Raw genomic sequence first — 55,941 nt, forward strand, 5'->3', positions numbered from 1 at the left:
CCGCTGACGGAGGCGTTGTCCGTTAGCGACTCTTCCAGCGCTGCTTGGGCTTTCGCGGCGCACTGTTTCGGCTGACCGCGGGCGGGTACTTGCAGCCCAGTGCAATCACGGGAGGCCACGACATGGACGCATTGACATTTCTGCGTGCAGACCACAAAAGCGTATTAGGCATGCTGGAAGTTCTTGACGGAGCACCGGAAGGCGATGGTGCGCAGTTGAGTGGCCTCGAGACGATGGTGAACAACTTGATCATCGCCGAGTCACAACACGAAGCGATCGAAGAGCAATTCTTCTGGCCCGCGGTGCGCCGAGCCCTCGATGACGGGGACGAACTGGCGAATCAGGCCATCGCACAAGAGGAAGCGGGCAAAAAGCTGCTGCAGCGCCTCGAAGAGGGCCGCCCCGGCGAACCCGGATACCACGAGGCGTTGAAGCAGTTCGTCATCGCCGGTCGTGAGCACATCAAGTTCGAGCAGGATGTCGTGTGGCCGCGGTTCGCCGCCGCTGTCGACCGGGAAGAGCTCGAGGTGATCGGCAGACGGCTGGAAACCGCGAAAAAGGTTGCGCCAACTCGTCCGCATCCGAATACACCATCGGATTCCCTCACCCAGAAGACGATGGGTATGGGTGCCGCCATGGTCGACCTGGTCCGCGATGTGGCGACCGGCCGTGAAGCCGACAACCCGCCGGACCCACAGATTCACTGAAAACCCGCACCCGAACCCTGCATCCAAACCTGCATCGGACAGCAAAGGCCTGGCGGCTCCAATATTTGGGGCCGCCAGGCCTTTTAGCTCGCGTGCAGCCTAGTTGGTGGGCATCCGCTGCTCGTGGGTGAACGGCTTCTCACTCGGAACCGCCGGCGAGCCTTCGGGATTGGATTCGGCGCCCTTGTTCTGCCGGACCGTGCTGCCGAGCCATTGCTCGGTCGGCTTCTCCACGTACTCCCATTCGATGCCCTCCGGCCACGGACCCTGCCCCTGGTTCCACGGCCCGCGCACCGATTTGCCGCCGCCAGACATGTTGAAGGCGACGTTCTGGAAGCGGTCGTCACCGGAGAGCGTGCCCGGCGGGAAGTTCACCGGCAGCTCGTTGAGGGCGGCAGTGAACTGCTGGTAGTGCGCGATCTCGCGAGTCATCAGGAATGTCAACGTGTCCTGCACTCCCGGGTCGTCGGTGAACTGCTTGAGGTACTCGTAGACGATCTTCGCCCGCGACTCGGCGGCCAGGTTGTTGCGAAGGTCCACCGTCGGGTCACCGTTGGCATCGATGAACGCGCCGGTCCAGTTGTTGCCGGCCGAGTCCTTGGCGTCCGGGCCGCCGCCGCTGAGCACCAGGAACATCGGGTTCACCGCCACCTGGTGGATGGCTTGCTCTCGACCGTCCCGGCTGGCGACCGCGGGCATCCAGTCGCAACGCTCGTTTGCCAACTTCAGGTCGTCGTTCAAACCGTCCAGCAGCATGGTGATCGTCGCGCCGACCATTTCCAGGTGACTCAATTCCTCTGTGGCGATATCCATGAAGAGGTCGTACATCTTCGGGTTCTTCTCCCGCAGCACGAAGGCCTGAATGAAGTACTGCAGGGCAGCGGTCAATTCGCCGTTGGCCCCGCCGAACTGCTCCATCAAAAGGGAAGCGAACCGGGGATCTGGCTGGCTGACGCGCACCTCGAACTGCAAATCTTTATTGTGGACAAACATTTATTACTCCCAAGGCTGTTTACACCGTGTCTTCCTCGACCCGATTCGGCCGGTTACCCGCACTGATCCAGTCCAAACGGATCTACCGCGAATTCCGGTAAGCGCTCAGCTCAGTCCGCGAGCCGTTGCCGCGAACCCGCTAGGCGCTGAACTGTTTGCGTGCCAAGCCATCTCGGCGTGCGCGCGCCATGCCCAAGTACACCGCCACTACCACCACCCAGGACAACAGGCTCAGCCACAGTTGGCTTCGGGCAGCATCGTCGAATGCCATTTGTACAAGCACGGCAACGATTCCCACAGCCGTCAGGATCGACAGCACCGGGAACCACCACATCTTGACTTGCAGGTTCTCGGCGGGTGTCCGTCGTCGCAGCACGATCTGGGAGAGCGCGATCAACAGGTAGACAAACAGAATCACCGCTCCGGATGAGTTGAGCAGGAACAAGAAAACCTTGTCGGGAGACAGCCAGGACATCAACACGCACAGAAAGCCCACCACCGACGAGAACACTATGGCGACGGCAGGCACCCCGCGCCGGTTGACTTTGACCAGCCTGCCGGGTGCCTCCCCGCGGCGGGCCAGCACGAATAACATCCGCGACGAGGTGTAGAGGCCGGAGTTCAGGCACGACAGCACCGCAGTCAGCACTACCGCGTTCATGATCTGGTCCGCACCGCGCAGTCCCATATGCGTGAGCGCCTTCACGTACGGCGACGTGCCTGGTTCCATCGCGTTCCACGGCGTAATCACCACCAGCAACAGGACCGAACCGACGAAAAAGACCATGATGCGCGCCACCACCGACCTCGTCGCGCGTGCGATGGCCCGCTCCGGGTCCGGGCTCTCCGCGGCGGCGATGGTGACGACTTCTGCTCCCACCATCGAGAAGATCACCACGACCACCGCAGCGAACACCGCGCCGACGCCCGCCGGAAAGAAGCCGCCGTGCGAAGTCAGATTGGAAAAGTCCAGGCGCCGGCCCGGCCACCAGCCCAAGGCGAAGGCCGTCCCGAGACCCAGAAAAATCACGATGGCCGCGACTTTGATTCCAGCGAACCAGAATTCGAACTCACCGAAGGAAGACACCGAGAACAGGTTGGTGGCGGTCATCAACACCATCAGGCCCAGTGACAGCAGCCACAGCGGCGCGTGAAACCAGTAGTTGAGCACCTTCCCGCCCGCAACCGCCTCGAATCCGACGACGATCACCCAGAAGTACCAGTACAACCAGCCCACTGAGAAACCCGCCCAACCGCCCAATGCCGTTGCGGCGTAATCGGCAAACGAACCCGTCGCGGGGTTCGCGGCGGCCATTTCGCCCAGCATTCGCATCACCAGGACGACGAGCAGCCCGCAGATCGCGTAAGTCAGAAACGAGGCGGGACCGGTCTTGGCGATCACCACGCCCGACCCGACGAACAGTCCGGCCCCGATCACACCGCCCAAGGCGATCATGCTGAGCTGCCGTTGCGACAGATCCTGGCGCAGCTGCGAATTGCTAGCCATGGCTAACCACAACACATCTGCGCGTCGGGCACCACCGTGGCGGCGGTGTATCACGCGGTCGTCACGAGTGCCTTGCGATACGGCGTGGCAGGGGCGTCAAACACCCGTCGGCGCGGCATCATTGACGACCGTGGCCGATCTGACCCGCCGCAAGGTGCTGCGCATGGGTGTAGGCGCCAGCGCCGGGGCGGCCGGCGTGTGGGCGTTGAGTGGCCTACTGGACCCGGCCCGGCCTATGGCCGTCCCGCAGGCCCCCGCGCCGTTCGATCCCCCGACCGCGGGCAAGACCCTGCCGACCAAACTCACCGGTTCGTTCGTCTCGGCGGCACGCGGCGGCATCAAGACCAACTGGGTGATCGCCATGCCGCCAGGTCAGACCAAGATGCTGCGACCCGTGATCGCATTGCACGGCAAGGACGGCGACGCCAACATGATGCTGGACTGCGGCGTCGAGGACGCCTTGGCGCAACTGGTCAGCGAGGGCAAACCGCCTTTCGCCGTAGTGGGCGTGGACGGCGGCCCCAACAGTTACTGGCATCGGCGCTCCAACGGCGAAGACGCGGGCACCATGGTGCTCGAAGAGTTGCTGCCGATGCTGACCTCGATGGGCATGGATACCTCACGTGTGGGCTTCCTGGGTTGGTCCATGGGTGGATACGGCGCCCTGCTGCTGGGTGCCCGGCTGGGACCGGCCCGGACCGCCGGGATCTGCGCGATCAGTCCGGCGCTGTACATGTCCTACATCGGCAGCGCCCCTGGGGCGTTCGACAGTGTCGACGACTGGACCCGCAACACGGTCTTCGGGCTGCCGGTGTTGAACAACATCCCGTTACGGGTGGACTGCGGGATCGGCGACCGCTTCTTCTTCGCCAGCAGCCAATTCGTCGGCCAGCTCAAGAAGCGACCGGCGGGCAGCTTCTCTCCCGGCGGGCACGATGTGGACTTCTGGCGGGCACAGCTGCCCGCCGAGCTGGCCTGGATGGCGACCTAACTCATGACCGTTTCGCCTCGCGCCGCGGTCCGGACGCCATTTCGCCCGGACATCGAGGGGTTGCGCGCCGTCGCGGTGCTTGCCGTCGTGCTGTACCACACGGGCATCCCCGGTATCCGCGGCGGCTACATCGGCGTGGACGTCTTCTTCGTCATCTCCGGGTTCCTGATCACCGGGTTGCTGTGGCGCGAGATGTCGTCCACGAACACCGTTGCGCTGGGCCGGTTTTACGCCGCCCGCGCCCGTCGCCTGTTGCCGGCCGCTGCCACCGTCGCCGTGGTCACCGCGACCGTCGCTGCCGTCGTGTTGCCGCCGCTGCAGGCCCGCCGGGTCTTTGTCGACGGCATCGCCAGCGCGTTGTACGTCGGCAACTACCGGTTCGCCGCTCAGGGCACCGACTACATGGTGTCGGATGTGTCGCCCTCGCCGTTCCAGCACTACTGGTCCCTCGGTGTCGAAGAGCAGTTCTATCTGCTCTGGCCGGCGCTGATCATCGGCACCGCATGGCTGGCGAGGCGGATCGGAAAAAGCGCAGGCTCGGGGCCGTACGTAATTCTGCTGACGTTGGTCGGCGGTGCGTCGCTGACGGCGGCCGTGGTGTGGACGCACGTCTCGCCGCCTTGGGCCTTCTTCTCGCTGCCCACCCGCGCCTGGGAGCTTGCGGCAGGCGGTCTGGTGGCCCTCACGATCAACGAGTGGCGACGCCTGCCGCTGCTGCCCGCCACGGTCGTGGGGTGGGGCGGTCTGGCGCTGATCCTGCTGACCTGTACCCAGCTGGGTCCGCACACCCCCTACCCCGGCACCTCGGCCCTGTTGCCGGTGCTGGGCACCGCTCTGGTGATCGGCGGCGGCTGCGTCACCGGCGGCATGGGAGTCGGCCGGGTGTTGTGTCCCCCGGCAATGCGGGCAATCGGCCGGGTGTCCTACTCGTGGTACCTCTGGCACTGGCCGGTGTTGTTGCTGCTGCCGGCAATGCTGGGCGATCCCGGCGGGCTGCCGGGCCGGCTGGCAGCGACGACGGTGTCCGCCGGACTGGCGGTGATCACGATGCATGCGGTGGAGAACCCCGGTCGGTTCGCCGCAGCATTGCGCAGGTCCGCCAGGACCAGCCTGGCCGTGGCCGGCGCCGCCACCGGTGTCGCGGCGTGCGCGTGCGCGGTGTTGCTGACGGCCGTCCCCGCGCCGGTCGGCCATGGCGCCGCTGCCCCGCAGGCCCGGATCATGCCCTTGCCTCCGGCCCCCGACCCACAGGTCGGCCCCCGGGAGGCCGCCGTTCGACAGGCGTTCGCCCAAGTCCGCGAGGCGCTCGCCGCCGCTGTGGGCCAACGGGCCGTCCCCTCCAACCTGAACCCCTCGCTGGCCGCAGCCCCGGGCGACAAAGCCCCCGTGTTCGTGAACGGCTGCATGCGTTCGTGGCGTGACGTGGGCCAAAGCGAATGCGCTAACGGCGACGTCGCATCACCCACCACGGTGACGCTGATCGGCGACTCCCACGCGGCAATGTGGGACCCCGCGTTGCAGCAGGTCGCCGAGCAGCGGCACTGGCGGCTGGAGACGCTGGCCAAAGTGACCTGCCCGCTGCTCGACCTGCCCATCGTCAGCCCATATCTGGGCCGTAAGTACAGCGAGTGTGAGCAGTGGCGGGCTGAGATCGTGAGCCGCCTGCAAGCCGAACGACCGCACCTGGTTGTGCTCAGCATGAGCCGCCGCTATCACGCCGACTTCAGCTTCGCCTCCTACGATCCGGCCTGGATCGAGGCCGTCGCCCACGTGGTGGCCCAACTGCGCGGCATGGGCTCGAAGGTCTTGCTGCTGGGACCGGTGGCAGATCCGCAGGCATCGGCGCCGACGTGCCTGTCCGCCCACCTGGACGACTCCGGAGCCTGTGCTCCTGAGCGGTCGGTTGCGGTCAACGGCGATGGTATCGCCGCTGAGCAGCGGGCGACGAGCGCGGCCGGCGGCTCCTACGCGGACCTGACCGACCTGTTCTGCACCGCGCAGCGGTGCCCAGTGATCGTCGGCAACACCCTGGTGTTCCGCGACGACAACCACCTCACGACCGAGTACGCACAGCTGCTGGCGCCCGTTATCGGGGCGTTAGCCGACCGTGCCCTTTCCGACGAATGACGAAGACTCGCCGATGAACTTATTCCCGAATGAACCGCGTCAGGCAGACGAACGTGGTACGAATGAAAGGGTTTTGGAGGTTTTGAAATGAGTCCAATGCTGTTGGTCCTGCTTACGGCAGCCGCACCAGTCGGCGGGCTTGGCTTACTGCAATTGCAGGCGCGCCTCGAGCGGTGGGACTACGAACGGCACGCCGAAGACTGAGCCGCCCGGCCCCGCGACGCGAGATACGTTGCGCGCCAGTGGCTTTCGGCATTAGCCGCGCCAAATACGCAGTACCGTAACCTCACTTCGACAATTGCCATCGGATCAGCGGGACGATCTTGTCGGCCAAATACGCATGCCCCGCGTCATTGGGGTGGACCCCGTCCGGACCGATCAGCTCAGGGCGGTCGACGAGCCAGCGGTCCCCAATCGGGTCCACGAACGCTGCGTCCGCCGCCCACGCCGCGCCGGCGAGCACGTCGCGAATCACCAACACCGGCACCGGCACATCGGTGGTCGGCCACGGTGGACCGATCACCAGGAACATCGCGGACGGCGCACGTTGACGCGCAAGAACAAAGGTCGCGTGGACCCGTTGGGCCAATAACACCGGATCGATGCCCTGGTCGTTGCGGGAACCGAAGAACACCACCAGATTGTCGTCGGCTTTGACTGCGCGATCGGTCAGATCCTGAAAGATGCTGCCATGGTCACCGACCGCCCCATATCCGGCTCGGCCCTCGGCTGCGACGTCGTCGGCAATGCGCAGCCCGGGCGCGGCGAGCGTCCGCCAGGCGCGGGCGGTCCACGACTTCGCGCCCAGGCCACCGAGGTTGGTGCCGGTCGTGTAGGAGTCGCCGACCACCGCGATGTGTTTGAGCCGAAAGTCCAGTGTCAGCGCACGGCTGGGCCGCACCAGCACCGGATCGGTGATGTAGGGCGCAACTGCTGCCATCAACGCGAACAAGCTGATGGCGAACCGAACTAACCGAGTCATCGGGGACCTTCACCGCGGAGGACGTAATGGCTAACCCAAATCGTACGAGGAACCGACGGTGATGGCGGGCATCTGCGCACTCGCCACGCCCAGAACGTGAGCCGTCACACACACCCTGGCGGGGGTCCGCGGGCCCAGCAAACCGCACGCTGCCCCGGTGCCGCCTTAGCTGCGTGTGCGCTGGTCGCTGCCGGTTATCGCGCCGGGCGACCATGACCTGCGGCTCGGTGATCACCGGGGTGCGACGACCCTGGTATCGAATTGCATCACGTGGCCGCAGGACGAACCGGCCCCCGCCGCAGCCGAGCTCGCACAGCCGCCGCGGCTAACAACGACCGGCCTAATCTCGTTGCTCGTCGGTGAATGGGTATGACTAGGTCATGGCCAGCAGCACCGATCGTGAATCGTTCATCGTCGACTGCCTCGTGGGAGCGTTCGACGAGCTGATGAAAGCCGACCCGGACGCGTTTCGCACCAAGTTCCGCAAGATGGCCGCAGACCCGTTCGCCTTCGACCGCGGGAGCGCGTGCCTCTTCTACGCGGACATGGCCGAACGGGACGATCGCTGGGCCGACGAACGCACCGGGCGGGTATGGATCCAGGGCGACCTGCATACGGAGAACTTCGGCACCTACATGGACGGCTCGGGAGTGCTGATCTTCGATGTCAACGACTTCGACGAGGCCTACATCGGCCATTTCACTTGGGATTTACAACGATTCGCCGCCAGTGTCGCGTTGATGTGCTGGCAGAAGGCGCTTTCCGATCACGAGATCGCGCGCCTGATCGAGACATTCGTTCGCTCCTACGTCGACCAGGTGCACTGGTTCGTCGACGAGCAGGACGACTCATCCTTCTCGCTGAATCTGCAGACCGCGCGAGGTGCGGTGCTGGCGGCGCTTCAGTCCGCGCGGCTGTCAACCCGGGCCGAGATGCTGGACAGGATGACGTGGGTGGACCAGTGGGACCGAAAGTTCCGCGACGCGCCCGGAGTCCGGCGGCTCGACGACGCCGAACGCGACAAGGTGGTCGACGCTTTCGAGCGGTACCTAGAGACGATTCCGAAGGCCAAGCGCCGCCGCGAGGTCACCTACGACGTCAAGGATGTGGTCGGCAAGACGGGATTCGGCATCGGCAGCGCGGGCCTACCCAACTACACGATCCTCATTGAGGGCTTCAACCAGGCACTCGACAACGACATCGTGCTGTCGATGAAACAGGGCAACATAGCCGCGCCGAGCCGGGTGATCAGCGATCAGAAGGTGCGGGATTACTTCAAGCACCACGGGCACCGAACCGCGATCTCGCAGCGGGCGCTGCAAGCCCACGCCGACCAGCTGCTGGGTTACACCGAACTCGACGGGACCGGCTTCGTCGTCAACGAATTGTCACCGTACGAATCCGATTTGGAATGGGACGAACTGACCGAGCCCGACGAACTCGCCGAGGTCATCGAGCAGCTGGGACAGGCGGTGGCCAAGGTGCATTGCGTCGGCGACGCCGACAGCGACCAGTCGTTGGTCGATTTCCAGACCGAGGACGCCATCGTGGCGGTCATCGGCGACCGCCTAGACGACTTCGTCGCCGACATGGTGTCGTTCGGACTCGAGTACGCCGCGACCGTGCGCGATGACCACCGGCATTTCGTCGAGGCATTCCGGGAAGGCCGCATCCCCGGGGTCAGCGCCACCTGAAGCCGGCTGACGTTCAGCGCTCGACCCAGGGCACCTGCGCGCGATCGTCAGCTGGCCGCGGCGCGGGGCGAAATGTCTTCTCGCACACCGTCAATGGGATGCAACTTGGCGGTCGGCGAATCACCGGCCAGCGTGCCCGCGGGCGCGGGCCGAGCGCCAACCATCCGGCGCATCCACCGTCGCGCCGGCTCCTCGACAAAGCGATACAACAGGCTCGAGAGCAGCAGGGCGATCACCAGCAAAGCGATCACGTTCCACTTCCACGGGTTGTCTTGCGGCGTGAGCTCGAACTGCAGCACCGCCCATCCCCACACGGTGTGCACCAGCTCGTGAACCATGTACAGGCAGAACGAGATTTCTCCGCCGTACACCATCAGTCGGGTCGACAGGACTCGCGGCAGACTGCCCAGACCGACTGCCAGGGTGATCACCAACGGGACGAACAGCACGTCCACCACTCCGCCGCTGTCCACCACGCCGGTGATCGGGTGCGCGTCGAACCAATAGAGGATCGCCACAATCGCGACGACCAACAGCAGCGACAGATATCCGGCCAGCTGCCGGGCGCGATCGCTCAGCCGCAACCGGCGCACCGCGGCACACGCCAACGCGCCCGCCACGAACTGGGTGGCGATCCGCGGCAGCCAGCTCCACGGCGTGTAGAACTGACCGCTGGCCAGCAGCAGCACCACCGGCGGCAGACAGGCCGCGAAGGCCAGAATCATCAAATTGCGCGCCCTCGTCGTGCGTTCCATGCGCAGGATCACCAGCACGATGAAGCCGAAGAGCAGATAAGCCAGCCATTCCGCACTGATCGACCAGGCCGGACCATCCCAACTGGTCCCGTCGAAGAACGGCTCGAACCATAACTGCACCAACAGGACCTGCCGCACATAGCTGACTGCGGTCAGATCCCTGACTTCCGGCAACGGCACATGCCCGACGTGCAAGCTCAGGATCACCAGCAACGCGGCCAGATGCATCGTGACCAGGTACACCGGCCACACCCGGGCCAGCCGTAGCCACAGGAAGTGCAGCGTGGCCCGAGTCGACCACGCGCCACCCATCCGGTCGAGGTAATTCCAGGTCAACACGAAGCCGCTGAGGATGAAGAACAGGTCGACGCCCTGGGCGCCGCAGTTGAGCACCGGCGCGAGGTTGTCCCGGAAATCGGGCGACACGTCAGCCAGCATCGGCCGGAAGTGGAACAACACCACCCACAGTGAGGCGACGATCCGGAGCCCCGTCAGGGCCTTGATCTCGCCCCTGATCTTGCCCCTGATCTCATCCGTGGGCGCTGCGCTGGGCACGAATTCTTTCCGCCTGGAGTCTGCTGTGTGGTCCGACTAACGCGGCTGACCGGGGCGATCTCGCCATGTCACCCGCCCCCACGGGCAACCGGCAGCCAGAGCAGCCTAACAGTCCAAGCCCGATGGCCCACCAAGCTCGCCCGGTCGGCTTCCTTAGCAAAGAGTTAGGCGTGACTGTCGGTCCCCTTAAGTTCAGCGGGCACTTTATAGGCAGGGCTTGGTCGGCGTGCCAGGGGAATGGGGCGATTCATGACTACCGCAATGACGAAGACGACCGCGACGACGAAGACGACCGCGACGACGAAACTCGTGGCGGGGCCGCGTACTGGCGCGGTGGACTGTGCCGGCGCAGAGGTCCGGGCGCATTACCGGCACCGGGCGACGGTCGTGACCATCCGCGGCGAGATCGATGCCGTCAACGTCGATCAGATCAGCGAGCGGGTGCGGCACTTCGTCCTCGGCGACACCCCCGTGGTGCTCGACCTCAGCGCGGTGACGCACTTTTCGTCAGCTGGGATCGGCCTGCTGTGCGTGCTGGACGAGGAGTGCCGCGGGGCAGATGTGGCGTGGATGATCGTGGTCAGCCCGGTCGTCAGCACCCTGCTGGGTGAACCCGACGAAGCCGCGTTCCCGGTGACCACCTCGGTCCACGAAGCGCTGCGCAATCTCGCCGACGCCGTCGCCTGGCGCCGCCAGCTGGTCCTGCCGCTGGTCAAGAAGTCGGCTTAACGCTCCCAGAACGTCGCATCCTGGCCACGGCCACGACCGCGAAGATTCCGGCAACCGTTGCCAACGACAGCGTCAACACCAACTGCTGCGGGTCGTAGATAACCGACGTCGTAGGCGGCTGCCCTTCGGCCACCGGCGCCACCTGGATCACCGATCGGGTGGCGGCCCAGCTGAGGACGGTCGCGACCAACGCGGCGACAGCCACGATCAGTTCGAGGCCCGCGCGAACACCGCGGTTCACAGCACCGACTCGTTGTCGTCACCATCGAACGCCCCAGCCTCGTCGGAGACCTCGGGGACGAAGGGTCCCATCCGCTCCTCGATGAGCAGGGTCAGCGCGTCCCGAAGGTGACGGTGACGGCGCGCCCACGCCTGAGCCATGCGCCCCCCGGTCAGCTTCAGACCGATGCCGTACCGTCCCCGTGGCACCCCGACCAGTTCACCCAGCGCCCGTGCCGACTGCCACCTGGCCAGCGGCTTGCCGGACTTCACCGAATTCTCGGCTTCAGGGAAAACTTTGACGATCTCGGAGACCAGGATCGTCTCGGTGCCCTGACGCAAGGCGTCCTCGGTCAATTCCACTGAGGTGTGGATGCGCGCCGCCTTGACCTGCAACGCGACGAATGCCGACACCAGGACCAGAAAAATCATCGGCACCAGCAACGAAATCCCGACATGGTTGGTCCACTGGATATAGATCAGCGACGCCGCCGACAACGGACCCGCAAGTACCCAGTACCAACTGGCACCGACCTCACGGAACAGCGGCTTGGGGTCGGACTCTCCCACTGTTGTCATGTCAGCCTCCTCACCCCAGCCAACTCGCCGCCTCGGCGGCCCAATAGGTGAGCACCATGTCGGCCCCCGCCCGCCGGATGCTGGTCAACGACTCCAGCGCGGCCGCACGTTCGTCGATCCAACCGTTGGCCGCCGCCGCACAGATCATCGCGTACTCCCCCGACACCTGATACGCCGCCACCGGTACCGGGGAGATCGCCGCCGCTGCGGCAACCACATCCAGGTAACCCAGCGCGGGTTTGACCATCACGATGTCGGCACCCTCGTCGAGGTCCAAGGTGACCTCGCGCAGGGCTTCCCGGGCGTTGCCCGGCTCTTGCTGATAGGTGCGCCGGTCCCCGGACAGGCTGGACGCGACCGCTTCGCGGAACGGGCCATAGAACGCCGAGGCGAATTTGGCGGCGTAGGCGAGGATCGCCACGTCGGAGTAACCCGCCGCGTCCAGACCGTCCCGGATGGCGGCCACCTGGCCGTCCATCATGCCGCTCGGGCCCACCGCGTGCGCACCCGATTCCGCTTGCGCCACAGCTAATTTCACGTAACGAGTCAACGTGGCGTCGTTGTCGACGCGGCCCCGCTCGTCCAATACGCCGCAATGGCCATGGTCGGTGAACTCGTCCAGGCAGGTGTCGGCCATCAACACGGTGGCGTCCCCGAGGTCCTTAGCCAGTTCGCGCAGCGCGCGGTTGAGGATGCCGTCGGGATCGGTACCTGCCGAGCCGAGGGCGTCCTTGTCCGCACCCCGCGGTACCCCGAACAGCATCAGCCCGCCCACGCCGGCGGCCACCGCATCCGCGGCGGCGCTGCGCAACGAATCGCAGGTGTGCTGCACCACACCAGGCATGGACGTGATGGCCCGCGGCTCGTCGATACCGTCGGCGACGAACATCGGCAGCACCAGATGCCTTGGCTCCACGGAGGTTTGCGCCACCAACCGGCGGATCGCCGGGGTGGACCGAAGCCGGCGCGGACGCTGCCGCGGGTACGCCACGTTGTCTCCTAGCCGCGTGCGTTGACTCTGCGTTGGGGGCGCAAACTACTCGCACTTGCGCGCCGTGAACGCAGAGTCAGTCGCAGCGTCGGCGCATGACGAGTCATCGCCTGCGGCTCTTCTTACGTGGCGGGGGCAGCGCACCTTCGGCGCGCAACCGGGCGGCGTGTTCGGCCAAGGCGTCGACCAGGGGGCCGACCGCGGCGGTCTCGGGCTGAACATCCACCCGTAAGCCGAACTCGGCGGCGGTCTCGGCGGTCTTCGGCCCGATGCAGGCGATGATGGTCCGCGCGTGCGGCTTTCCGGCAATGCCGACCAGATTGCGCACGGTGGAGCTGGAGGTGAAGCACACCGCGTCGAAACCACCGGTCTTGATCATTTCGCGGGTCGTCGCCGGCGGCGGGGCGGCCCGCACCGTGCGGTAGGCAGTCACGTCCTCGATCTCCCAGCCGCGCTCACGCAACCCTTCAGCCAGCGTCTCGGTGGCGATGTCTGCGCGGGGCAACAGCACCCGGTTGACCGGGTCGAAAATGCTGTCATAGGGCGGGAATTCGTCCAGCAACCCCATCGAGGACTGCTCACCGGAAGGCACCAGCTCGGGGCTGATCCCGAAGGCACGCACCCGGTCCGCCGTCGACTCTCCGACGCAGGCGATCTTCACGCCGGAGAACGCCCGGGCATCCAGCCCGAACTCGCCGAACTTCTCCCACACTGCGCGCACGGCGTTGGTCGAAGTGAACACCACCCACTGGAACCGGCCGTCCACCAGACCCTTGACGGCACGTTCCATCTGGGCCGGGCTGCGCGGCGGCTCCACCGCGATGGTCGGCACCTCGATCGGCAGCGCGCCGTAGGAGGTCAGCCGCTCGCTCATCTCACCGGCCTGGTCCTTGGTGCGCGGCACCAGCACGGTCCAGCCGTACAGCGCCCGGCTCTCCCACCAGTTCAGCTTCGCGCGACTGGTCACCGTCTTGCCGATGGTCACGACCAGCGGCCCGGTCAGCGGACCCGCAGGGTCGGCGCCGCCACCCAGGACGGCCGGGTCGGTCAGCCCCTGCAACGTGGTCTCCACCGAACGCTGCTGGCAGGTGGTGCCCTGAGCGGTTACTACGCACGGTGTGGTGTCGGCCAGCTCGTGCTCGATCAGCGCGCGGGCGGCATCCGTCAGATGCGATGCCGTGGCCTGCAGGATCAGCGGGCCGGGAGCCGCGGCCAATGCGTCCCAATCGACATGTGGGTCACGCACGTCGGCCACCGTGTGCGACGAACCCAACGGCAAACCGGCGTAGGTGGGCACCGCGCTGGTGGGTGCCAGGCCGGGCACGATCTCGACGTGCAGGTGGGCACGGGCCACCGCGTTCACCTCGGTGATCACCGCGTCCACCGACAGCGGGTCACCGGCCACCAGCCGCACCACGTCGACGCCCAGGCGGGCCTCGTGCGTCAGCGTCTTGGCGACCTCGGCGGGATCACCCAGCGCCGGACGGATGTCCGGACCGCTGGCCACCACCGCCGGGGCCGGAGCCGCACTGCTCGCGGAGGTTCCGGACGTGGCGTCGGAGCTTCCCGGCGCCGGCTCGGCGGGCGCCGGCCCGGACACCGGTGGCAAGTCCTTGCCGATCAGCGCCAGCACCGGCTCCGGTACGTCAGGGTCAGTGAACACCAAGGCTGCATTCGCCAGCACCGTGGCGGCCCGTGTGGTCAGCAGACCGGGGTCGCCAGGACCCGAACCCACGAAAGTGATGCGGCCCGGTGTCGGCTTGCGCCCTCGCGTCATCGTTGTCGCTCCCAAGTCTGTAGTTAATTCCCTCGCGCGGGGTCTTCCCGCGCTCCCCTCATCAATTCACGAGCGCCCAGCTCGAACAGCTCGCCGGCTACCGAGAGGCCAAGCCTCCGTGGCTGATCGGCAGCGCCGATGCCGGAAGCTCGGATCACGTCGGACCCGTCGAGTGCCGCCACGCAGCCGCGCAGCGACAGCTCCTCGAAAACCCGCCCCTCCTCATCGATGGACTCGACCACTTCTGCGATCGCGCCCACCGGTGCCGAGCAACCAGCTTCCAGTTCGGCGAGCAGAGTTCGTTCCGCGGTGACCGCTGCGCGAGTGTCGGCGTGGTCCAACTCCGCCAGCACCGCCGCCAACCCGCTGTCACCGGCACGGCACTCGACAGCCAGAGCACCCTGAGCGGGCGCTGGCAACATCTGCACCGGCTCGAGCGTCTCGGTGACGTCGCCGAGCCGGCCCAGTCGGGCCAGTCCGGCCCGGGCCACCACGATGGCGTCAAGATCACCACTACTTACCCTGTTCAACCTGGTATCTAGGTTGCCTCGTAGGGGGCGGATTTCCAAACCGAGACCCAATGCTCTAAGCTGTGCCGCCCGCCGCGGCGACGAGGTACCCACCAGCGAACCCGCGGGCAACTCCCCGAGCACCAGTCCGTCCCGTGCCACGACCGCGTCGCGGGCGTCCTCCCGTGGCGGTATGGCTGCGATGACGAACCGCGGATCCTCGGCCGTCGGCAAATCTTTGTGCGAATGCACCGCCGCATCGACGCGTCCGTCTTCGATGGCTTCACGCAGTGCGGTGGTGAAGACTCCGACGCCCAACGTCTCGATGGGCGCCGACGACCGGTCTCCCACTGTGCTGATGGTCACCAACTCAGCGGGATGGCCTCTGGCGATCAATGCGTCCCTGACGGTCCCAGCCTGGGTGGTGGCGAGCAGGCTGCCCCGAGTGCCTATCCGGATCACGTGCGCCAATCAGCTACTCGGCGGACCGCTGGGTGCTGCTCTGGGCATCGTCGAATTCCGTTGATATAGGCGGTAACTCACCAGCAGCGACGGCAGCTACCGAGTCTATGGCGGTCTGGTCCAGTTCGAAGAGTTCGCGCAGGGCTTCGGCGTAGCTGTCGCCGCCCGGGGCGCTCGCGAGTTGCTTGATCCGCACGGTCGGTGCATGCAGGAGCTTGTCGACCACCCGGCGGACGGTACGCGCCACTTCCTCGCGTTCGGCGGTGTCTAAGCCAGGCAACCGGTTGTCCAGGCGGAGCAACTCCGCTTCCACCACGTCCGCGGCCCGCTGGCGCAGCGCGGTCACGGTCGGAGTGACTTCGGCCATCCGCTGCCCGGCCAGGTACGTGGCGACCTCGGCAGCCACGATGAGGCGGGCGGCGTCCACGTCGGCGGCCGCGGCGTGCGCCGACGGCTCATGTTGCACCCGGTCGACGTCGACGACCAGCACGCCGGGCAGGCCCGCGATGGCCGGGTCGACGTCACGCGGCATCCCCAGATCGCAGATCACCAGGGGCTTGGTGACTTCGTCGCGGCGCACGTTGACCAGCGCGTGATGCACATCGGCGAGGGTGACCACGTGGCTGACGGCGCCGGTGCAGCTGACCATCACGTCGGCGTCGGCCAACGCGTCGGGCAGGCCATCCAGCGTCCAGGCTTCGGCGGGTATTCCGGCCGCGTCGATCTTGTCCGCCAGCCGTCGAGCCCGGGCCAACGACCGGTTCAGCACGTGCACCCGGCCGATTCCGGCGCGGGTCAAGTGTGCCGCCGACAGAGCGCCCATCGCGCCGGCGCCGACCACGACGGCGGTCTTGCCGCTGAGGCTGCCCAGGTTGCGTCCGGCGATGTCGAGGGCCACCGACACCACCGAGGCGCCGGCCGCGTCGATCGCGGTCTCGGAGTGCACCCGCTTGCCCACCGAAAGCGCTCGTTGAGCGAGTTCGTGCAGGACCCGGCCGACCGCGCTGTTCGCCTCGGCGGAGGCGTACGCCCGGCGAACCTGGCCGAGCACCTGCTGCTCGCCGACCACCGCCGAATCCAGGCCACTGGCCACCGAGAACAGATGCTCGACGGCGGCCTCGCTGTAGCGGACATACGCGTGCTTGGTCAGGTCGCCCATCGACAACCCGGAGTGATCGGCCAACACCTGGCCGATCACCGACAATCCGCCGTGGAACGCCTCCACCACGGCGTAGACCTCCACGCGGTTGCACGTCGAGAGCAGCATCGCCTCGGTAACCAGGGATGACTGCAGCACTTGGTCGACGATCTTGATCTGATCGGACTCATCGATGCTGAGTTGTTCCAGGACCGAGACCGGCGCACTGCGGTGCGAAACCCCGAAGAGCAAGATGCTCACGGCAGCATCACCTGGCCCGCTCCCTTGCAGCTTTGGAAAGTGAACTGCTCTCTACGGTAGACGGTTGTCAGAGGACCTACCAAATGTCGGCAATGGCCCCGAATGGTTACGCCCCCGGACCGCCTCGCTCAGCGGCCCGCGAGGTCGGCCCGCAACCGCGGTTCGTCGACCTCCCAGTAGCTGTGCTCCCGACCGTCCAGCAGGACCACCGGCAGCCGGTCGCCGAACTCGGCCCGCAGTGCGGTATTTCCCGCCGCCGCCGCGGCGTCGACATCGGTGGTGGCCAGGCTGAAGTTCAGCTCGCCGGCCAGTTCCATCAGGCGATCATGCATCCGCTGGCAGAGCTCGCATCCGGCCCGGGTCAGCAACTCGACTCGCGGCCGGTTTCCGGGTGGCGTCATGGCCACCAGTGTGGCAGTTGGACTGCGGATAGGGTTGATGGCGACACGGGATCGGAAACCGGGCCATGCAGCGACTTGGGAGGTTGGGCTTATGTCTTCCATGGCTTCCTTCGACCCGGTGGACCCCACCGGTCGGGTGGATCTGGAGTCGCTGACCGCGAACGCGAGTGCCGAACGCGCGCTCGACGGCTTGTACGCAACCAGCGATGACGAGCGTCCGCCACCGCCGGTGGACCTGACCGCAGCCGCATTCTTCGACGTGGACAACACGCTGGTACAGGGCTCGTCCGCCGTCCACTTCGGGCGCGGTCTGGCCGCCCGTCACTATTTCACCTACCGGGACGTGCTGGGTTTCGTCTACGCGCAGGCCAAGTTCCAGGTGCTCGGCACGGAGAACAGCGCGGACGTCGCCGCGGGTCGGCGCAAGGCGCTGGCCTTCATCGAGGGACGGTCCGTCGACGAGTTGGTCCAGTTGGGCGAGGAGATCTACGACGAGATCATCGCCGACAAGATCTGGTCGGGCACCCGCGAACTCACTCAGATGCATCTCGACGCGGGCCAGCAGGTGTGGCTGATCACCGCCACGCCCTACGAACTGGCGGCGACCATCGCCCGCCGGCTCGGCCTGACCGGGGCCCTGGGTTCGGTTGCCGAATCGGTCGACGGCGTCTTCACGGGTCGGCTGGTGGGCGAGATCCTGCACGGGACCGGCAAGGCACACGCGGTACGGTCCCTGGCCATCCGGGAAGGGCTCAACCTCAAGCGCTGCACGGCCTACTCCGACAGCTACAACGACGTCCCGATGCTCTCGCTGGTAGGCACCGCCGTCGCGATCAACCCCGACGCCCGGCTACGCAGTCTTGCCCGCGAGCGCGGCTGGGAGATCCGCGATTTCCGGACCGCGCGCAAGGCCGCCCGGATCGGGGTGCCGTCGGCGCTGGCTTTGGGAGCGGCCGGCGGCGCGCTGGCGGCGCTGGCGTCCCGACGCCAATCGCGCTGATAAGCTGCGCCGCTGAGCACCTATTCGAGCGGAAAGCAGCGGCATGACAGTTCCTCAGGGAGCCGAAGGCATCATCGGTAAGCACTACCGGCAGGAGGATTACTTCCTGGTGGGGCGCGAGAAAATTCGCGAATTTGCCGCTTCGATCCAAAACGATGACCCGATGCACTTCGACGACGAGGTCGCCGCCGAAGCCGGCTACCCCACGCTGGTGGCCCCGTTGACCTTTCTGGCCATCGCGGGGCGGCGTGTCCAGCTGGAGATCTTCACCAAATTCAGCATCCCGATCAACATCGCTCGGGTCATGCATCGGGACCAGAAATTCCTTTTCCACCGACCCATCCTGGTCGGCGACAAGCTACACTTCGACACGTATTTGGATTCGGTGATCCAATCCCACGGGACGGTCCTGGCCGAAATCCGAAGCGAAGTGACAGACGCCGAAGGTAAACCCGTTATCACCAGCGTGGTCACCATGTTGGGGGAAGCTGCGCGTCACGAATCCGACGCAGAGGCAACCGTCGCGGCAATTGCATCCATCTAAACAGAGCAGGTAGCGTCGATTTAATGACATCAGAAGGCACCCAACTTCAGCCTCCGGTCGAGGACGTGCAGTCGCATTACGACCGGTCCAATGAGTTCTTCAAACTGTGGCTGGACCCGTCGATGACCTACAGCTGCGCCTACTTCGATGAGAACCCCAACATCGACGAGCCGCAGTCCAAGACACTCGAAGAGGCGCAGTTCGCCAAGCGCAAGCTGGCGCTGGACAAGCTGAACCTCGAGCCCGGTATGACGTTGCTCGACATCGGCTCCGGGTGGGGCTCGACGATGCGCCACGCCGTCGAGCACTACGACGTCAACGTCATCGGTCTGACGCTGAGCGAGAACCAGCTGGCCCACTGCGAGCAGAAGTTCGCCGAGATGGACAGTCCGCGTCGCAAAGAGGTGCGTCTGCAGGGCTGGGAGCTGTTCGACGAGCCGATCGACCGCATTGTCTCGCTGGGCGCGTTCGAGCACTTCGCCGACGGAGCCGGCGACGCCGGCTACCAGCGCTACGCCACCTTCTTCAAGAAGTACTACAGCTTGCTGCCTGACGACGGCCGCTTCCTGCTGCACTCGATTGTGGTGCCCACCGCCGAAGAGGGTAAAGCGATGGGCCTCAAGACCACGATGACCCTGCTGCGCTTCATCAGCTTCATCCTCAAGGAGATCTACCCCGGCGGGAAGTTGCCCCAGGTAGAGCAGGTCGACCGCTACTCGACCGAGGCCGGCTTCAAGATCGAGCGCCACCACTTCATCGGCAAGAACTACGTGCCGACCTTGAACGCCTGGGCCGACGCCCTGGAAGCGCAAAAGGACAGGGCCATCGAGCTCAAGGGCGAGCAAGAGTACGAGACGTTCATGAAGTACCTGCGCGGGTGCTCGGACCTGTTCCGCGACGGCTACACCAACGTCTGCCAGTTCACCCTGGTGAAGTAGTCAGCCACCGCGACGCGATCAAACGGAAAAGCCCCGATTCGGTACGAATCGGGGCTTTTTTCGTTTTGTCGTAAGCCGTAAGCCCTTGTCGTAAGCCGTGAGCCTCGGTCGTCAGCTGTGCCGCGGGGCCTAGCCGAAGAAGATGTTGCGCCGCCCCGCCAACAACCGGTACAGCGTCTGCTGGATGGTCTCGCGCACCTGATCGGTCAGCTCGAACGTGACCATCGGGTCTTCGGCGTCGCTAGGCGAGTAATCGGCAGTGCGGATCGGCTTACCGAACGCGATCCGCCACTTCGACGGCAGCGGCACGAGACCAGCCGGGCCGGCCAACGGGAACAGCGGCGTCACCGGGAAGTAGGGCACACCAAGCAATCGCGCCAGCAGCTTCACGTCGGCCAGCATCGGATAGATCTCTTCAGAGCCGATGATCGAACACGGCACGATCGGCGCCTTGGTGCGCAAGGCCGCGGAGACGAAGCCACCCCGACCGAAACGCTGCAATCGGTAGCGGTCTTCGAACTTCTTACCCAGCCCCTTGTAACCTTCCGGGAAGACCGCCGTCAGCTCTCCCGAGGCCAGCAGACGATGGGCGTCGGACGTGCACGCCATGGTGTGACCGGCCTTGCGGGCCGTCGACCCCACCACCGGCAGGTCGAACACCATGTCGGCGGCCAGCAGGCGCAGATCGCGCTCGGCGGGATGCTCGTCGTGCACCGCCACCGACAGCATCAAACCGTCGAACGGCAGCACCCCGGCGTGGTTCGCCACGACCAACGCCGCGCCCTCGGTCGGAATGTTCTCGATGCCGCTGACCTCGACCCGGAACCAGGAATTGAAGAAGAACCTCAGCAAAGGCCGAACGACCGCATCATTGAAATGCGGGTCGAACCCGAATTCGTCGACGGTGTAGTCCCCGGTCAGCCGCTGCCGCAGAAAACCGGCAACCGCGGCGACGCGTTGGGCGACGTCGTTGAGTGGCGCTTCGCCCGTCGATGTTGCGCCCCCGACGCGGCGGTGCTCGTCGATCTCGCGGACGACGGCGGCGATGTCTTCGGCCGAGGCGCGACCGCTCGGATCGGAGAGCAACGAGGGGTGCTGACGAGACGCATCCGAACGCTGACCGGCACGGCGACGCGCCGCTACACGACCCCGATTGGTGTGCAGGGGAATAACATTCGCTCTGCTCTCACCCGCCACGTTTCTTATCCAAATCTATTTGAGCTCGACTGCGGAATTGGAATTCGGCTACCCCAACGCTGTGCCACCGCTACGGCACGACCTTCCCAGGAGCGTACCCGATCTGGGTCGATTATGGGAGTCAGCCCACGTCCGCGAACGTAGTCGTCAAATGCCTCGGCCGTGGACCACTTTGGCTGATAACCAAGTTCGGAAACCATTCTGGTGGTGTCCATCACGCGGCCATAACTTAAGTAAGCAAATTGGTCTCGATTGATCTCATTGTAACGATTAGCGCGTCTCAGCGAATCCAGCGCCCAGACCCCAAAACTGGGTACGGGCAACGGGATTCGACCGGCGCGACGAATTGCCTGGGATAGCATGATGATTCCGTCGGCCCCGATGTTGAAGGTGCCGGCCTTCCCTGCCATCGCGGCACGCTCCAAGGCACCCAGCGCGTCCTGCTCGTGCAGTAACTGCAGTCGCGCGTCGCGACCGAACATCGTTGGCACCAGAGGCCCTGCCAGATACCGAGACAACGACGTGTCCATCGCCGGGCCGATCATGTTCGCCAGCCGCAGGATGGTCACCGCGATGTCGGGCCGGCGCCGCCCCAGCCCACGCGCGTAACCCTCGATGTCGAGACTGTCTTTGGCAAACCCCTCCCGGAAGGGCCGACGGCTGCTGCTGTCCTCGGTGAACATCACCGGATCGTGCGGACTCGACCCGTAGACCTCGGATGTCGACTTCAGCACCACGCGCCGCACCGAAGGAGCGTTCTGACAAGCGGCGAACAACTGCATCGCGCCCATCACGTTCAGTTCCTTGAGCGCCGCGGTTCCGCCGGATCGCGGCGCGTAGGACGCGGCGGCCGCGTGCACCACCGTGTCGACTTCGCCGTTGCGGATCACCTTTGCGATGAAAGGGTTCCGAATGTCGGCGCGGACGAACTCAGCGCGCCCCATGCGGCGCAGCATGTCCTTGCTCGGCGCGATCGCGTCGACCGCGATGACGCGGTTGATCAGCGAGTTCTGCACCAAACGAGCGGTCAGGTAACCGCCGAGGAATCGGCATGCACCGGTAACCAGCACCACCTTGGGGTAGTGCACGGTGTCGCCGTCGCTGCTCCCCCCGTTCGACGAATCCACCTTGTCAGCCTAGCTAGCAGCAGGCAGGAGCCGACAGAACTTACTTGCCAAGTTTTCTGCGCTGCACCCGGGTGCGACGTAGCAGCTTGCGGTGCTTCTTCTTCGACATACGCTTGCGCCGCTTCTTGATTACTGAACCCATGAACTCCGCTATCTAGACCCGTGACCGGCTTATGACTTGACCCGGACACTTTACCCAACCGCGGGTGGACAACACCAAATGGCCGCCGAGCAGCCGCAGAAAACCCGAAGACGTGCCGTTTCAGGGGCCTTTGCGTCTGCTGACGCTACCGAGTGCGCCCGGGCTGGTTAGCCGGCGTCGAAGTACGACGTCTCCAGCATGTCGTGGACAGCCTTGGCGTGGACGCGGAAAGAACGCCCGACCCGAACTGCGGGCAACTCGCCGTTGTGCACCAGCCGGTACACGGTCATCTTGGACACCCTCATCAGTGCCGCGACTTCGGCGACAGTCAGGAATTGCGTCCGACTTTGTCCCGCATCGGCTGAGCCGGCAGCGGGTGCCGCCTTACCTGCAGAATCCCGTGCTGATGGCCCGTTCGTAGACGTCATCGCTACCCAATCGTGTCAGGCCCGCGCAATGCCAGCGGCTTCCCCTCCGCTGGCACCAACACGTGCATACAAAGAGGAGAATAGCGGGACTAGTGGGGTTACTGGTACTGGTGAGAGACAATCAGTTCAAAATTCTTGAATTATTCCGATGTAATTCGCAGCTGCTCAGAGCGCTTTTTGGCGGCTTGGACGGCCGCATCGACGGCGATCCGGAAGCCGCCGCGTTCAAGCTCCCGCAGCGCAGCGGCGGTGGTGCCGCCGGGTGAGGCCACCGATGCCCGCAGCTGGGCGGGTGAGGTGTCTACCCGCAGACCGATGGGACCGCCGTCGGTCGGTCGCCGTCCCTCGTCCATCCGTTCCAGCAGCATCGCCGCGGATCCAGCCATGGTCTGGGCGGCCAGGTCGGTAGCCACCTGACGGCTCAATCCCACCGCGACACCGGCGTCCACCAGGGCTTCCACCAACAGGAAGAAATACGCGGGCCCGGAGCCCGACACCGCGGTCACCGCATCCAGTTGCTGCTCGGGAACCGTGAGCACGCCGCCGACCGCGTCGAACAGCGCGGAGACCTCGGCAAGCTGTGGAGCCGTGACGAAACGGCCTTTGGCCAGTGCGGTGACCCCGGCGCCGACCAGCGCCGCCGCGTTCGGCATCGCGCGGACCACCGGCGTCCCAGCGGGCAGCTTGGATTCGAACGAAGTGATGGTGACGCCCGCCGCGACGGTGACGAACACCTGTTCCCCGCTGTCGTGCTCAGCCGCTGCGGCGACACCGGCAAGTTCGTCGATGACCGACTCGACGTCGACCGGCTTGACCGCGACCACGATGAACGTCGCGTTCTCGGCAGCATCCCGCACGGAGGTCACCACCAGCACGCCGTAGGTGCTGGACAGGTATTTCGCCCGATCCGACATCCGTTCGGCCACCACCAGGTCCTTGACCTGTCGGCCCGCCCGCAGCAGTCCGGACAACAGTGCCTCACCGATGCTGCCGCCGCCGATGATCGCGATTCTTGCCATGCCCGAAGCATTGCAGACCGGGCGGGCGGGTTACCGGGCAGGCACCATGGCCAGTTGGCGCGCTTGCACTACCAGCCGCCCCAGTTCGTCGACGACGGTGTGGTCCTCGTCGAACCAGTCATGCCCGATCTCTACGCAGGTGGCGATGATGCGCAGCCAGCCGTCGGCCGGCAGTGACCGCAGCAGGGCAGTGAGCTGGACCGTCGGCGCCCAGCCGGTGCGGTCCACGGCGAAGGTCACCGGTGCCGACAGGTCCCCGCACATCAACGCGAACAGCGGGTCGGGAGCCAGATCGCGCGGGCGCGCCCACATCTGGATCACTGGCGGCCCTCCCTGGGCCGGAGGTTCCATGGTCGACAGCACCGGCCGGATGTCGCAGCCCGCACCCAGGTGCACCAGGCCGGCCAGTGCATGGCCGGGGCCGATCGGTGCCAGGTCAGCGGGCGGTTGGGGCGCCATCAGGTCCACCACCGGGTTGGCCGACAGCAACGGCGCGGTCTCCCCCGGTAGGTGGTGTTCCGGCTCGCCCAACGTCACGACCGTGTGCACGGCGGTCCGGTCACCCTGCATCAGTTCGACGTCGACCACGCTGATCCGGCGGCCTCGCTTGCGCAGCGTCGTCACCAGCCGCATCGCTCCGGGATCGGGCGCGGAAAGGAAGTTCGCCGACACCGCGACCGGTTGCAGATAGTCACCGCCGTGGGCGGTCCGGGCGGCATTGGCGCACAACGCGACCATCACCCCGCCGTGCACCTTGGGACCGATGGTCCAGTGCTCGTTCAATTCGCCCTCGAAGACCTGGTGAGACCGGTCCTCGGTGCCGACGGGTTGCAACGCCATCGCGCTGCTGAACAAGGGAGTGGTCATCAGCGCAGCAGGTGGGTCCGGGCGAATTGCAGGGATTCGATCAGCATCGCCTCGCGCTCCGCGGCCGAACGCGCCGAGGAGGTGGACACCTCAAGCACGACGTGCCCGGTGAAGTCGCTCGCGGCCAGCATCTGGCATACCTCGGCGGTGGGCTGGGTGCCGTGGCCGGGCACCAAATGTTCGTCGGCGGGCGACCCGCTGCCGTCACACAGGTGCAGATGCACCAGGCCCGAACCCATTCGGCGCGCCATCTCCATGGAGTCGGTGCCGGCGGTGGAGGTATGGGACAGATCGAGCGTGTAGTGCGCATGGCCTCCGTCCAGCGGGTCATATGACGGCGCGAACGCCGAGATCGCCGGTCCGGGCCCCCCGCCGCGCCGGCGCATCCTTTCCCGGGTTTGGTCCGAGCCGAAGAAACGGTCGGCCCGAAACGGAAACATGTTCTCCACGGCCACCATCACATTGCTGGACGCTTCCAAGGCCATCACCTGTTCCCGGAATCCCTCGGCATAGCGCCGTTGCCACCGAAACGGCGGGTGGACGACGACGGTCTGCGCGCCGAGTTGTTCGGCGGCACGCACACTGCGGTCCAATTTGACGATCGGGTTCGCACCCCACACTCGCTGCGAGATCAGCAGACAGGGCGCATGCACGGACAACACCGGCATTCGGTAACGCTGCGACAGCTTGCCGATCGCGTCGATGTCCTGGCTGACCGACTCGCCCCAAACCATCAGCTCGACCCCGTCGTAGCCGAGCCTGGCCGCATACTCGAACGCGGCCTCGGCCCGCAGGGGATACACCGAGGCCGTGGATAGGCCGACTTTGATTGCTGGGCGCACTGTCTGTCTGAAGCCTGTCCGAGGCGCCTAACCCGTTGTCTGCAACAGGGCCATCGGTCCGAGGGTGATCAGGGCACCCACCGCCACCGCGATCAACGTGCTGCCGATGTCCTCGGTTTTGCGGACCACCCGCACCCCGACCACCAATCCCAGGATGACAAGCACCGACAGCACCAGGGCAACAATGGAGTTCCACCGCCACAGTTGGTCGAAGGCGATGAACAAGCCGGCCCCGAAGACCACCGCGAGAATCGACTGCAACACCGTCACCAGGCCGGCGCCGATCGCGGCCAGTCTGTCCCGCGAGCGCGTTTGCCGCGCTGAGCGGTCGGATTCCAGCTCGGGTTCTTCAGCGTCCTCTTCGAACAGTTCGGGCAGCTCGCCGCGTCGCCGGGCCACCTCGTCGGCAATGGACTGCCCACCGAACAACGTGTGTTCGGCGTCGTCGTCGGATCCGTGCAGATACGAACGCACGTAAGCCGAATCCTCGACAGAAGTTTCGGCTTCGCGTACCTCGCTGTCCATGACGTCCACCGAGGCGTCTGTGTAGTGCCCGACCGGGTCTGGACTCATGCCCTCCGCGCCGGACTGCTGCTCCTGGGCGTCGACGACGTCCAAGTGACGCAGGGGCCGTGGGTACTCGCTGCGCTCGGGTCCGCCTTTGCGTTTGCCGATCGGTTCTGACTTCGGCCAGCGGGGCTCGGGTTCGGACCAGTACAGGGACTTGGTTTCCGGTCCGGCGTCAGCTGGTGGCTGTTCGATGTCGGCAGGGGCCTCGACCGCTGGCGCGGGCGCCACGACAGATTCAGGCTCGACGGCGGATTCGGGTTCGACGGCTTCGGGTTCGACGGCAGATTCGGGTTCGACGGCAGGTTCGGCTTTGGCGGCGGGTTCGGCTGGGGCCACTGCGGGCGCCGGGCGGGCGGCCTCTTCGTGGCGGTCGTCCCGGATGATCGGAATTTCGCCGGTCAGCTCGGCGACGCTGATCGAATCGTCACCGCGACGGCGGCGCCGCCGCCGGGTGACTGCCGGGGCGCCGATGGTTCCATTCCTGGCCAGCAGCTCGGCGACCGAGATCTGCTTGGTCTCCTCGGAATCTGGTCCCGTCATGCTTTGCTGCCTCTCGATCGGTTGGGCGCGGTCCGATCAACCAACTGACCTCCAGCATTGCGCACCGGGGTCTCCATGAGCGCGGTTCCGTCGGCTTCACTGTCGAGTTTGCGCAGAATGAGACCTTCCCGTAGCGCCCACGGGCAGATATCCACCGCTTCGATTGACAGCGCTCGCATGCTCGCCTCCGCTACCAGAGCACCCGCCACGATCTGCGGCGCGCGCTCGGCGCTCACTCCTTCCAGTTCTGCCCGGTCAGCGGTCGTCATCCTAGAGATGAAAGATATGAGTTGTCTGAGGCCGTTGGCCGTCAGCGTCCGCTTCACGTTCGGGCCCGCAGCCGATGGCGCCGCGCCGGTCAGCCGCGCCAAGGACCGGAAAGTCTTCGACGTGGCGACGGCCAGGTCGGGCGCACCGGCGTCCAGGACCGTGGCGCTGGGCTCGGCGAGCTCGGCGTCCAGCCAGTCGCGCAGCATCGCCACCCGCCGCCGCCCGGGCGGGTCGTCGGACAACCATTCGCGGGTCAGCCGCCCGGCCCCCAGCGGCAGGGACAGCGCCACGTCGGGCTCCTCGTCCACCCCGCTGGACACCTCCAGCGACCCGCCGCCGATGTCGAGGTTGATGATTCGTCCCGCGCTCCACCCGAACCAGCGCCGGACCGCCAGGAAGGTCAGGCGGGATTCGTCGACGCCGCGCAGCACCTGAAGCTCGACGCCGGTCTCCTTGCGCACCCGGGACAGCACGTCGTCGGAATTCTCGGCGTCGCGCACCGCGGACGTGGCGAAAGCCATCAGCTCGGCACATCCCGAGCTGACCGCGATCTTGGCGAACTCGTCGATCGTGGAGATCAGCTTGTCCGCGCCGCGCTTGGTGATCTTGCCGTCGCTATCGGTGGCCTCGGCCAGCCGCAGGGTGGCTTTGGTCGAGCTCATCGGGGCCGGACATCCGCCCCGATGCGCGTCGACCACTAATAGATGGACCGTGTTGCTACCCACGTCCAGGACGCCCAATCGCACCAACCAAAACTAGCCGGAATGACGGTGCGCTCCGCTCGCGGCCCGCAGCCAGGCCCACCGCCGGGCGTGGCGACTCGCGCTGGACGGCGAAGCCGGTAGCCGCCGGAATACTGGACTAACGTTGCAACCGTGGAGAACTCGCGGCCCGGGCAAGAGGTCGAACTGGATTTCGCCCGGGAATGGGTGGAGTTCTACGACCCTGACAATCCCGAACACCTGATTGCAGCCGACATGACCTGGCTGCTGTCGCACTGGACCTGCGTGTTTGGCACACCCGCCTGCCAGGGCACCGTGGCGGGCCGCCCGGACGACGGGTGCTGCTCGCACGGCGCGTTCCTCTCCGACGACGACGACCGCGCCCGGTTGGACGACGCGGTGAAGAAGCTGACCAGCGAGGACTGGCAGTTCCGCGACAAAGGCCTGGGCCGCAAGGGGTATCTGGAGCTCGATGAGCATGAAGGCGAGCAGCAATACCGCACCCGCAAGTACAAGAACGCCTGCGTTTTCCTGAACCGGCCCGGCTTCCCCGGCGGCGTCGGCTGTGCCCTGCACAGCAAAGCCCTGAAGCTCGGTGTGCCGCCGCTGACCATGAAACCCGACGTCTGCTGGCAGTTGCCGATCCGGCGTAGCCAGGACTGGGTGACGCGGCCGGACGGCTCCGAGATCCTCAAGACCACGCTGACCGAATACGACCGCCGCGGCTGGGGCTCGGGAGGTGCTGACCTGCATTGGTACTGCACCGGAGATCCGGCCGCCCATGTCGGCGCACTGCAGGTCTGGCAAAGCCTCGCCGACGAATTGACCGAGCTGCTCGGCGAGAAGGCCTATGCCGAGCTGGCCGCAATGTGCAAGCGGCGCAGCCAATTAGGGCTCATCGCGGTGCATCCCGCGACTCGCGCGGCCCGGTAGCGCGCTCGTCGGCATCGCCACCTCCCGGGTAGGCCAGCATCATCCGCAGCGCGCTGGCGTTGAGGTAGGTCTCGACGGCGGCGGCCGCGGCCGCGGCATCTCCCGCCCGCACCGGCTCCGTGATCGCTTGCAGGTCCGACATGACCGCCCCAGCGTCGGTGTAAGCCTCGGTGAGCTCGTGTTCGCGGCCGCCGAAGGCATCCTCCACCCAGCGATATAGCAAACCCAGCGCGCGGTTGCGGGTGCTGCGTATGAGTACCCGGAAGAACGCGAGGTCGGCCGCCTGGCGCGCGGCGGCGGTGTCGGTTTCTCCCACCGCCGCCAGCGCGGCGGTCAAGGCCTCGCCATCCTCGGCGGTGCCCCGCTGAGCCGCCAACCGACCGATCAGCGGACCCAGCGCCGCACGGATCTCGAGCAACTCGGCCAAGAATCCGGGTCCCAGCTTGCGCACCAGCGCCTCCACCACAGCCGGATGGGTCAGGCCCTCTGGGTCACACACCACGCTGCCGCTGCCGTGCCGGACTTCGATCAGACCCATCTGCTGCACTCGCGCCAAACCCTGCCGCAACGAGGTGCGATTCACTCCGAGCTGCTCTGCGAGTTCCCGTTCCGGCGGCAGCGTCGATCCCGGCGGAAACACCCCGTCGAGGATGGCGTCCGCGATCGACGCGGCGATCTGCTCGTCGACGCGCTGCCGATCCGGGGGCGAAATACGACTCGATTGGTTCATTGGCTCAACCAATATAGTATGTTCGCTGTGACGAAGGGAACAGCGGTGCACAGCGAATTGCTCTCAGCGGCGAACCCGCGCTGGCGGGGTAAGCCCGGACGGCTGGAAATCTGGTACTCGACGCTGTCGGATCCGGCGACGAGCGCCGGTTTGTGGGTGCATTGCGAAACGGTGGCCCCGACCGACGGAGCGCCGTACGCCCTGGGCTGGGCCACCTGGTTTCCGCCCGCCGGGCCGCCTCGCACCGAACGATTCGGCCCCGAACCCGTCCAACCCGCGTCCGGCCCGGACTGGTTCCACGCGGTAGGCGCTGTGGTGGGACCGGAAAAGTTGGCCGGGCGCGCAGGATCGCTCGCTTGGGAACTGTCCTGGAAGGACACCTCGGCTCCGTTGTGGACGTTCCCGCGCTTGGCCTGGGAGCGCGAGTTGCTGCCCGGCGCCCAAGTCGTGCTCGCGCCCACGGCGGATTTCACCGGTTCGCTGACCGTGGACGACGCCGCCGTTGCCGTCGACAACTGGCGGGGCAACGTCGCCCACATCTACGGGCATGGCAACGCCAAACGCTGGGCCTGGGTGCACGCCGACCTCGGCGACGGCGACGTGCTGGAAGCCGTCGCCGCGGTCTCGCACAAGCCTGGACTGAACCGCCTGGCACCGCTGGCGTTCGTTCGTTTCCGAATTGACGGAAAAGATTGGCCCGCAAGCAATTTACCGTCGCTACGGATGCGGACCCGGCTTGGTCTGCAGCACTGGCAGTTGGAAGGCCGCATCGGGCGCCGGGACGTGTTGATCCGGGTGGATCAACCCCCGCAGCGGTGCGTGAGCCTGGAATACACCGATCCGGACGGCGCCAAGTGCGTCTGCACCAACACCGAGCAGGCCGACGTCTACATCGAGCTCGGCGACCGCCGGTGGGCGGTGCAGGGCACCGGCCATGCCGAAGTCGGCCTTCGTGGCAACCAGGCTCCCCCGATCAACGAGAGGACACGCCAATGAGTTTCGCATTGGACCCGCCGCTGCTGTTCGCCTCCGGAGTGCTCATCGAGCGTCGTATCCCGGCACAGCGCCGCGACGTCGTCGAAGCAGCCGTCATGGGCGTATTTTTCGCCGGGTCGTTCGGTTTGTACAACAACGTGCCCGGCCTCGGCTTCCTGTGGCGTCCGTTCCGCGCGCAGAACGGACGCGATTTCATGTGGAACAGCGGCGTTTTCGACGTCGAGACCGACAAAGCCGAATGGCCGTTGCACGCGGCGGCCGGCGGCATTTTCGCGACCTACCCCTTCTTTTTGAAGCTCGGGCGCGGTGTCGGGCGATTGCTGTCCGCGCGTTCATGAGCCGATTGGCAGCACGCGCGACCGCCTCGTTCGGTACCGCACTGCTCCCCGAGGAGCACGGCGGGCCGTCCCCGGACCAGTTCGCCACACGCGTCGACCGGTATCTCGACCGGATGCCGGCCACCTCGCGGCTGGCGGTGCGCGCCGGGCTCTTCTCGCTGGCCGCGGCCAGCTACCTCACCACGGGCCGCTCGCTGAGCCGGCTCGGCCCCGCCGAACGCGAACAGGTGCTGCGTCGCATCGCGGCACTCAGCGCTGATGCGGGCGCCGCGGTGGAAGGCATGAAGGTGATCGCGTTGCTGGCCAACGGCGCCGACAGCTACGCAGCCGAACTGCTGGCCCGCGCCCAGCGCGACGACGTGGTCCGCCCGGACGCAGCGTTAGACGTCACCCCCGCAGCCGAGAGTGCATCCGTCCTCACCGCCGATGCGGTGATCGTCGGCTCGGGAGCCGGCGGCGCGATGGTCGCCCGCACCCTGGCCCGGGCCGGCCTGAATGTCGTTGTCCTGGAAGAGGGTCGGCGCTGGACGGTAGAAGATTTCCGCAACACGCACCCGATCGATCGGTACGCCGGGTTGTATCGCGGAGCCGGGGCGACCGTCGCGCTGGGACGACCCGCGGTGGTGTTGCCGATGGGCCGGGCGGTCGGGGGCACCACCGTGGTGAATTCGGGCACCTGTTTCCGCCCGCCACTGGGCGTCCAGCGGCGCTGGCGCGACGACTTCGGCCTGACCCTGGCCGATCCGGATAGATTCGGCTGCCACCTCGACGAGGTCGAGCGCACCCTGCAGGTGGCGCCTGCGCGTCGTGACGTCATGGGCCGCAATGGCAACCTGCTGCTGGACGCTGCGGGGTCGCTGGGTTGGCAGGCGGCGCCGATCCCGCGCAACGCGCCGGGCTGCGAGGGTTGCTGCCAATGCGCCATCGGGTGTCCGCACAACGCCAAGTTCGGTGTTCACCTCAACGCGTTGCCCCAGGCCTGTGCGGCCGGAGCACGCATCATCTCGCAGGCCCGCGTCGAGCGGGTGCTGCATTCGAACGGGCGCGCTCGCGGGGTGCGCGCCCGTCGGTCGGACGGCACTGCGATCGACGTCCTGGCCGACACCGTGGTGATAGCCGCGGGTGCCACCGAGACACCGGTGTTGTTGCGGCGCAGCGGCCTCGGCAGGCATCCGCGGCTGGGCCGCAACTTGGCGCTGCACCCGGCGACGATGCTCGCCGGCCGCTTCGACGAGGATGTCTACGCCTGGCGGGGCATCCTGCAGAGCGCCGCGGTCCACGAATTGCACGAGTCCGACGGCGTGCTGATCGAAGCGACGTCGACACCGCCCGGCATGGGCTCGATGGTCTTTCCCGGTTACGGCGCCGAACTGCTCAGCTGGCTCGACCGGGCACCTCAGATCGCGACGTTCGGCGCCATGGTGGCCGACGCGGGCGTCGGCTCGGTGTTGTCGGTGCGCGGCGAGACGCTGGTGCGCTACGACATTGCCAAGGCCGACATCGCCAAGTTGCGGGTGGCGTTGGAGGCCATTGGCCGGTTGCTCTTCGCGGCGGGCGCGGTGGAAGTGCTCACCGGGTTGCCCGGTGCGATGACGGTGCGCTCCATGCCCGAGCTACGGGAAGTACTGGCCCGCAGCAATCCGCGCAGCCTGCACCTGGCTGCGTTTCATCCAACCGGCACCGCGGCCGCCGGCTCCGATGCGCAGGTGTGTCCGGTCGACTCGGCCGGCCGGCTGCGCGGCGTCGATGGAGTGTGGGTGGCCGACGCGTCGATCCTGCCCAGCTGCCCTGAGGTGAATCCGCAGCTGTCGATCATGGCGATGGCGTTGGCCGTGGCCGGCGAGATCACTGGATGACGGGCGACGCCGACACCCGCAACTCGCTACCGGAGCCGCCCAACCGGCTGGGTTAACCCTCCAGCTTGTAGCCCAGCCCGCGCACGGTCACCAGGTGCACCGGGTTGGCCGGGTCCGCCTCGATCTTGGAGCGCAGCCGCTTGACGTGTACGTCGAGGGTTTTGGTGTCGCCGACGTAGTCCGCACCCCACACCCGGTCGATCAGCTGGCCACGGGTCAGCACCCGTCCGCTGTTGCGCATCAGGTATTCGAGTAAGTCGAACTCCTTGAGCGGCAACGTGATTGCGTCACCATTCACCGAGACGATGTGCCGCTCGACGTCCATGCGGACCGGGCCTGACTCGAGCACTCCGTCGCTGATCTCCGAGTCGTCGTCGCCGCCCCGGCGCAGCACCGCCCGGATCCGGGCGATCAGTTCGCGCGCGGAGTACGGCTTGGTGACATAGTCGTCGGCGCCCAACTCCAGACCGACCACCTTGTCGATCTCGCTGTCCCGGGCGGTAACCATGATCACCGGCACACCCGAGCGGGCACGCAGTTGCTTGCACACGTCGGTGCCCGACATTCCCGGCAGCATCAGATCCAGCAGCACAATGTCGGCGCCGGCCCGGTCGAACTCGGCGAGCGCCGCGGGACCGTCGGTCACCACCGTGGCCTCGAAACCCTCTTTGCGCAGCAGGAATGCCAGCGGATCTGCCAGCGAACCCTCGTCTTCAACGATCAATACGCTTGTCATCGGCGCACCTCCTCCTCATCGCTGCGCTCTGCATCGTCGTGTGCGCGGGTCACTGGCGCACCTCCTCCTCATCGCTGCGCTCTGCATCGTCGTGTGCGCGGGTCATCGACTTAGCTCTTCCTCTCGTTGTGACCTGCCCGGCCGCACCTCGCGGCTCAGCAATTGCTCGGTGTGCTCGACGTTGCCCTGCGGCGCCGACCCGGCTGCCGGGATGGACAGCGTGAAGGTCGATCCGGTCCCCGGCTTGCTCCAGACCCCGATGGTGCCGCCGTGGTTGGCCGCGACGTGCTTGACGATCGCCAGCCCCAGCCCACTGCCCCCGGTGGCGCGCGAACGGGCCTTGTCGCCGCGGAAGAACCGTTCGAAGACGCGCTCCTGGTCTTCCAGCGCGATTCCGATGCCCCGGTCGGTGACCGCGATCTCGACGTTGTCGCCGCGCCTGCGTCGGCTGATCGAGACCAACGAGCCGCGCGGGGAGTAGGCGATCGCGTTGGACACCAGATTGGCCAGCGCGGTCACCAGCAAGGTCTGGTCCCCGAGCACCTGCAGCCCGCTCGGGGCATCGGTGCGGACCTCGATCTGGGCGTTTTCAGCGGCCACCTTGTGGCGCGAAATCGCTTCGGAAACAACAGTATCGATGTCGACATCGGTCACGTTGGACAGTCGCTCGGCGCCCTGCAGGCGGGACAACTCGATCAACTCGGCGACCATGTCGCCCAAGCGGTTGGCTTCGATCAAAACCTTCTCGGCGAACCTGCGGACGGTCTCGGTATCGTCCGTCGACGCCAGCAGGGCCTCGGCGAGCAACGCCATCGCACCAACCGGAGTCTTGAGCTCGTGGCTGACATTGGCCACGAAGTCGCGCCGGGTCGCCTCCATGCGGGCGTAGTCGGACTGGTCATGGACGAAGACCACCGCGAACCGGCGGTCCTCCTCGCTCAGCAATCGGGCGTATCCGTGGACCGACAACCCAGATCTGCCGCTGGACCGCTTGGCGGGCGCCAGATCGAACTCGACCTCATCGCCACCCAACGCCCGTTCGGCCGCGCGCCACGCTTCGTCGTCGAGCTGCCGGTCGCGCACCAACCCGAGCTCCTTGGCGCGGTCATTGAGATAAACGACGTCGCGATGGGTATCAACCACCGCCGCGCCCATCGGCATCAGTGCAACGATCCGCTGAAGCATCTGGGCGATGGTGATACCGGTCCACTCGGTCGCCACTCGCTGGCGGTGTTGCCCCACTCGCCTCGACAGTCGGACTCCCGCTGCCACACCTACGGCCAGTGCCAGCGCGGCCGAGACCCCGGCCAGCAACAGTGCCGAGAACACAGTCACATACGAAATCCTACAAATCAGGTGAACACCGCCCTAGCGGAGCGCGGCCAAAATCGTACAAGTCACACGCTCCGCCACAGGTGTTCGGCTGCAGTTCACGCGGTGTTTAGCAACTGGCCCTGCGCGCGCCGCAATCAGGCTTTTGCGGCCCCTTGGCCGGCTACCGCGGCGGCTCCAGCCTCAGCGGCATCGGGGTCCAGGTAGGTTCCGCCCGACTCCACCGGCCGCAGCTCGTCGTTGAGGTCGTAGCGCAGCGGGATCCCAGTGGGGATGTTCAGCCCCACGACGTCGTCGTCCGACATCTGGTCCAGGTACTTGACCAGGGCCCGCAGCGAATTGCCGTGCGCGGCGATCAAGACGGTCTTCCCCATCCGCAGATCCGGAACGATCACGTCGGTGTAGTACGGCAGGAACCGGGTCACCACGTCGGCCAGGCACTCGGTCAGCGGGCCGCCGTCGATGTTGGCATAGCGCGGGTCGGCGTCCTGGCTGAATTCGCTGCCCCGCTCGATCTCGGGCGGTGGGGTGTCGTAGCTGCGCCGCCAGGCCATGAACTGCTCTTCGCCGTAACGCTCTTTCGTCTCAGCCTTGTCCAGCCCCTGCAGCGCCCCGTAATGACGCTCGTTGAGCCGCCAGCTGCGATGCACCGGGATCCACAGCCGGTCGGCGGCGTCGAGGGCCAGATGCGCAGTGCTGATCGCGCGCCGCAACAGCGAGGTGTAGAGCACGTCAGGCAGCAGGTCGTGTTCGGCCAGCAGTTCGCCACCGCGCACCGCCTCGGCCTGCCCCTTCTCGGTCAGGCCGACATCGACCCAACCGGTGAAGAGGTTGCGCGCATTCCATTCGCTTTCGCCGTGCCGCAGCAGCACCAGCGTGCCAACGTCTCCCATGCGGGAAGTCTCTCACGAGGTCTCGTCGTCGTCCTCAATCAAGTGCGCGAATGCCTCGAGGTTCTTCAGCGACTCACCGCGTGACACCCGCCACTCCCACTCTTTCTGGATCGACGAGCGAAAACCCAATTCCAGCAACGTATTGAAGTCCGAGTCGACCGCCTCGAGCACCTGCCCGAGCACCCTGTCGATTTCCTCGGCGTCGACGGACGCCAACGACATCCGCCCGACCAGGTAGATGTCGCCGACGTTGTCGAGGGTGTAAGCGACCCCGTACAGGCGGCGGTTGCGCTTAAGCATGAACCGGTAGACGCCCTCGTGATTCTCGTCGGGCTTGCGGCACACGAACGCCTCGACGCGCACCGAATGCTCACCAATGCTCAAGATGGTGTTCGTCTTGAGTCTGCGCTCGCCTGGCAACTCCACGATCAGGCCGGGCAGTCCGCCACGCGCACCGGCGTGCTTCGAATACGGCAGATCGCTGGCCTGCAACGCCTCCTCGATCACTTGCTCGACGCTCATGCGCCCACCCCGCGCCGCGCCGTCCAGCGCCGGGGCTTGCGCTTGGCTACCAGGTCGCGCACTCGGCGCTGCCGCTCGGTGGTGAAGTCGCCGATCGCGCGCCGGTAGCTGGCCAGCAACGCGTCAGTGGTGTTCTCCCAAGAAAATGTGGCCGCATGCTTGGCCGCTGCGCGGCTCATCGCCCAGCCCTGCGGACCGGCGCCGACCCGCAACAGGTGCTCGATGGCGTCGGCCCACTTCCCGACGTCGTGCCCGGACACCAGCGTGCCGGTGACCCCGTCCCGCACCGCCACCGGAAGTCCACCAACCGCCGCCGCCACCACTGGCGTCCCGCACGCCTGCGCCTCGACCGCAACCAACCCGAACGACTCCGAATAACTCGGCACAGCAACCAGATCGGCCGCGTGGAACAACGTGGCCAACTGCACGCGGGACTGCGGCGGCAGAAACGTGACGCGGTCGGCAATGCCGAGCTCGTCCGCCAGGCGCGCCAGCCCGTCGGGTGAGGCCAGCCCGCTGCCGGACGGTCCGCCGGCGACCACGATCCGCACACCCGGCAATCGGGCGGCCGCCCGCAGCACGATGTCGGGTGCCTTCAGCGGCTGTATCCGTCCGACGAAGGCCACCACCGGCTCGTCCGCACCGAGTCCGAGCGCCTTGCGGGCCGCCTCACGATCACCCGGCCGGAAGACGTCCAAGTCGACCCCCGGATGCACCACGTCGATACGTGACGGATCCGCTCGATGCAACGAAATCAATTGCTGCGCTTCATCTTCGGTGTTGACGATCAGCCGGTCCGCTTCATCCACGACCTGTTGTTCGCCGATCGTGCGCATCGGCGGCTCGGCAGTGTCCCCTTCGGCCAGCGTGGCGTTCTTCACCGCCGCCAGCGTGTGAGCGGTGTGCACCAGCGGCACCGCCCACCGGTCGCGAGCCAGCCAGCCAACTTGGCCGGACAGCCAGTAATGGGAGTGCACGATGTCGTAGTACCCCGGTTCGTGCGCGGCTTCGGCGCGCAGCACGCCAGCCGCGAACGCGCACAACTGGGTGGGCAGGTCGTATTTGTCCAGGCCCTCGAACGGGCCCGCCACGACGTTGCGCACCAGCACGCCAGGCTCGACGTGCACGATCGGCGGGTCAGCGGACGCGGTGGCCCGGGTGAAGATCTCCACCTCGATGCCCCGCCGTGCCAGATGCAGTGCACTCTGCAGCACGTAGACGTTCATTCCGCCGGCGTCGCCGGTGCCGGGCTGCGCCAGCGGCGACGTGTGTACCGCTAACAGGGCAACCCGACGGGGATCGTCACCGGCATAACGCACACTGTCATCTTTACAGGACCGGTTATCGAGCCCTGCCCGCGCGCACGGGTTGCGCAGGTCAAGCCCTACTTGCCCAGGGCCGCCGGTTGGTCGTCGCCCCGTCGGCTGGCAACCACGCCGGATCGGCGCATCGCGCCCAACGGGTCGGCGTACAGACTGTCCAGCGACACGATGCCCGCGCCGGCTTCCTGTACCCGGTTGCCGAAGACGGTGACCCGGATGTCGCGCGGCGCCAACACCGAGCGCGCGGAAAAGGCCGCCTCGACATCCTCCATCGCCTCCGGGTATTCGGTGAACGCCTGGCCGCCGACGACCAATTCGTCCGGGTTGAGCAGGTCGCGCAACAACGCCACGGCCTCCCCCAGCACCCGGGCGCGCTCCGCCAGCAGCTGCCTGGCCTGGTCGTTACCGGCCCGTGCCACCCGCAACAGGTCGGTGGTCGCGGTGGTCGAGGCACCGCCGCGGTTGGCCGGGGCGATGCCCGGCAGGATCCGCAACCGGCGGGCGGCGGCCAGCACGGCCTCGTCGCTGACGGTGGATTCCAATTGCCCTGAACCGCCGAGCAATTCCGATTGCACCGGCAAGGCCGCGATGGTTCCCGGGCCGCTGGCCGGGCAGTGCACCCGCCCGCCGATCACCAACGCGTAGCCCACCGTCTCACGTGCATAGACATACAGGCTGGTCGCGGATCCGGGGGCGAACCGTCGCATGCCGAGTAGCAGTTCGGCACCGGCCATAGCGTCCACGTGGGCCGCGACCGATACCGGCAGGCCCAGAGCGTCGGCCAGCACCGGGCCGACGGGCGCCTGGCGCCAGCCCAGCCGCGGATGGTCGACCAGTCCGCTGGCACTGTCCACGGTGCCACCGATCGACACCCCGACCCACAGCGCGCGCCGCCGGTGCCAGCGCTGCAGATAGCGACTCGCGCTGTGCGCCAACGACGTCAGCGCGGAGCCCGCGGCGTTGAGCGGCGTCGGGGTTTCCACGGTGTCGAGCGTGCGACCGAACAGGTCGGTGGCCACGATGCTGGTGGTTCGCGCACCGATGTGGATGCCCAGGGTCACAAACGGCTCGTGATTCACCTCCACCGGCACCCGCGGACGCCCGATCGCCCCGGTCACCGCCAGGTCGGCGCGCTCCCGCAGCAGCCCGGCGTCCAGCAGCGCGATGACCTGCCGGTTCACCGTTGCGATGCTCAGTGAAGTGACGTTGGCGATGACGTCGCGGCCCACCGGTCCGCGCAGTCGTACGGCGCGTAACACCGATGCCGCCGCCGAGTCGGAGAGGTGCAGCGCCGGCGGCACGATCTGACGATACGACCGCACCGGCCCCGTGCTGCCGGGGCGGCTGTGCGAATGATGGCTGAGAGTAGTCGAGTGCACTGGCAGTCCTTGTCCGAGTTGCGATGGCCGGGTCCCTGGCCACACCCGCGACTTGCGTCAGTTCAGGCGCGGCAAAGCACGCGGCAACAACACGCGCCCGCGTGGAGACACGCGGCGGTGTTGAGCAAGGCACTGCGGTACACACCGGAAATTTAGCACTGTTCATTAGAGTTGTCCCAATGACTCTTCCCGACGCGCACACGCGAGTGGCGGTGGTGACCGGAGCAAGTTCGGGAATCGGCGAGGCCACCGCGAAAACCCTTGCCGCACAGGGGTTCTACGTGGTATCGGTGGCCCGCCGGGCGGATCGGATCAATGCGTTGGCCGCCGAGACCGGGGGCAGCGCTGTTGTGGCCGATGTCACAAGCGACGAGGACGTGGCAGCGCTGGCCCGCGGATTGGACCGGGTCGACGTGTTGGTCAACAACGCCGGTGGCGCCAGAGGGCTGGCACCGGTGGCCGACGCCGACCTGGAGCACTGGCGCTGGATGTGGGAAACCAATGTGCTGGGCACCCTGCGAGTGACTCGCGCGTTGTTACCCAGGCTGATCGATTCCGGTGACGGACTCATCGTAACCGTGACTTCCATTGCGGCACTTGAGATTTACGACGGCGGAGCCGGCTACACCGCAGCCAAGCACGCCCAGGGCGCGTTGCACCGCACGTTGCGTGGCGAGCTGCTGGGCAAGCCCGTGCGCCTGACCGAGATCGCTCCCGGCGCAGTCGAGACGGAGTTTTCCCTCGTCAGGTTCGACGGGGATCAGCAACGCGCGGAGGCCGTCTACGCCGGGATGACGCCGCTGGTGGCCGCGGACGTGGCCGAGGTGATCGGGTTCGTGGCCGCGCGGCCGTCGCACGTCAATCTGGACCAGATCATCATCCGGCCGCGTGACCAGGCCTCAGCAACCCGTCGGTTCAACCACCTGGACGCGAGCTAGGCCCGGAACTGGGTGACGTCGTGGTGGTGGGTGTGCCCGACAGACTGGGCGCCGTGGACGGGGTAGCCGGGGCGGTAACCGGGATCTGAGTTCCCGGCGGGCGCTGGGCCGGCGGCGGCAGTGCCGACATCGACACCCAGGTGTCCCAGTCCACCGCCCAGTCCCAGATGTCGCCGTCGGAGTAGGAAAGCTGAATCGTGCTGCCCGTCACCTCGACCGGGTCGCCGTAGATCGCGGTCTGGAAATACTCCGCGGCGTCGGAATTCGACAGGTTGATGCAACCGTTGGTGACGTTGCTGTTGCCCTGCGCCCCGGCGCTCATCGGGTTGGCGTGGATGAACTCGCCGTTGTTGGAGATCCGCACCGCCCAACGCTCGTGCACGTTGCTGTAGCCGGCGGCGGGGTTGGACATGTAGAAATCGGCGTACTTCTCGGTGACGACGTGGATGCCGTTACGGGTGACATTGCGGGCCTTGTCGGCCTCGCCGTAACTGCACGGGAAATCCATAATGACGCCGGCATCGGTGACCACCTGGATGCGGTGCGACGACACTTCAGCCTTGACCACCTGCCGCCGGCCGATCTGGATGTTCAGCGAGAAGTCCTGGGCGCCGTAACCGCCCTCACCGAACGGCACCCCGTAAAGCTTGGCGTCGACGTTGATGGTGGTCCCGGCCGGGTAGTACTCGCGGGGCCGGTAGTGGATGCGGGCGCCTTTGGCCTCATCGGGCAACCAGGCCCAACTGCCTTCGACGGGCGGGTTGGTGGTGACGGTGAGGGCCCGTTCAACCGCAGCCTTGTCGGCGATCGGTGCGTCGAACTGGATGATGATCGGTGCCGCGACCCCCACGGTCTGACCATCGGCCAGCTGGAATCCGCCGTCGATCTTCTTTTTCGGCGTCACGGTAAGGAACTTGCCCGTCAGCGGTACCGCTTTGCCGTCGTGACCGACGGCCGACCCGGTCCAGGTGTAGGTGCCGTCGTAACCGAGCGGCTCGGTGGTCATGAAGACCGTGCGGTCCTGGTTGAATGTGCCCGCGACGGGCTTTCCGGCTGAATTCGTCAGGGCAACCCGCTGGAACCAGCCGTCGCTGACCGCGACGCTGATCGGTGCGATCGGCACCACGTCCTCGGTGGCGTTGGCTGGCTGGTAGGTCAGTTTGGGCGCTGGAGGTGGCTTCTTCTCCGCTTGCGTGGACCCGGTTTTTCCGCCGCAGGCCGCCAGTACGCTGGGCGCGAACACCCCGACACCCAGGGCCGCAAGGGCCCGGCGTCGATTGATCGCCCCGCCATTACGGGGGGCGCTGGAGGTGCTCACAACAGACAAAGATACCGGGCCAAACACCCTCTCCCCCACCACAAGAGGCGCGGCGGAGGGTTATGCGAGCGCTCAATGGGCCAAACTAGCAGCTACAAGTCGCACCCGACCAGGACTGGTTCCGGTTTCAGTGTGATACCAAACACATCACGAACCCCATCCTTAACAGCTCGGGCCAGTACCATCACGTCCTCCGCAGTGGCGCCACCCCGGTTGGTCAGGGCCAGCGCGTGCTTGGTGGACAGCCGGCACGGAGCGTTCTCGTCCTGGGGATATCCCTTGCCGAAACCTGCCCGCTCCACCAGCCAGGCGGCCGCCAGCTTGACGCCGTCGGGTGCCGGGTAATGCGGAACCTGCCCCTCGGTCTGCTCGGCCACCCGGGCGTAGACCTCCGGAGCCACCACCGGGTTGGTGAAGAAGGAGCCCACGCTCCAGGTGTCGTGGTCGGCCGGGTTCAGAACCATGCCCTTGCGGGCCCGCAGGGCCAGTACGGCCGCCCGGACGGCTTGGGGGTCGCCCCGCTCACCGCTGGTGACTCCGAGGGCCGCGGTCAGCTCGGCGTAGCGCAACGGAGCGCTGCGACCCGAGGCATCCAACGTGAACTCCACCTCCAGCACCACCGCGGGCACCCCGAGTCCGTCCGCACGCTTGAGCACGCTGGTGCGGTAGCCGAACTGCAGCTCGCCGGGATCGGCCCAGCGCACCTCGCCGCTGCCGCGATCCAACAACCGAACCCGGGTGATGGTGTCGGATACCTCGACCCCGTACGCCCCGACATTCTGGACCGGTGTCGCCCCGGTCGAACCGGGGATGCCGGAAAGGCACTCCAGGCCGCCCAAGCGCTCCCGGATGGACCGGGCCACCACGTCGTCCCACACCGCGCCGGCCTCCGCGCGCACCACATTGCCCTCGACGGTCACGCCGGCGTTGGCCAAGCGCACCACCGTGAGGTTGGGCAGACCGTCCCCGATCACCAAGTTGGACCCGCCAGCAAACACCAGGACCGGACCGCCCGCCCCGTTCCGGGCTTCGGCGTCCAGCTGCCGCAAAACCGCAACGACCTGATCGCTGCTGTCACAAGTTATTACGCGCCGCGCCAACGGTCCCACCCGCAGTGTGGTCAACGGCGCCAACGAAACCGACTCGGCGACGCGCGCACCGGCAAAGACTGAACCCGGTTCGCTCCGTTTCATGGCCCGTAACGGTAGCGTGGCCAGCTATGCCGCGTTCATTCGACATGTCGGCCGACTACGAGGGCACTGTTGAGCAGGTTCATCGGGCATTCCACGACCGGGATTACTGGCAGGGCAGGCTGGCCGAGACGCCGGTCGACATCGCCACGCTGGAGTCGATGCGAATTGGGGGCGAGTCCGGCCAAGACGGCACCATCGAAGTCGTCACCGTGCAGACCGTGTGCAGCAACAACCTGCCCGGGCTGGTCACCCAGCTGCATCGGGGTGACCTGTGCGTGCGCCGCGAGGAGACCTGGGGGCCGCTTCGTGATGACATCGCGACGGCTTCCATTTCCGGATCCATCGTCAATGCCCCGGTGAACCTGTGGGGTACCGCGGTGCTGGAGCCCGTTGCCGAAACCGGTGGATCCCGGATGACGATCCAGCTGACCGTTCAGGTACGCGTTCCGTTCATCGGCGGCAAGCTGGAGCGTCTGATCGGCAACGAACTGGGCCAGTTGGTAGCCATCGAGCAGGCCTTCACCACATCGTTTATCAGCCGGAGCCAGCAGTCGCCCTAAGCTGGCCGTCATGCGAATCGCACTGGCTCAGATCCTCAGCGGCACCGATCCGGCCGCGAATCTGCAGCTCGTGCGCGAGTACTCCGAACGGGCCGCGGCGGCGGGCGCCCAGCTGGTGGTGTTCCCGGAAGCCACCATGTGCCGATTCGGTGTGCCGCTGGGGCCGATCGCTGAACCGTTCGACGGGCCCTGGGCCGACGGTGTCCGGCAGATCTCCCGGGACGCCGGCATCACGGTGGTGGCCGGCATGTTCGTCCCCACTGAGGATGGGCGCGTCACCAATACGCTGATCGCGTCCGGTCCGGGCACACCCAACGAACCGGACGCCCGATACGACAAGATCCACCTGTACGACGCCTTCGGGTTCACCGAGTCGCGCACCGTCGCGGCCGGGCGCGAACCCGTCGTCATCACCGTCGACGGCGTCGGTGTGGGGTTGACGGTGTGCTATGACGTGCGTTTTCCCGGGTTGTACACCGAACTGGCCGACCGCGGAGCGCAGCTGATCGTGGTGTGCGCGTCTTGGGGGTCCGGCCCGGGCAAACTCGACCAGTGGACGCTGCTGGCCCGTGCGCGGGCGCTGGACTGCACCAGCTACATCGCGGCGGCCGGTCAAGCAGACCCGGGCGACTCGATCGACGGCTCGGGCGCACCCACCGGCGTGGGCGGCAGCCTGGTGGCCTCGCCGCTGGGCGAAGTGGTGGCGTCGGCGGGTTCCGATCCGCAACTGGTGATCGCCGACCTGGACCTGGACGCAGTAGACGCGGCCAGGAAGAAGATTGCCGTGCTGCACAACCGCTCAAGCTTTGTTCAGCTTGATAGGGCAGAATCACCGGGGTGACGACTCCGCAGGGACCACGGAACGAAGGCCCATCGGGTTGGGCGCGTCCGGGCGATCAAGGCCCGCTCGGCCGACCCCCGGCACCGGGCGCAGGTCCCCCAGGCGGACGGCTACATCCCGGCAATCCCTACGGACCCCGCTATCAGCCGCCGCCCGGTCAGCCCCCGCAGCAGACCGAGGAGCTGACCGCGGCAAACGCCGACACCAGGCGGATTCACCAGCAACCGACCGGCCCGGCCGCCGGCCAGACGACGCCGATCGGCAGGCCGCAGGACGACGCGGCCGAAGTCAAGAAGAAAAAGCGCAGACTCCGCGATCCGCTGTCCATCCTGCTCGTTCTGATCATCGTGTTTGCGCTGGTCGTGGCGGGACTGATCGGCACCGAGCTCTACATACGCCACGAGGCCAACAACAAGATCGCAGCAGCGGCGGCCTGTGTGACGAAGGATCAGGCCACCGCGTCATTCGGGGTGACACCGCTGGTGACGTGGCAGGTGCTCACCGACCACTACACCAACATCACCGTCGAGACGGCCGGGAATCAGATCCGCGACGCCAAGGGCATGAAACTGCAGCTCAGCGTGCAGGACATCAAGCTGAACAAAACCCCCGACTCCAAGGGCACCATCGGCGCGATCGATGCCAACATCACCTGGACCTCGCAGGGCATCAAGGAGACCGTGCAGAACGCGATCCCGATTCTGGGTGAGTTCGTCACCAGCAGCGTTACCACCCATCCCCAGGATCAGACCGTCGAGTTGAAGGGCATGCTGAACGACATCGTGGCCAAGCCGGTGGTGTCCGACGGCGGGTTCAAGCTGCAGATCGTCAGCTTCAACACTCTGGGCTTCTCGCTGCCGAAGGAGTCGGTGCAGTCGTCGCTGGACGAGTACACCTCAGGCCTGACCAAGAAGTTCCCGCTCGGCATCCACGCCGACAGCGTCCAGGTCACCGACAGCGGCGTCACCAGCCATTTCTCCAGCCGGAACGCCACCATCCCGGCCGGCGAAACCGATCCCTGCTTCGCCGATCTGTGAGTTCAGCCTCAGCTGAGCCCGTCCAACACGGCGCGGGTGCCGGATAGACCCAAGCGGGTGGCGCCGGCATCCAGCATCGCCAGCGCGTCAGAAGCGGTGCGGATGCCGCCGCTGGCTTTGACGCCAAGCTGCGCGCCGACGGCCGCAGCCATCACCTCGACGGCACGTACCGTTGCGCCGCCGGCGGGATGGAAGCCGGTGGACGTCTTGACGAAGTCGGCACCGGCGTCCGCCGCGACTCGGCAGATATCGCCCAGCAATTGCTCGTCGCCCCGGCTCAGCAGCACCGCTGACTCCACGATCACCTTCAGCACGGCGCCGCCCGTCGCGGCCCGGACGGCCGCGATGTCGGACCGCACGGCACTGAAATCGCGGGTCAACGCCGCGCCGACGTCGATGACCATGTCAATTTCGCTCGCCCCAGCCGCCATCGCCGCAGCGGCCTCCTGTGCCTTGATGGCCGGCTCATGCTTGCCCGAAGGAAAACCCGCCACCGCGGCGACCCGCACACTTCCTGCGCCGACCGCGAACGGCACCATCGACGGCGACACGCACACCGCGTAGACGTCGAGGTCGGTCCCCTCGGCCAGCAACGCGGCCACGTCGGCGGGGGTAGCCTCCGGCTTGAGCAGGGTGTGGTCGACCAGCGCAGCCACTCGTTGCCGAGTCGGATCGACGGGCATCAGAACGGTTCCTCCGCGCCACCGGGGTTGCACCCGGACGCCACCATCTCCGAATCGTCGACTACGGGCCGCCACGGCTCGAGGTTCCAGCTGGTCTTGCCAGGCTGCACGGTCTCGGCGAACTGCCAGTGGCAAGCGAATTGCGCCCGCATCCCGGGGCTGTCCGCGTCGGGTGAGAGCGAAAGCACTTCGGTCCAAGCTTCATTCATCTCTTGACCGTTGCCGGTCCTGGACGCGACGCGGCCCGAGGGCGTCGGATACACGCGCAGACTGGACGCCCTCCCCCACGGCACCCACTCGGTGTGGGCAACGAAGGGCGGCGCGTAGGCCGCCTCGGTGGAACCGGCCGCGCCGGGGTCGGCGGATGCCGGTACTGCGCCCAGCGCCGAAACCAGCACCACGATCGGCGCCAACAGCAGGATCCTCATCCGCTAGCGCGACTTGCCCTGCACCTCGAGGAGTTTCGGGCGCACGTCGACCAGATACACGCCCGTCGCCACCGCGGCCATCGCCACGCCCAGCACGCCGAACAGGAAGCCAAGGATGGAGGTGAGTGCCACCGCGCCGCCCAACATCACCAGCCACACCGGCTTGGTCAGCTTTTCGGCGGCGGTGTAGGCATCCGAGCGCTGCATGGCCGCGTGCACAAACGCGTAGACCGCCGTCACGAGCACGGCGATTTGCAGAACGTAAAGGACGATACTCACGGCGCGCACGCTCATAAGACTATGCGGGCCGCACCAAAAACGTCGACTCCGAGCCGCCAGCAGGGGCGACTCGGAGTCGAGTGGTTATTTCTGGTCCGAGCCGCCAGCAGGGGCGACTCGGAGTCGAGTGGTTGAGATTACTTCTGGGTGACCTTCTTCGCGGCAGCCTTCTTGGCCGGGGCCTTCTTGGCCGGGACGGCCTTCTTGGCGGGGGCCTTCTTGGCAGCCGGAGCCGGCGCAGCCTTCTTAGCCGGAGCAGGAGCAGCCTCGGCCTTCTTCGGCAGCTCGATACCGACCAGCTTGGCGGCACGCTCACCCACGGCGCGAGTCTGCGTCGCGACGGTGCCCAGCGCCTCCTGGGTCAGCTCGACGGCCTGGTCGACGTAACCCTCGGCGCGCGCGGACGCGTCCTCGAATGCGGACTGGCTGCGCAGCCGCGCCAAGGCGGCCTCGCCGCGCTCGACAAGCTCGCTGTAACGGCTGGTGGCGGCCTCAACGTAGCCCTCGGCGGCCTTGCGCAGCTCGTCAGCGGTGAAACGCTCGCGCAGCTCGGTGAACTGCTCGGGCAGGTCCTCCTGCAACTTGGTCAGGCGAGCGCGGCTCTCCTCGACCCGGCTGCGGGTGTCGGTACGGGTCTCTTCGGCGCGGTCACGAATGTTGGTGCGAGTCTCCTCGGCACGGTCGCGCAGGGTGGCGATCAGGTCGTTGACGGTGGCCAGAGCCAGGTCAGCTGCACCAAGCGCAGCAAGCAGCGGAGCCTTGAGGTCCTCGATGTTCGTGTTCTCAGCCATGATGTTTCCTTTCTCTGTTTTCGATATCGGCATTAGTTGCTAAGGCTTTGGAAGTTGGCGCAAGTGGCGGCTCCTAGAGGAGAAGTCAAGACCCGCTGATTGACATTGGCTCGCGACTTGCAGAAAACCTCCTGATTAGCCGGGTCGGTGGATGGTCTGTATGGAACGGGGGGTGGTGGGACGAGCCGCCTAACCTTCGGCGCGCTCAGCGGTCGGATCGACATCGCCCTCCCACTCGGGGCGCTCTGCCTCGTTCTGCTGAAGGAATGACGCGTAGGTATCCAGCAGAACCTGCTTCTGGGGCTCGGTGATGGCCGCGTCGCTGGCGATGGCGTCCCGCACTTGGCTGGAGTCACGTGGCTCGAGGATCCCGGCCTGTACGTAGAGAACCTCGGCCGAGACCCGCAACGCTTTCGCAATCTGGCGCAGCACGTCTGCGGAAGGCTTGCGCAGTCCACGCTCCACCTGGCTGAGGTAGGGGTTGCTGACGCCGGACCTTTCTGCCAGCTGTCGCATCGATACCTGCGCCGTCTCACGCTGTGCCCGGATGAAGCTGCCGATGTCAGAGGCCTTAGAAGTCACTGTGGACACCTTGGTGCCCAGCTTCTCCTCCGGCGACATTGATGCTTTCCTTTGGTGTCCGTTGTTTGCTTACGGCCACCAGGCTACGGAGGAGTGCTTGCTATTGCAAGCGCATGTTAGCGCCGTCTCAGAACAGCAACTGGGCGATCGTGTAGATCGCCAGGCCGGCCAACGCCCCGACGACGGTCCCGTTGATCCGGATAAACTGCAGGTCACGGCCCACATGGAGCTCGATGCGGCGGCTGGCCTCCTCGGCGTCCCACCGCTCGATGGTCTCGGTAATGATCGCGGTGATCTCGATGCCATATTGCGAAACCAGGTGCTGGGCGGCACGCACCATCCAGTTGTCGACCTTGTCGCGCAACTCGGCGTCGTCGCGCAACGACTCGCCAATTTGAATCACCGCGTCGGCCACCCGGCTGCGCAGCGCGCTGGACGGGTCGTCCACACCTTCCAGGACGAGGCGCTTGAGTGTCCTCCATGCCGTCGCGGCGGCGTTGGCCACTTCTTCGCGTGCCATCAACTGCTCCTTGATGGCGTCGGCGCGGGCGATGGTATCCGGGTCGTTCTGCAGGTCGTCGGCGAACTCGAAGAGGAAGCGAGTCGCCGACCGGCGCAATTCGTGGTCGGGGTTGCGACGCACCTTGTCGGTGAAGTCCATCAACTCGCGGTGGATGCGGTCCCCGACAAGATGGTCCACAAACCGGGGTGACCAGGTCGGCGAATCCCGTTCGACCACACGCTGAATCACCACGCCCGCGTTCAAGGACCATTGGAACGCCCGATCGGCCAGCAACTGAATCAGCGCTTCCTGGCGGTTCTCGGCAAGCAGAGTCTGCAACACCCGGCCTACCGGCGGCCCCCACTGCGGCTCTGCGATGCGACGCACGATCATCTTGTCGATCACCTGCTGGACGTCCTCGTCGCGCAGCAGCTCCACGAGCACGCGCAGCACGGTCGAGGTCTCGGCCGCCACCCGTTGGGCGTGCACTGGTTCCGCCAGCCACTTGCCCAGGCGGCTCGGCACTTCGGCATCGCGCAACTTGGCCTCGACCACTTCCGCCGACAGGAAGTTCTCTCGCACAAACGTGCCCAGACCCTCGCCGAGCTGGTCTTTCTTGCGCTTAATGATCGCGGTGTGCGGGATCGGGATGCCCAGGGGGTGTTTGAACAGCGCGGTGACCGCGAACCAGTCCGCCAGGGCCCCCACCATGCCCGCTTCCGCGGCGGCACCGACGTATCCGACCCACAGCGGCGCTGCACCGTGCGCATTCGCCCAGCGGCAGGCAAGAAACACCACGGTCGCGCCGACCAGGAAGCTCAGGGCCACCACTTTCATCCGGCGCAGGGCGGTGCGGCGCGCGGCGTCGGCGTCCGCGTCTGCCCCGGCGAACGATTCCGCCAACGAGGGCCGGTTCTGCCGCGCCCCCGACGGTCCCGCGCCGGCGTCTGTTCCACGCGCCGCGCCCGGGGTATCGGCTCTGTGTGCCACCACACCATCATCCGTCATCGAAACCACTGGTTAGTGTTACCCACACTGCTCAACGCGCTCACGCACTCTCGGGCGATCTAGCGCAGCAAGCCTTCGCTAGCCTTCACAAGCCTTTGCAAGCCCGTAGTATCGACCCGTCTATGTAGTGAATGGGAAACGTCGACGGTGGCACAACATATCCCGGATATCCCGGCTCAAACCGCTAAGACCGATGGTCGCAAGCGGCGTTGGCACCAACACAAGGTGGACCGGCGCAACGAGTTGGTGGACGGCACAATCGAGGCGATCCGCCGGAAGAGCCGCTTTTTGAGCATGGACGAGATCGCGGCGGAGATCGGCGTGTCCAAGACCGTGCTCTACCGCTACTTCGTGGACAAGAACGACCTGACCACGGCCGTGATGATGCGGTTCGCGCAGACCACGCTGATCCCCAACATGGCCGCGGCGCTGTCGTCCAACCTGGACGGCTATGACCTGACCCGGGAAGTCATCCGGGTTTACGTCGACACCATGGCTGCAGAGCCGGAGCCATACGGCTTCGTGATGGCCAACAGTTCGGGCAGCAAGAGCAAGGTGATCGCCGACTCGGAGCGAATCATCGCCCGCATGATCGCGGTGATGCTGCGCCGCCGCATGCAAGAGGCGGGGATGGACACCGGCGGAGTCGAGCCGTGGGCCTACCTCATCGTCGGCGGAGTTCAGTTGGCCACCCACTCCTGGATGTCCAACCCACGGATGAGCAGCGATGAGCTGATCGACTACCTGACGATGCTGAGCTGGAGCGCCTTGTGCGGGATCGTCGAAGCGGGCGGGTCGCTGGAGAAGTTCCGGGTGCAGCCGCATCCGTCGCCGATCGTGCCGGCCTGGGAGCAGCAGCGCAACGGCTGAACCGGGACTGAATCGGGCCTGAATCGGCGCCGGGTCCTGTGATATTTACCATCGGGTGCGGGATGCGGTGACGGTCCGGTTTCCCCGGTGTTAACGCGTCGACCGGCTTCGACGCCGCCTTACTGGGCGTCGGCCGCCGACGATACGTCGACAACGAGGGGGGACGCGCCCACTTTCAGCGGTTAGCATGCAAGGAATGCATCCAGGGGGTGTCGACGACGACCAGTGCGGCCTTGTTTCGCGCGCGCCTGGTAAACAGAAAGGCTGACACCGTTATGGCCGTGCAGCTCACGCCGCATTTCGGCAACGTGCAGGCACATTACGACCTGTCTGACGAATTCTTCCGGTTGTTCCTGGACCCCACCAAGACCTACAGCTGTGCCTACTTCGAGCGCGAGGACATGACGCTGGAAGAGGCCCAGATCGCCAAGATCGACTTGGCGCTGGGCAAGTTGGGTCTCGAGCCGGGCATGACGTTGCTCGACATCGGCTGCGGCTGGGGTGCGACGATGCGTCGCGCCATCGAGAAATACGACGTCAACGTCGTCGGGCTGACCTTGTCCGAAAACCAGGCCGCCCACGTCCAGAAGAAGTTCGACGAGCTGGACACACCTCGGACCCGGCGGGTGTTGCTGGAGGGCTGGGAGAAATTCCACGAACCCGTCGACCGCATCGTCTCCATCGGCGCGTTCGAGCACTTCGGTCGCCAGCGCTACCCCCGTTTCTTCAAAATGGCCAATGAGGTGCTGCCCAGCGACGGGGTGATGCTGTTGCACACCATCGTGCGGCCCACGATGCGCGAAGCCCGGGCTCAGGGGCTGCCGCTGACCCACGAAATCGTGCACTTCAGCCAGTTCATTCTGGCCGAGATCTTCCCGGGTGGTGATTTGCCTACGGTTCCGGTGGTTGAGGAGAAGTCCGCAGCGGCGGGCTTCACCATGCAGCGGATCCATCGGCTGCAGCTGCACTACGCCCGGACCCTGGAAATTTGGGCCGAAGCGCTCGAGTCCAAGAGGGACTTGGCGATCGCCGTCCAGTCGGAGAAGGTCTACAACCGCTACATGAAGTACCTGACCGGCTGCGCGAAGCTGTTCCGCCAGGGATACACCGACATCTGCCAATTCACCCTGGCGAAGTAACGCGCCTCAGTACGTCTGGAAACCCTCAGTAGGTGTAGAAACCCTGGCCGGATTTCTTGCCCAGCAAACCGGCTTCGACCATGCGCAGCAGCAACGGCGGCGGGCCGTAATGGGGTTCCTTGAACTCTTCGTAGAGCTTGTCGGCGATCAGCTTGAGGGTGTCCAGTCCGACGAGGTCGGACAGCTTCAGCGGCCCCATCGGGTGCGACAGGCCCGCGACGACGGCCTTGTCCACGTCTTCGACGGTGGCGAAGCCCGCTTCGACCATCCGGATCGCCGAGAGCAAGTAGGGCACCAGTAGCGCGTTGACCACGAAGCCCGATCGGTCGGAGCAACGCACCACCTGCTTACCGAGCACCTCGCCCGCAAACTGCTCGACGCGAGCGGCCGCACCTTCGTCGGTGACCAGGGTGCTCACCAACTCCACCAGGGGGAGCACCGGAACCGGGTTGAAGAAGTGCAGGCCCAGCACCCGGTTCGGGTTCTGGGTGGCGGCGGCGATCTTCATGATCGGGATGCTGGAGGTGTTCGAGGCGAGCACCGCATCGGGATCGGTGATGACCCGGTCCAGTTCGGCGAACAACCGCGCCTTGACGGCCTCATCCTCGATGACGGCTTCGATGACCAGTTGCCGGTCGGCGAGGTCATTGAGGTCGGTGGTGAATGTCAGCAGGCCCAGCGCGCTGTCGCGCTCGCGTTCGGTGACCTTGCCTGAGCTGACACCGCGTTCGAGCGATTTGACGATGCGGTTGCGTCCCGCGGTCACCAACGCCTCGGTGGTCTCGAACACCGTCACGCTGACACCCGCTCGAACGGCTACCTCGGCGATGCCGGAGCCCATCTGACCAGCCCCGACTACACCCACCCGCTCAATCGCCACCCAAGGCTCCTCTCATACACGCGAGCAGACGCAGAATCGCATCAATTGGGCGGCAAAAGTGCGATTCTGCGTCTGCTCGGCAGACTAGCTCAACCTAGCTCAGTGAAACTGACCCTCTTCGGTCGATCCGGCCAGAGCCGTGGTCGACGAGGTCGGGTCCACCGTGGTTGCGATGCGGTCGAAGTAACCCGCACCCACCTCGCGCTGGTGCTTGGTGGCGGTGTAACCACGCTCCTCGGCGGCGAACTCGCGCTCCTGCAGCTCGACGTAAGCGCTCATCTGCTTGCGGGCGTAGCCGTGGGCCAGATCGAACATCGAGTAGTTCAGGGCGTGGAAGCCGGCCAGCGTGATGAACTGGAACTTGAAGCCCATCGCACCGAGTTCCTTCTGGAACTTGGCAATGGTGTCGTCGTCGAGGTGCTTCTTCCAGTTGAACGACGGCGAGCAGTTGTAGGCCAGCAGCTGGTCCGGGAACTCGCTCTTGACGCCCTCGGCGAACTTCTTGGCCAGCTCCAGGTCCGGCGTACCGGTCTCCATCCAGATCAGGTCGGCGTACGGCGCGTAGGCCTTGGCCCGGGCGATGCAGGGCTCGAGGCCGTTCTTGATGCGGTAGAAACCCTCGTTGGTGCGCTCGCCGGTGATGAACGGGCGGTCCCGCTCGTCGACGTCGGAGGTGATCAGCGTGGCGGCCTCGGCGTCGGTACGTGCGATGACGACGGTCGGCACGCCGGCGACGTCGGCCGCAAGGCGCGCCGAGGTCAGGGTGCGAATGTGCTGCTGGGTCGGGATGAGCACCTTGCCACCGAGGTGGCCGCACTTCTTCTCCGAGGCCAGCTGGTCTTCCCAGTGCGACCCGGCGACACCGGCGGCGATCATCGCCTTCTGCAGCTCGTAGACGTTCAGCGCACCACCGAAGCCGGCCTCACCGTCAGCGACGATCGGAGCCAGCCAGTTGTCCACCGAGCGGTCGCCCTCGACCTTGGCGATCTCGTCGGCGCGCAGCAGCGCGTTGTTGATACGACGCACGACCTGCGGAACCGAGTTCGCGGGGTACAGGCTCTGGTCGGGGTAGGTGTGGCCGGACAGGTTCGCGTCGCCGGCGACCTGCCAACCGGACAGGTAGATCGCCTTGAGGCCGGCGCGGACCTGCTGGACGGCCATGTTGCCGGTCAGCGCCCCCAGCGCGTTGACGAAGTCCATCTCGTGCAGCTGCTCCCAGAGCACCTCGGCGCCGCGACGGGCCAGGGTGTGCTCTTCGACGACGTGACCCTGCAGCGCGACGACATCCTGCGGCGTGTACGTGCGGCTGACGCCCTTCCAACGGGGGTTGTGGTCCCAGTCGTGCTGGATCTGCTCAGCGCTCTTCGGGGTGCCGACTTCGGACATGACTGCTCCTTCAGATAATTCCTGGACTGAATTGGCTGCGATGAGCGACCTCATCGCCAGCCCGACGGAAGCTTGGGGCTCAACTCCAGTCTCAACTTCACTGCTGTGCTAACACGACCTTGGCACAGTCCATTCCCGCTGGTCTAGCCATTTAACTTGCGAATTTAGCTATGACTTCCGGTCATTTTGCGAATCTTGCGAAGGGCGCGAATTTCTTAACCGTTTCAGAATCTACCCACCGGTAACAACAATCCGCAGGTCAACCGCAATTTAACGGGACGCTCGTACGGTTAGAGCGAAAACAGCGCGGCGACAGCTTTGGTCTCGTCGCCGACGGCATATGTGAGCGTTGTAACAGTCCGGTCAACCAAGCCCGGACCGAACTTCTCCGTCGAGCCGGCCGGATGGACATGGGAGATGATCTCCAATTTGTCGCCCAGGGCCACCGGCGCCTCGTGCTCGATGGTCACCCGCAGTGGCGCATCGAGCAGTTCGGCGTGAGACGCCAGATAGTCCTCGACCACACTCCAATACACCGAGTTGTTCATGTGGTCGAACAGGTCGATGTCGGTCACCCGGACGGGAAACTCATGGATCTCCGCGGCGTCATCGCGGTTGCCGGGCTTCAGGTAACCCTTCCAGCGGAGCCGGTCCACGGAGGTGGTCTTGTGCAGACCCGCGAGGAAGTCATCAGCGATGCGGGAGGGCATTTGGGTTTCACGGTTGATGTTGATCCAGAACGCTTCGGACTCGATCAGGCCGCCTTTGCGCCCGTCCACCCGTACCCGCATCTCGCACCAACGATTGGAAGTGCCCGAGCACCACCGGCGACACCGCAGCATGTCCTGAAACTCGATGGGGCGGATGAAGTCAACCATCGTGCGCCGGACGATCCACAGCGGATGAGTCTCCTCGAAACCCATCTCGCGCAGCTGGTCCTGGCCGATGTCCTGGATGTGCCGGCAAGCCGCGTCCAAGCGCAACCGGCCGGTCCGGTCGATGTCGCCGACGCGCAGCGGCCATTCACGGTCGAACACGTCGGGATGACCGTCGGGCACCGGCATTAACTTTTTATCCAGGCTCACGGCGTTGCTCCCCGTTTCTCCGTGCGAATCCTCGGTTTACCCCGAGAGTTCGATGCGAATCATGCCAACGACGGTCCGCAAAAACCAAACGGCAACCAACCTCACCATCATGCCAAGTCTGCGAAGCCTGCCTTAGCAACGCGCGTAAGCTGCGAAGAGTGTCCAAGACGTTCGTCGGCGCACGCGTCCGCCAGCTGCGCAGCGAGCGCGGGTTCAGCCAGGCGGCGCTGGCCCAGATGCTGGAAATCTCGCCGAGTTACCTCAACCAGATCGAGCACGACGTCCGACCCTTGACGGTGGCCGTGCTGCTGCGGATCACCGAGGTGTTCGGCGTCGACGCGACGTTCTTCGCCTCCCAGGACGACACCCGGCTGGTCGCCGAACTGCGCGAAGTGACGATGGACCGTGATCTGGACATCGACGTCGACCCGACCGATATTGCCGAGATGGTCAACACCCACCCGGCGCTGGCGCGAGCGGTAGTGAACCTGCACCGGCGCTACCGGATCACCAGCGCGCAACTGGCCGCTGCCACCGAGGAGCGTTACTTCGACGGCAGCAGCGGCAGCGGGTCGATCACCATGCCCCACGAAGAGGTGCGCGACTACTTCTACGAACGCCAGAACTATCTGCATCAGCTCGACACCGCGGCAGAAGAGCTGACGGCCAAGATGCGGCTGCATCAGACCGACCTGGCCCAAGAGTTGGTCCGCCGACTCACCGAGGTGCACGGCGTGCACATCACCAGGCGCATCGACCTCGGCGACAAGGTGCTGCACCGCTACCACCCCGCCACCAAGACGCTGGAGATCAGCAACCACCTGGCTTGGGGGCAGCAGGTGTTCAAGATGGCCGCCGAGTTGGCTTACCTGGAATTCGGCGACCTGATCGATGGCTTGGTCGAAGAGGGCAAGTTCACCAGCGACGAATCCCGCACGCTGGCACGGCTGGGGCTCGCCAATTACTTTGCCGCGGCCAGCGTGCTGCCCTACCGCCAGTTCCACGACGTCGCGGAGAACTTCCGCTACGACGTCGAGCGCCTCTCGGCCTTCTACGCGGTGAGCTACGAAACCATCGCGCACCGACTCTCCACGCTGCAGCGCCCCTCCATGCGGGGTGTGCCGCTCTCCTTCGTCCGGGTCGACCGGGCTGGAAACATGTCAAAACGACAGTCCGCCACCGGTTTTCACTTCTCCTCTACCGGCGGCACCTGCCCACTGTGGAATGTTTACGAGACCTTCGCCAATCCCGGCAAAATTTTGGTGCAGATCGCGCAGATGCCAGACGGCCGCAATTACATGTGGGTGGCCCGCACGGTCGAACGGCGCGCAGCCCGGTATGGTCAGCCCGGAAAAACCTTCGCGATCGGGCTCGGCTGCGAACTTCGCCACGCGCACCGACTCGTCTATTCGGAAGGACTCGACTTGTCGGGTGACATAGCGACACCGATTGGCGCGGGCTGCCGGGTCTGTGAACGCGACAACTGTCCGCAACGCGCGTTCCCCGCGCTCGGCCGTGCGCTCGATCTCGACGAACACCGCAGCACGGTGTCCCCCTACCTGGTGCGGCAGGCATGAGCGGCAACCAGGTCACGCGCATCCCGCCCGGCCGGTTCCGTCAATTGGGCCCGATCAACTGGGCGGTGGCCAAGCTGGCCGCGCGCAAGGTGCGGGCACCCGAGATGCACCTGTTCACCACGCTGGGTTCGCGGCAGTCGTTGTTCTGGACGTGGGCCGTCTATTCCGGACGCCTGATGCGGGGCCGTTTGCCGGCCATCGACAGCGAATTGGTGATCCTGCGG

General features: G+C 66.1%; 58 protein-coding genes (1 of these 58 only partly in view). 20 read left to right on the forward strand and 38 right to left on the reverse strand.

Annotated features, from left to right (window positions below; all coding sequences use genetic code 11):
* The first annotated feature begins 122 nt into the window (after positions 1 to 122).
* Positions 123 to 707, forward strand: a complete 585-nt coding sequence (locus A5636_RS23340; RefSeq protein ID WP_065161074.1) for a hemerythrin domain-containing protein — start codon at positions 123 to 125, stop codon at positions 705 to 707.
* A 99-nt stretch (positions 708 to 806) separates the two neighbouring features.
* Here A5636_RS23340 and A5636_RS23345 read toward each other — a convergent pair whose 3' ends face one another.
* Together A5636_RS23345 and A5636_RS23350 are read right to left on the reverse strand one after the other, a co-directional pair.
* Positions 807 to 1,700, reverse strand: coding sequence for a manganese catalase family protein (locus A5636_RS23345; protein WP_065161020.1), 894 nt, complete (start codon positions 1,698 to 1,700; stop codon positions 807 to 809).
* 139 nt (positions 1,701 to 1,839) lie between these two features.
* Positions 1,840 to 3,207, reverse strand: coding sequence for an amino acid permease (locus tag A5636_RS23350; RefSeq protein ID WP_065161021.1), 1,368 nt, complete (start codon positions 3,205 to 3,207; stop codon positions 1,840 to 1,842).
* A gap of 163 nt (positions 3,208 to 3,370) precedes the next feature.
* Between A5636_RS23350 and A5636_RS23355 the strand changes: the two genes are divergently transcribed.
* Both A5636_RS23355 and A5636_RS23360 read left to right on the forward strand, forming a co-directional pair.
* The gene (locus tag A5636_RS23355) at positions 3,371 to 4,198 is read left to right on the forward strand and encodes an alpha/beta hydrolase (RefSeq protein ID WP_253900685.1); all 828 of its coding nucleotides are present in this window, start codon (positions 3,371 to 3,373) and stop codon (positions 4,196 to 4,198) included.
* 3 nt (positions 4,199 to 4,201) lie between these two features.
* Positions 4,202 to 6,325 (forward strand): acyltransferase family protein, encoded by a 2,124-nt coding sequence (locus A5636_RS23360; protein ID WP_065161023.1) that lies wholly within the window; start codon positions 4,202 to 4,204, stop codon positions 6,323 to 6,325.
* 286 nt (positions 6,326 to 6,611) lie between these two features.
* On the opposite strand, the gene A5636_RS23365 is transcribed toward A5636_RS23360, so the two are convergent.
* Positions 6,612 to 7,307 (reverse strand): Rv0518 family GDSL lipase, encoded by a 696-nt coding sequence (locus A5636_RS23365; protein WP_065161024.1) that lies wholly within the window; start codon positions 7,305 to 7,307, stop codon positions 6,612 to 6,614.
* 380 nt (positions 7,308 to 7,687) lie between these two features.
* Between A5636_RS23365 and A5636_RS23375 the strand changes: the two genes are divergently transcribed.
* On the forward strand, positions 7,688 to 9,001 hold the full coding sequence (locus A5636_RS23375) for a DUF2252 domain-containing protein (RefSeq protein WP_065161026.1): 1,314 nt from the start codon (positions 7,688 to 7,690) through the stop codon (positions 8,999 to 9,001).
* A 47-nt stretch (positions 9,002 to 9,048) separates the two neighbouring features.
* Here the strand turns inward: A5636_RS23375 and A5636_RS23380 are convergent, their stop codons facing one another.
* Positions 9,049 to 10,284: an acyltransferase family protein gene (locus A5636_RS23380; protein ID WP_065161075.1), complete on the reverse strand. Its 1,236-nt coding sequence runs from the start codon at positions 10,282 to 10,284 to the stop codon at positions 9,049 to 9,051.
* Positions 10,285 to 10,572: 288 nt separating this feature from the next.
* On the opposite strand from A5636_RS23380, the gene A5636_RS23385 reads away from it, so the two are divergent.
* A complete protein-coding gene (locus A5636_RS23385) occupies positions 10,573 to 11,040 on the forward strand; it encodes an STAS domain-containing protein (RefSeq protein WP_081287965.1) in 468 nt (155 codons plus the stop codon).
* On the opposite strand, the gene A5636_RS23390 is transcribed toward A5636_RS23385, so the two are convergent.
* The 7 genes from A5636_RS23390 to A5636_RS23420 form a co-directional block, all read right to left on the reverse strand.
* Positions 11,024 to 11,281, reverse strand: a complete 258-nt coding sequence (locus A5636_RS23390; protein ID WP_065161027.1) for a hypothetical protein — start codon at positions 11,279 to 11,281, stop codon at positions 11,024 to 11,026. The two genes, A5636_RS23385 and A5636_RS23390, sit on opposite strands and share 17 nt — an antisense overlap.
* On the reverse strand, positions 11,278 to 11,838 hold the full coding sequence (locus A5636_RS23395) for a DUF3093 domain-containing protein (RefSeq protein ID WP_065161028.1): 561 nt from the start codon (positions 11,836 to 11,838) through the stop codon (positions 11,278 to 11,280). The genes A5636_RS23390 and A5636_RS23395 overlap by 4 nt, the downstream gene beginning before the upstream one ends.
* Positions 11,839 to 11,848: 10 nt before the next feature.
* Positions 11,849 to 12,829, reverse strand: coding sequence for a porphobilinogen synthase (gene hemB / locus A5636_RS23400; RefSeq protein WP_065161029.1), 981 nt, complete (start codon positions 12,827 to 12,829; stop codon positions 11,849 to 11,851).
* A gap of 103 nt (positions 12,830 to 12,932) precedes the next feature.
* Complete coding sequence (locus A5636_RS23405) at positions 12,933 to 14,606, reverse strand: uroporphyrinogen-III synthase (protein ID WP_065161030.1); 1,674 nt, start codon at positions 14,604 to 14,606, stop codon at positions 12,933 to 12,935.
* A 23-nt stretch (positions 14,607 to 14,629) separates the two neighbouring features.
* Positions 14,630 to 15,577, reverse strand: coding sequence for a hydroxymethylbilane synthase (gene hemC, locus A5636_RS23410; protein WP_065161031.1), 948 nt, complete (start codon positions 15,575 to 15,577; stop codon positions 14,630 to 14,632).
* 13 nt (positions 15,578 to 15,590) lie between these two features.
* Positions 15,591 to 16,976: a glutamyl-tRNA reductase gene (locus A5636_RS23415; RefSeq protein ID WP_065161032.1), complete on the reverse strand. Its 1,386-nt coding sequence runs from the start codon at positions 16,974 to 16,976 to the stop codon at positions 15,591 to 15,593.
* Between the two features lie 128 nt (positions 16,977 to 17,104).
* The gene (locus A5636_RS23420) at positions 17,105 to 17,377 is read right to left on the reverse strand and encodes a glutaredoxin family protein (protein WP_065161033.1); all 273 of its coding nucleotides are present in this window, start codon (positions 17,375 to 17,377) and stop codon (positions 17,105 to 17,107) included.
* A 100-nt stretch (positions 17,378 to 17,477) separates the two neighbouring features.
* Between A5636_RS23420 and A5636_RS23425 the strand changes: the two genes are divergently transcribed.
* From A5636_RS23425 to A5636_RS23435, 3 genes are read left to right on the forward strand one after another with little or no spacing between them, the layout of a single operon-like run.
* The gene (locus A5636_RS23425; RefSeq protein WP_065161034.1) at positions 17,478 to 18,377 is read left to right on the forward strand and encodes an HAD family hydrolase; all 900 of its coding nucleotides are present in this window, start codon (positions 17,478 to 17,480) and stop codon (positions 18,375 to 18,377) included.
* A gap of 43 nt (positions 18,378 to 18,420) precedes the next feature.
* A complete protein-coding gene (locus A5636_RS23430) occupies positions 18,421 to 18,921 on the forward strand; it encodes an FAS1-like dehydratase domain-containing protein (protein ID WP_065161035.1) in 501 nt (166 codons plus the stop codon).
* Between the two features lie 23 nt (positions 18,922 to 18,944).
* Positions 18,945 to 19,859 carry a cyclopropane mycolic acid synthase family methyltransferase gene (locus tag A5636_RS23435; RefSeq protein ID WP_065161036.1) on the forward strand — a complete coding sequence of 305 codons (915 nt, stop codon included), beginning with the start codon at positions 18,945 to 18,947 and terminating at the stop codon, positions 19,857 to 19,859.
* 129 nt (positions 19,860 to 19,988) lie between these two features.
* Here A5636_RS23435 and A5636_RS23440 read toward each other — a convergent pair whose 3' ends face one another.
* From A5636_RS23440 to A5636_RS23475, 9 genes are all read right to left on the reverse strand, one after another.
* Positions 19,989 to 21,065 carry a lysophospholipid acyltransferase family protein gene (locus A5636_RS23440; RefSeq protein WP_155763971.1) on the reverse strand — a complete coding sequence of 359 codons (1,077 nt, stop codon included), beginning with the start codon at positions 21,063 to 21,065 and terminating at the stop codon, positions 19,989 to 19,991.
* Complete coding sequence (locus A5636_RS23445) at positions 21,062 to 22,183, reverse strand: SDR family oxidoreductase (RefSeq protein ID WP_065161038.1); 1,122 nt, start codon at positions 22,181 to 22,183, stop codon at positions 21,062 to 21,064. Before A5636_RS23445 ends, A5636_RS23440 begins: the two co-directional genes overlap by 4 nt.
* Positions 22,184 to 22,223: 40 nt before the next feature.
* Positions 22,224 to 22,325, reverse strand: a complete 102-nt coding sequence (locus tag A5636_RS25840) for a 30S ribosomal protein bS22 (RefSeq protein WP_003402602.1) — start codon at positions 22,323 to 22,325, stop codon at positions 22,224 to 22,226.
* A gap of 167 nt (positions 22,326 to 22,492) precedes the next feature.
* Positions 22,493 to 22,753 carry a cell division/environmental response transcriptional regulator gene (locus A5636_RS23450; RefSeq protein ID WP_065161039.1) on the reverse strand — a complete coding sequence of 87 codons (261 nt, stop codon included), beginning with the start codon at positions 22,751 to 22,753 and terminating at the stop codon, positions 22,493 to 22,495.
* A 140-nt stretch (positions 22,754 to 22,893) separates the two neighbouring features.
* Positions 22,894 to 23,772 carry a pyrroline-5-carboxylate reductase gene (gene proC, locus A5636_RS23455; RefSeq protein ID WP_065161040.1) on the reverse strand — a complete coding sequence of 293 codons (879 nt, stop codon included), beginning with the start codon at positions 23,770 to 23,772 and terminating at the stop codon, positions 22,894 to 22,896.
* A gap of 30 nt (positions 23,773 to 23,802) precedes the next feature.
* Positions 23,803 to 24,639, reverse strand: coding sequence for a thioesterase family protein (locus A5636_RS23460; RefSeq protein ID WP_065161041.1), 837 nt, complete (start codon positions 24,637 to 24,639; stop codon positions 23,803 to 23,805).
* Positions 24,639 to 25,481 (reverse strand): sugar phosphate isomerase/epimerase family protein, encoded by an 843-nt coding sequence (locus tag A5636_RS23465; protein ID WP_065161042.1) that lies wholly within the window; start codon positions 25,479 to 25,481, stop codon positions 24,639 to 24,641. The genes A5636_RS23460 and A5636_RS23465 overlap by 1 nt, the downstream gene beginning before the upstream one ends.
* Before the next feature lie 27 nt (positions 25,482 to 25,508).
* On the reverse strand, positions 25,509 to 26,591 hold the full coding sequence (locus tag A5636_RS23470) for a hypothetical protein (protein WP_065161043.1): 1,083 nt from the start codon (positions 26,589 to 26,591) through the stop codon (positions 25,509 to 25,511).
* Positions 26,588 to 27,607, reverse strand: coding sequence for a Ppx/GppA phosphatase family protein (locus A5636_RS23475; RefSeq protein WP_065161044.1), 1,020 nt, complete (start codon positions 27,605 to 27,607; stop codon positions 26,588 to 26,590). The genes A5636_RS23470 and A5636_RS23475 overlap by 4 nt, the downstream gene beginning before the upstream one ends.
* A 129-nt stretch (positions 27,608 to 27,736) precedes the next feature.
* Between A5636_RS23475 and A5636_RS23480 the strand changes: the two genes are divergently transcribed.
* Complete coding sequence (locus tag A5636_RS23480; RefSeq protein ID WP_065161045.1) at positions 27,737 to 28,516, forward strand: hypothetical protein; 780 nt, start codon at positions 27,737 to 27,739, stop codon at positions 28,514 to 28,516.
* On the opposite strand, the gene A5636_RS23485 is transcribed toward A5636_RS23480, so the two are convergent.
* Positions 28,479 to 29,246 (reverse strand): FadR/GntR family transcriptional regulator, encoded by a 768-nt coding sequence (locus A5636_RS23485; protein WP_065161046.1) that lies wholly within the window; start codon positions 29,244 to 29,246, stop codon positions 28,479 to 28,481. The two genes, A5636_RS23480 and A5636_RS23485, sit on opposite strands and share 38 nt — an antisense overlap.
* A 27-nt stretch (positions 29,247 to 29,273) precedes the next feature.
* On the opposite strand from A5636_RS23485, the gene A5636_RS23490 reads away from it, so the two are divergent.
* From A5636_RS23490 to A5636_RS23500, 3 genes are read left to right on the forward strand one after another with little or no spacing between them, the layout of a single operon-like run.
* Entirely contained in the window at positions 29,274 to 30,242 is a 969-nt protein-coding gene (locus tag A5636_RS23490; protein WP_253900683.1) for a hypothetical protein, read from the forward strand.
* Positions 30,239 to 30,580, forward strand: coding sequence for a hypothetical protein (locus tag A5636_RS23495; protein ID WP_065161048.1), 342 nt, complete (start codon positions 30,239 to 30,241; stop codon positions 30,578 to 30,580). The genes A5636_RS23490 and A5636_RS23495 overlap by 4 nt, the downstream gene beginning before the upstream one ends.
* Positions 30,577 to 32,436: a GMC family oxidoreductase gene (locus tag A5636_RS23500; protein WP_065161049.1), complete on the forward strand. Its 1,860-nt coding sequence runs from the start codon at positions 30,577 to 30,579 to the stop codon at positions 32,434 to 32,436. Before A5636_RS23495 ends, A5636_RS23500 begins: the two co-directional genes overlap by 4 nt.
* A gap of 52 nt (positions 32,437 to 32,488) precedes the next feature.
* Here A5636_RS23500 and regX read toward each other — a convergent pair whose 3' ends face one another.
* The 6 genes from regX to A5636_RS23530 all read right to left on the reverse strand — a co-directional run bounded on the left by regX (position 32,489) and on the right by A5636_RS23530 (position 38,620).
* Positions 32,489 to 33,172 carry a two-component sensory transduction protein RegX gene (regX, locus tag A5636_RS23505; protein WP_065161050.1) on the reverse strand — a complete coding sequence of 228 codons (684 nt, stop codon included), beginning with the start codon at positions 33,170 to 33,172 and terminating at the stop codon, positions 32,489 to 32,491.
* 102 nt (positions 33,173 to 33,274) lie between these two features.
* A complete protein-coding gene (locus A5636_RS23510) occupies positions 33,275 to 34,507 on the reverse strand; it encodes a sensor histidine kinase (RefSeq protein WP_155763973.1) in 1,233 nt (410 codons plus the stop codon).
* A 134-nt stretch (positions 34,508 to 34,641) separates the two neighbouring features.
* Positions 34,642 to 35,397: a phosphoglyceromutase gene (locus A5636_RS23515; RefSeq protein ID WP_065161051.1), complete on the reverse strand. Its 756-nt coding sequence runs from the start codon at positions 35,395 to 35,397 to the stop codon at positions 34,642 to 34,644.
* Positions 35,398 to 35,409: 12 nt separating this feature from the next.
* Positions 35,410 to 35,919 (reverse strand): YbjN domain-containing protein, encoded by a 510-nt coding sequence (locus A5636_RS23520; protein WP_065161052.1) that lies wholly within the window; start codon positions 35,917 to 35,919, stop codon positions 35,410 to 35,412.
* Positions 35,916 to 37,361 carry a D-inositol-3-phosphate glycosyltransferase gene (gene mshA, locus A5636_RS23525; protein ID WP_437339859.1) on the reverse strand — a complete coding sequence of 482 codons (1,446 nt, stop codon included), beginning with the start codon at positions 37,359 to 37,361 and terminating at the stop codon, positions 35,916 to 35,918. The genes A5636_RS23520 and mshA overlap by 4 nt, the downstream gene beginning before the upstream one ends.
* Complete coding sequence (locus A5636_RS23530) at positions 37,304 to 38,620, reverse strand: ROK family transcriptional regulator (RefSeq protein ID WP_081287962.1); 1,317 nt, start codon at positions 38,618 to 38,620, stop codon at positions 37,304 to 37,306. Before A5636_RS23530 ends, mshA begins: the two co-directional genes overlap by 58 nt.
* 179 nt (positions 38,621 to 38,799) lie before the next feature.
* Here A5636_RS23530 and A5636_RS23535 point away from each other — a divergent pair, with 179 nt between their 5' ends.
* Entirely contained in the window at positions 38,800 to 39,558 is a 759-nt protein-coding gene (locus A5636_RS23535; RefSeq protein WP_065161054.1) for an SDR family NAD(P)-dependent oxidoreductase, read from the forward strand.
* Here A5636_RS23535 and A5636_RS23540 read toward each other — a convergent pair.
* Positions 39,536 to 40,918, reverse strand: a complete 1,383-nt coding sequence (locus A5636_RS23540; RefSeq protein ID WP_155763974.1) for a L,D-transpeptidase — start codon at positions 40,916 to 40,918, stop codon at positions 39,536 to 39,538. The genes A5636_RS23535 and A5636_RS23540 overlap by 23 nt on opposite strands.
* Before the next feature lie 50 nt (positions 40,919 to 40,968).
* Positions 40,969 to 42,069 (reverse strand): UDP-N-acetylmuramate dehydrogenase, encoded by a 1,101-nt coding sequence (locus tag A5636_RS23545; RefSeq protein ID WP_065161056.1) that lies wholly within the window; start codon positions 42,067 to 42,069, stop codon positions 40,969 to 40,971.
* A gap of 26 nt (positions 42,070 to 42,095) precedes the next feature.
* Between A5636_RS23545 and A5636_RS23550 the strand changes: the two genes are divergently transcribed.
* The 3 genes from A5636_RS23550 to A5636_RS23560 are packed head-to-tail and all read left to right on the forward strand — an operon-like array spanning position 42,096 to position 44,507.
* Entirely contained in the window at positions 42,096 to 42,629 is a 534-nt protein-coding gene (locus A5636_RS23550; protein WP_065161057.1) for a DUF2505 domain-containing protein, read from the forward strand.
* 10 nt (positions 42,630 to 42,639) lie between these two features.
* Positions 42,640 to 43,470 carry a carbon-nitrogen hydrolase family protein gene (locus tag A5636_RS23555; protein ID WP_065161058.1) on the forward strand — a complete coding sequence of 277 codons (831 nt, stop codon included), beginning with the start codon at positions 42,640 to 42,642 and terminating at the stop codon, positions 43,468 to 43,470.
* A complete protein-coding gene (locus tag A5636_RS23560) occupies positions 43,467 to 44,507 on the forward strand; it encodes an LmeA family phospholipid-binding protein (RefSeq protein ID WP_065161059.1) in 1,041 nt (346 codons plus the stop codon). Before A5636_RS23555 ends, A5636_RS23560 begins: the two co-directional genes overlap by 4 nt.
* A gap of 8 nt (positions 44,508 to 44,515) precedes the next feature.
* Here the strand turns inward: A5636_RS23560 and deoC are convergent, their stop codons facing one another.
* The 6 genes from deoC to A5636_RS23590 form a co-directional block, all read right to left on the reverse strand.
* On the reverse strand, positions 44,516 to 45,190 hold the full coding sequence (deoC, locus tag A5636_RS23565) for a deoxyribose-phosphate aldolase (RefSeq protein WP_065161060.1): 675 nt from the start codon (positions 45,188 to 45,190) through the stop codon (positions 44,516 to 44,518).
* Complete coding sequence (locus A5636_RS23570; RefSeq protein WP_065161061.1) at positions 45,190 to 45,618, reverse strand: DUF2599 domain-containing protein; 429 nt, start codon at positions 45,616 to 45,618, stop codon at positions 45,190 to 45,192. The genes deoC and A5636_RS23570 overlap by 1 nt, the downstream gene beginning before the upstream one ends.
* Positions 45,619 to 45,621: 3 nt before the next feature.
* Complete coding sequence (locus A5636_RS23575) at positions 45,622 to 45,906, reverse strand: DUF2516 family protein (protein WP_437339858.1); 285 nt, start codon at positions 45,904 to 45,906, stop codon at positions 45,622 to 45,624.
* Between the two features lie 128 nt (positions 45,907 to 46,034).
* Positions 46,035 to 46,688: a heparin-binding hemagglutinin gene (locus A5636_RS23580; RefSeq protein WP_065161063.1), complete on the reverse strand. Its 654-nt coding sequence runs from the start codon at positions 46,686 to 46,688 to the stop codon at positions 46,035 to 46,037.
* Between the two features lie 189 nt (positions 46,689 to 46,877).
* A complete protein-coding gene (locus A5636_RS23585) occupies positions 46,878 to 47,309 on the reverse strand; it encodes a helix-turn-helix domain-containing protein (protein ID WP_065161064.1) in 432 nt (143 codons plus the stop codon).
* A gap of 88 nt (positions 47,310 to 47,397) precedes the next feature.
* Positions 47,398 to 48,765 carry a DUF445 domain-containing protein gene (locus tag A5636_RS23590; protein ID WP_437339860.1) on the reverse strand — a complete coding sequence of 456 codons (1,368 nt, stop codon included), beginning with the start codon at positions 48,763 to 48,765 and terminating at the stop codon, positions 47,398 to 47,400.
* 174 nt (positions 48,766 to 48,939) lie between these two features.
* On the opposite strand from A5636_RS23590, the gene A5636_RS23595 reads away from it, so the two are divergent.
* Both A5636_RS23595 and A5636_RS23600 read left to right on the forward strand, forming a co-directional pair.
* Complete coding sequence (locus A5636_RS23595) at positions 48,940 to 49,650, forward strand: TetR/AcrR family transcriptional regulator (protein ID WP_172827305.1); 711 nt, start codon at positions 48,940 to 48,942, stop codon at positions 49,648 to 49,650.
* A gap of 275 nt (positions 49,651 to 49,925) precedes the next feature.
* On the forward strand, positions 49,926 to 50,789 hold the full coding sequence (locus A5636_RS23600; protein ID WP_065161066.1) for a cyclopropane mycolic acid synthase family methyltransferase: 864 nt from the start codon (positions 49,926 to 49,928) through the stop codon (positions 50,787 to 50,789).
* A gap of 25 nt (positions 50,790 to 50,814) precedes the next feature.
* Here the strand turns inward: A5636_RS23600 and A5636_RS23605 are convergent, their stop codons facing one another.
* The 3 genes from A5636_RS23605 to A5636_RS23615 form a co-directional block, all read right to left on the reverse strand.
* Complete coding sequence (locus tag A5636_RS23605) at positions 50,815 to 51,669, reverse strand: 3-hydroxybutyryl-CoA dehydrogenase (RefSeq protein ID WP_081287964.1); 855 nt, start codon at positions 51,667 to 51,669, stop codon at positions 50,815 to 50,817.
* A 99-nt stretch (positions 51,670 to 51,768) separates the two neighbouring features.
* Complete coding sequence (gene aceA, locus A5636_RS23610; RefSeq protein ID WP_065161068.1) at positions 51,769 to 53,055, reverse strand: isocitrate lyase; 1,287 nt, start codon at positions 53,053 to 53,055, stop codon at positions 51,769 to 51,771.
* Between the two features lie 290 nt (positions 53,056 to 53,345).
* The gene (locus A5636_RS23615; protein ID WP_065161069.1) at positions 53,346 to 54,140 is read right to left on the reverse strand and encodes an acyl-[acyl-carrier-protein] thioesterase; all 795 of its coding nucleotides are present in this window, start codon (positions 54,138 to 54,140) and stop codon (positions 53,346 to 53,348) included.
* Between the two features lie 158 nt (positions 54,141 to 54,298).
* Here A5636_RS23615 and ramB point away from each other — a divergent pair, with 158 nt between their 5' ends.
* The gene (ramB, locus tag A5636_RS23620; protein WP_065161070.1) at positions 54,299 to 55,717 is read left to right on the forward strand and encodes an acetate metabolism transcriptional regulator RamB; all 1,419 of its coding nucleotides are present in this window, start codon (positions 54,299 to 54,301) and stop codon (positions 55,715 to 55,717) included.
* On the forward strand, positions 55,714 to 55,941 hold the beginning of the coding sequence (locus A5636_RS23625; RefSeq protein ID WP_065161071.1) for a carboxymuconolactone decarboxylase family protein. The gene runs 339 nt beyond the window's last position; only the first 228 of its 567 coding nucleotides appear in the window; it begins with the start codon at positions 55,714 to 55,716; its stop codon lies beyond the right edge, outside the window. Before ramB ends, A5636_RS23625 begins: the two co-directional genes overlap by 4 nt.

Origin of the sequence: Mycobacterium asiaticum (assembly GCF_001673315.1) — a bacterium.
GTDB lineage: Bacteria > Actinomycetota > Actinomycetes > Mycobacteriales > Mycobacteriaceae > Mycobacterium > Mycobacterium asiaticum_B.

Excerpts from the sequence above, each read along its gene's own strand:
- A5636_RS23340 (WP_065161074.1), top strand. The coding sequence starts at position 123 with ATGGACGCATTGACATTTCTGCGTGCAGACCACAAAAGCGTATTAGGC.
- A5636_RS23345 (WP_065161020.1), bottom strand. The coding sequence starts at position 1,700 with ATGTTTGTCCACAATAAAGATTTGCAGTTCGAGGTGCGCGTCAGCCAG.
- A5636_RS23350 (WP_065161021.1), bottom strand. The coding sequence starts at position 3,207 with ATGGCTAGCAATTCGCAGCTGCGCCAGGATCTGTCGCAACGGCAGCTC.
- A5636_RS23355 (WP_253900685.1), top strand. The coding sequence starts at position 3,371 with ATGGGTGTAGGCGCCAGCGCCGGGGCGGCCGGCGTGTGGGCGTTGAGT.
- A5636_RS23360 (WP_065161023.1), top strand. The coding sequence starts at position 4,202 with ATGACCGTTTCGCCTCGCGCCGCGGTCCGGACGCCATTTCGCCCGGAC.
- A5636_RS23365 (WP_065161024.1), bottom strand. The coding sequence starts at position 7,307 with ATGACTCGGTTAGTTCGGTTCGCCATCAGCTTGTTCGCGTTGATGGCA.
- A5636_RS23375 (WP_065161026.1), top strand. The coding sequence starts at position 7,688 with ATGGCCAGCAGCACCGATCGTGAATCGTTCATCGTCGACTGCCTCGTG.
- A5636_RS23385 (WP_081287965.1), top strand. The coding sequence starts at position 10,573 with ATGACGAAGACGACCGCGACGACGAAGACGACCGCGACGACGAAACTC.
- A5636_RS23395 (WP_065161028.1), bottom strand. The coding sequence starts at position 11,838 with ATGACAACAGTGGGAGAGTCCGACCCCAAGCCGCTGTTCCGTGAGGTC.
- A5636_RS23405 (WP_065161030.1), bottom strand. The coding sequence starts at position 14,606 with ATGACGCGAGGGCGCAAGCCGACACCGGGCCGCATCACTTTCGTGGGT.
- A5636_RS23420 (WP_065161033.1), bottom strand. The coding sequence starts at position 17,377 with ATGACGCCACCCGGAAACCGGCCGCGAGTCGAGTTGCTGACCCGGGCC.
- A5636_RS23425 (WP_065161034.1), top strand. The coding sequence starts at position 17,478 with ATGGCTTCCTTCGACCCGGTGGACCCCACCGGTCGGGTGGATCTGGAG.
- A5636_RS23430 (WP_065161035.1), top strand. The coding sequence starts at position 18,421 with ATGACAGTTCCTCAGGGAGCCGAAGGCATCATCGGTAAGCACTACCGG.
- A5636_RS23435 (WP_065161036.1), top strand. The coding sequence starts at position 18,945 with ATGACATCAGAAGGCACCCAACTTCAGCCTCCGGTCGAGGACGTGCAG.
- A5636_RS25840 (WP_003402602.1), bottom strand. The coding sequence starts at position 22,325 with ATGGGTTCAGTAATCAAGAAGCGGCGCAAGCGTATGTCGAAGAAGAAG.
- A5636_RS23450 (WP_065161039.1), bottom strand. The coding sequence starts at position 22,753 with ATGACGTCTACGAACGGGCCATCAGCACGGGATTCTGCAGGTAAGGCG.
- proC (WP_065161040.1), bottom strand. The coding sequence starts at position 23,772 with ATGGCAAGAATCGCGATCATCGGCGGCGGCAGCATCGGTGAGGCACTG.
- A5636_RS23460 (WP_065161041.1), bottom strand. The coding sequence starts at position 24,639 with ATGACCACTCCCTTGTTCAGCAGCGCGATGGCGTTGCAACCCGTCGGC.
- A5636_RS23470 (WP_065161043.1), bottom strand. The coding sequence starts at position 26,591 with ATGACGGGACCAGATTCCGAGGAGACCAAGCAGATCTCGGTCGCCGAG.
- A5636_RS23485 (WP_065161046.1), bottom strand. The coding sequence starts at position 29,246 with ATGAACCAATCGAGTCGTATTTCGCCCCCGGATCGGCAGCGCGTCGAC.
- A5636_RS23495 (WP_065161048.1), top strand. The coding sequence starts at position 30,239 with ATGAGTTTCGCATTGGACCCGCCGCTGCTGTTCGCCTCCGGAGTGCTC.
- A5636_RS23500 (WP_065161049.1), top strand. The coding sequence starts at position 30,577 with ATGAGCCGATTGGCAGCACGCGCGACCGCCTCGTTCGGTACCGCACTG.
- regX (WP_065161050.1), bottom strand. The coding sequence starts at position 33,172 with ATGACAAGCGTATTGATCGTTGAAGACGAGGGTTCGCTGGCAGATCCG.
- A5636_RS23515 (WP_065161051.1), bottom strand. The coding sequence starts at position 35,397 with ATGGGAGACGTTGGCACGCTGGTGCTGCTGCGGCACGGCGAAAGCGAA.
- A5636_RS23520 (WP_065161052.1), bottom strand. The coding sequence starts at position 35,919 with ATGAGCGTCGAGCAAGTGATCGAGGAGGCGTTGCAGGCCAGCGATCTG.
- A5636_RS23535 (WP_065161054.1), top strand. The coding sequence starts at position 38,800 with ATGACTCTTCCCGACGCGCACACGCGAGTGGCGGTGGTGACCGGAGCA.
- A5636_RS23545 (WP_065161056.1), bottom strand. The coding sequence starts at position 42,069 with ATGAAACGGAGCGAACCGGGTTCAGTCTTTGCCGGTGCGCGCGTCGCC.
- A5636_RS23550 (WP_065161057.1), top strand. The coding sequence starts at position 42,096 with ATGCCGCGTTCATTCGACATGTCGGCCGACTACGAGGGCACTGTTGAG.
- A5636_RS23555 (WP_065161058.1), top strand. The coding sequence starts at position 42,640 with ATGCGAATCGCACTGGCTCAGATCCTCAGCGGCACCGATCCGGCCGCG.
- deoC (WP_065161060.1), bottom strand. The coding sequence starts at position 45,190 with ATGCCCGTCGATCCGACTCGGCAACGAGTGGCTGCGCTGGTCGACCAC.
- A5636_RS23570 (WP_065161061.1), bottom strand. The coding sequence starts at position 45,618 with ATGAGGATCCTGCTGTTGGCGCCGATCGTGGTGCTGGTTTCGGCGCTG.
- A5636_RS23580 (WP_065161063.1), bottom strand. The coding sequence starts at position 46,688 with ATGGCTGAGAACACGAACATCGAGGACCTCAAGGCTCCGCTGCTTGCT.
- A5636_RS23585 (WP_065161064.1), bottom strand. The coding sequence starts at position 47,309 with ATGTCGCCGGAGGAGAAGCTGGGCACCAAGGTGTCCACAGTGACTTCT.
- A5636_RS23600 (WP_065161066.1), top strand. The coding sequence starts at position 49,926 with ATGGCCGTGCAGCTCACGCCGCATTTCGGCAACGTGCAGGCACATTAC.
- aceA (WP_065161068.1), bottom strand. The coding sequence starts at position 53,055 with ATGTCCGAAGTCGGCACCCCGAAGAGCGCTGAGCAGATCCAGCACGAC.